Annotated in this window: 49 protein-coding genes and 1 tRNA gene (1 of these 50 cut by a window edge); 25 read left to right on the top strand and 25 right to left on the bottom strand. The window is 70.3% G+C overall.

Annotated elements, in window-relative coordinates; genetic code table 11:
- The 4 genes from MK786_RS11750 to trpS all read left to right on the top strand — a co-directional run.
- Positions 1-142, top strand: the end of a protein-coding gene (locus MK786_RS11750; RefSeq protein WP_241112423.1) for an MFS transporter. Its footprint begins 1103 nt before the window's first position; 142 of the gene's 1245 nt are visible here — the last part of the coding sequence; its start codon lies beyond the left edge, outside the window; the stop codon is at positions 140-142.
- A 9-nt stretch (positions 143-151) separates the two neighbouring features.
- Positions 152-1468 (top strand): YihY/virulence factor BrkB family protein, encoded by a 1317-nt coding sequence (locus MK786_RS11755; protein ID WP_241112424.1) that lies wholly within the window; start codon positions 152-154, stop codon positions 1466-1468.
- 64 nt (positions 1469-1532) lie between these two features.
- The gene (locus MK786_RS11760; protein ID WP_241112425.1) at positions 1533-2381 is read left to right on the top strand and encodes an exodeoxyribonuclease III; all 849 of its coding nucleotides are present in this window, start codon (positions 1533-1535) and stop codon (positions 2379-2381) included.
- 94 nt (positions 2382-2475) lie between these two features.
- Positions 2476-3480, top strand: coding sequence for a tryptophan--tRNA ligase (gene trpS, locus MK786_RS11765; protein WP_374200471.1), 1005 nt, complete (start codon positions 2476-2478; stop codon positions 3478-3480).
- A 66-nt stretch (positions 3481-3546) separates the two neighbouring features.
- On the opposite strand, the gene MK786_RS11770 is transcribed toward trpS, so the two are convergent.
- Positions 3547-4428: an endonuclease domain-containing protein gene (locus MK786_RS11770; protein WP_241112426.1), complete on the bottom strand. Its 882-nt coding sequence runs from the start codon at positions 4426-4428 to the stop codon at positions 3547-3549.
- Between the two features lie 227 nt (positions 4429-4655).
- Here MK786_RS11770 and MK786_RS11775 point away from each other — a divergent pair, with 227 nt between their 5' ends.
- Both MK786_RS11775 and MK786_RS11780 read left to right on the top strand, forming a co-directional pair.
- Positions 4656-5222, top strand: a complete 567-nt coding sequence (locus MK786_RS11775; protein ID WP_241112427.1) for a GNAT family N-acetyltransferase — start codon at positions 4656-4658, stop codon at positions 5220-5222.
- A gap of 191 nt (positions 5223-5413) precedes the next feature.
- Positions 5414-6286 (top strand): Fpg/Nei family DNA glycosylase, encoded by an 873-nt coding sequence (locus MK786_RS11780; protein ID WP_241112428.1) that lies wholly within the window; start codon positions 5414-5416, stop codon positions 6284-6286.
- On the opposite strand, the gene glpK is transcribed toward MK786_RS11780, so the two are convergent.
- Together glpK and MK786_RS11790 are read right to left on the bottom strand one after the other, a co-directional pair.
- On the bottom strand, positions 6287-7882 hold the full coding sequence (glpK, locus tag MK786_RS11785; protein WP_241112429.1) for a glycerol kinase GlpK: 1596 nt from the start codon (positions 7880-7882) through the stop codon (positions 6287-6289). It lies immediately after the preceding gene.
- 112 nt (positions 7883-7994) lie between these two features.
- Complete coding sequence (locus MK786_RS11790; protein ID WP_241112430.1) at positions 7995-9710, bottom strand: glycerol-3-phosphate dehydrogenase/oxidase; 1716 nt, start codon at positions 9708-9710, stop codon at positions 7995-7997.
- 95 nt (positions 9711-9805) lie between these two features.
- Here MK786_RS11790 and MK786_RS11795 point away from each other — a divergent pair, with 95 nt between their 5' ends.
- The 7 genes from MK786_RS11795 to MK786_RS11825 all read left to right on the top strand — a co-directional run bounded on the left by MK786_RS11795 (position 9806) and on the right by MK786_RS11825 (position 16705).
- On the top strand, positions 9806-10765 hold the full coding sequence (locus MK786_RS11795) for a sugar-binding transcriptional regulator (RefSeq protein WP_241112431.1): 960 nt from the start codon (positions 9806-9808) through the stop codon (positions 10763-10765).
- A 302-nt stretch (positions 10766-11067) separates the two neighbouring features.
- Positions 11068-12093, top strand: coding sequence for a bifunctional diaminohydroxyphosphoribosylaminopyrimidine deaminase/5-amino-6-(5-phosphoribosylamino)uracil reductase RibD (gene ribD, locus MK786_RS11800; protein WP_241112432.1), 1026 nt, complete (start codon positions 11068-11070; stop codon positions 12091-12093).
- Complete coding sequence (locus tag MK786_RS11805) at positions 12093-12779, top strand: riboflavin synthase (RefSeq protein ID WP_241112433.1); 687 nt, start codon at positions 12093-12095, stop codon at positions 12777-12779. Before ribD ends, MK786_RS11805 begins: the two co-directional genes overlap by 1 nt.
- Positions 12776-14056, top strand: coding sequence for a GTP cyclohydrolase II (gene ribA / locus MK786_RS11810; RefSeq protein WP_241112434.1), 1281 nt, complete (start codon positions 12776-12778; stop codon positions 14054-14056). Before MK786_RS11805 ends, ribA begins: the two co-directional genes overlap by 4 nt.
- Positions 14053-14532 carry a 6,7-dimethyl-8-ribityllumazine synthase gene (gene ribH / locus MK786_RS11815; RefSeq protein ID WP_241112435.1) on the top strand — a complete coding sequence of 160 codons (480 nt, stop codon included), beginning with the start codon at positions 14053-14055 and terminating at the stop codon, positions 14530-14532. The genes ribA and ribH overlap by 4 nt, the downstream gene beginning before the upstream one ends.
- Positions 14533-14649: 117 nt before the next feature.
- Complete coding sequence (locus tag MK786_RS11820; protein ID WP_241112436.1) at positions 14650-15003, top strand: Fe-S protein; 354 nt, start codon at positions 14650-14652, stop codon at positions 15001-15003.
- A 244-nt stretch (positions 15004-15247) separates the two neighbouring features.
- Positions 15248-16705 (top strand): MFS transporter, encoded by a 1458-nt coding sequence (locus MK786_RS11825; RefSeq protein ID WP_241112437.1) that lies wholly within the window; start codon positions 15248-15250, stop codon positions 16703-16705.
- Between the two features lie 325 nt (positions 16706-17030).
- Here MK786_RS11825 and MK786_RS11830 read toward each other — a convergent pair whose 3' ends face one another.
- The 3 genes from MK786_RS11830 to MK786_RS11840 are packed head-to-tail and all read right to left on the bottom strand — an operon-like array spanning position 17031 to position 19710.
- On the bottom strand, positions 17031-17855 hold the full coding sequence (locus MK786_RS11830) for an ABC transporter permease (RefSeq protein ID WP_241112438.1): 825 nt from the start codon (positions 17853-17855) through the stop codon (positions 17031-17033).
- Positions 17852-18736 carry an ABC transporter permease gene (locus tag MK786_RS11835; protein ID WP_241112477.1) on the bottom strand — a complete coding sequence of 295 codons (885 nt, stop codon included), beginning with the start codon at positions 18734-18736 and terminating at the stop codon, positions 17852-17854. Before MK786_RS11835 ends, MK786_RS11830 begins: the two co-directional genes overlap by 4 nt.
- A 32-nt stretch (positions 18737-18768) precedes the next feature.
- Positions 18769-19710: an ABC transporter ATP-binding protein gene (locus tag MK786_RS11840; protein ID WP_241112439.1), complete on the bottom strand. Its 942-nt coding sequence runs from the start codon at positions 19708-19710 to the stop codon at positions 18769-18771.
- A gap of 231 nt (positions 19711-19941) precedes the next feature.
- Here MK786_RS11840 and MK786_RS11845 point away from each other — a divergent pair, with 231 nt between their 5' ends.
- Together MK786_RS11845 and MK786_RS11850 are read left to right on the top strand one after the other, a co-directional pair.
- Positions 19942-20157 carry an AsnC family protein gene (locus MK786_RS11845; protein ID WP_241112440.1) on the top strand — a complete coding sequence of 72 codons (216 nt, stop codon included), beginning with the start codon at positions 19942-19944 and terminating at the stop codon, positions 20155-20157.
- A gap of 26 nt (positions 20158-20183) precedes the next feature.
- Positions 20184-22160 (top strand): ABC transporter ATP-binding protein, encoded by a 1977-nt coding sequence (locus MK786_RS11850; protein ID WP_241112441.1) that lies wholly within the window; start codon positions 20184-20186, stop codon positions 22158-22160.
- 132 nt (positions 22161-22292) lie between these two features.
- Here the strand turns inward: MK786_RS11850 and MK786_RS11855 are convergent, their stop codons facing one another.
- Complete coding sequence (locus tag MK786_RS11855; RefSeq protein ID WP_241112442.1) at positions 22293-24176, bottom strand: phosphoenolpyruvate carboxykinase (GTP); 1884 nt, start codon at positions 24174-24176, stop codon at positions 22293-22295.
- Positions 24177-24298: 122 nt separating this feature from the next.
- Between MK786_RS11855 and MK786_RS11860 the strand changes: the two genes are divergently transcribed.
- Both MK786_RS11860 and MK786_RS11865 read left to right on the top strand, forming a co-directional pair.
- Positions 24299-25735, top strand: coding sequence for an XRE family transcriptional regulator (locus MK786_RS11860; RefSeq protein WP_241112443.1), 1437 nt, complete (start codon positions 24299-24301; stop codon positions 25733-25735).
- A gap of 63 nt (positions 25736-25798) precedes the next feature.
- Positions 25799-26461 (top strand): YqaJ viral recombinase family protein, encoded by a 663-nt coding sequence (locus MK786_RS11865; RefSeq protein ID WP_241112444.1) that lies wholly within the window; start codon positions 25799-25801, stop codon positions 26459-26461.
- 23 nt (positions 26462-26484) lie between these two features.
- Here MK786_RS11865 and MK786_RS11870 read toward each other — a convergent pair whose 3' ends face one another.
- A complete protein-coding gene (locus MK786_RS11870; protein WP_241112445.1) occupies positions 26485-26988 on the bottom strand; it encodes a 2'-5' RNA ligase family protein in 504 nt (167 codons plus the stop codon).
- A gap of 161 nt (positions 26989-27149) precedes the next feature.
- Between MK786_RS11870 and MK786_RS11875 the strand changes: the two genes are divergently transcribed.
- From MK786_RS11875 to MK786_RS11885, 3 genes are all read left to right on the top strand, one after another.
- Entirely contained in the window at positions 27150-28895 is a 1746-nt protein-coding gene (locus tag MK786_RS11875; protein ID WP_241112446.1) for an MDR family MFS transporter, read from the top strand.
- Between the two features lie 11 nt (positions 28896-28906).
- Complete coding sequence (locus tag MK786_RS11880; RefSeq protein ID WP_241112447.1) at positions 28907-29383, top strand: MarR family winged helix-turn-helix transcriptional regulator; 477 nt, start codon at positions 28907-28909, stop codon at positions 29381-29383.
- A 128-nt stretch (positions 29384-29511) separates the two neighbouring features.
- The gene (locus MK786_RS11885) at positions 29512-30543 is read left to right on the top strand and encodes an NADP-dependent oxidoreductase (protein ID WP_241112448.1); all 1032 of its coding nucleotides are present in this window, start codon (positions 29512-29514) and stop codon (positions 30541-30543) included.
- 30 nt (positions 30544-30573) lie between these two features.
- On the opposite strand, the gene MK786_RS11890 is transcribed toward MK786_RS11885, so the two are convergent.
- Positions 30574-31464, bottom strand: a complete 891-nt coding sequence (locus MK786_RS11890; protein WP_241112449.1) for a LysR family transcriptional regulator ArgP — start codon at positions 31462-31464, stop codon at positions 30574-30576.
- A gap of 70 nt (positions 31465-31534) precedes the next feature.
- On the opposite strand from MK786_RS11890, the gene lysE reads away from it, so the two are divergent.
- A complete protein-coding gene (gene lysE, locus MK786_RS11895; RefSeq protein ID WP_241112450.1) occupies positions 31535-32188 on the top strand; it encodes an L-lysine exporter in 654 nt (217 codons plus the stop codon).
- 11 nt (positions 32189-32199) lie between these two features.
- Here the strand turns inward: lysE and MK786_RS11900 are convergent, their stop codons facing one another.
- The gene (locus MK786_RS11900; protein ID WP_241112451.1) at positions 32200-32553 is read right to left on the bottom strand and encodes an iron chaperone; all 354 of its coding nucleotides are present in this window, start codon (positions 32551-32553) and stop codon (positions 32200-32202) included.
- Positions 32554-32613: 60 nt separating this feature from the next.
- Between MK786_RS11900 and MK786_RS11905 the strand changes: the two genes are divergently transcribed.
- The gene (locus tag MK786_RS11905) at positions 32614-32889 is read left to right on the top strand and encodes an acylphosphatase (RefSeq protein ID WP_241112452.1); all 276 of its coding nucleotides are present in this window, start codon (positions 32614-32616) and stop codon (positions 32887-32889) included.
- A 14-nt stretch (positions 32890-32903) separates the two neighbouring features.
- On the opposite strand, the gene MK786_RS11910 is transcribed toward MK786_RS11905, so the two are convergent.
- From MK786_RS11910 to MK786_RS11955, 10 genes are all read right to left on the bottom strand, one after another.
- Positions 32904-33722 carry an amino acid ABC transporter ATP-binding protein gene (locus MK786_RS11910; protein WP_277397505.1) on the bottom strand — a complete coding sequence of 273 codons (819 nt, stop codon included), beginning with the start codon at positions 33720-33722 and terminating at the stop codon, positions 32904-32906.
- Complete coding sequence (locus tag MK786_RS11915) at positions 33709-34440, bottom strand: amino acid ABC transporter permease (RefSeq protein ID WP_241112453.1); 732 nt, start codon at positions 34438-34440, stop codon at positions 33709-33711. The genes MK786_RS11910 and MK786_RS11915 overlap by 14 nt, the downstream gene beginning before the upstream one ends.
- Before the next feature lie 71 nt (positions 34441-34511).
- Positions 34512-35315 (bottom strand): amino acid ABC transporter substrate-binding protein, encoded by an 804-nt coding sequence (locus MK786_RS11920; protein WP_241112454.1) that lies wholly within the window; start codon positions 35313-35315, stop codon positions 34512-34514.
- Positions 35316-35421: 106 nt separating this feature from the next.
- Complete coding sequence (locus MK786_RS11925) at positions 35422-36483, bottom strand: nitronate monooxygenase family protein (protein WP_241112455.1); 1062 nt, start codon at positions 36481-36483, stop codon at positions 35422-35424.
- Positions 36484-36957: 474 nt separating this feature from the next.
- Positions 36958-37647, bottom strand: a complete 690-nt coding sequence (rplA, locus tag MK786_RS11930) for a 50S ribosomal protein L1 (protein ID WP_241112456.1) — start codon at positions 37645-37647, stop codon at positions 36958-36960.
- A 13-nt stretch (positions 37648-37660) separates the two neighbouring features.
- A complete protein-coding gene (gene rplK / locus MK786_RS11935; protein WP_055959966.1) occupies positions 37661-38092 on the bottom strand; it encodes a 50S ribosomal protein L11 in 432 nt (143 codons plus the stop codon).
- 100 nt (positions 38093-38192) lie between these two features.
- Positions 38193-39218 carry a transcription termination/antitermination protein NusG gene (gene nusG, locus MK786_RS11940; RefSeq protein ID WP_241112457.1) on the bottom strand — a complete coding sequence of 342 codons (1026 nt, stop codon included), beginning with the start codon at positions 39216-39218 and terminating at the stop codon, positions 38193-38195.
- 81 nt (positions 39219-39299) lie between these two features.
- On the bottom strand, positions 39300-39563 hold the full coding sequence (gene secE / locus MK786_RS11945) for a preprotein translocase subunit SecE (protein ID WP_241112458.1): 264 nt from the start codon (positions 39561-39563) through the stop codon (positions 39300-39302).
- Positions 39564-39656: 93 nt separating this feature from the next.
- A tRNA-Trp gene (locus MK786_RS11950) sits at positions 39657-39729 on the bottom strand.
- A gap of 143 nt (positions 39730-39872) precedes the next feature.
- A complete protein-coding gene (locus MK786_RS11955; protein ID WP_241112459.1) occupies positions 39873-40310 on the bottom strand; it encodes a pyridoxamine 5'-phosphate oxidase family protein in 438 nt (145 codons plus the stop codon).
- A gap of 64 nt (positions 40311-40374) precedes the next feature.
- On the opposite strand from MK786_RS11955, the gene MK786_RS11960 reads away from it, so the two are divergent.
- A complete protein-coding gene (locus MK786_RS11960) occupies positions 40375-40989 on the top strand; it encodes a hypothetical protein (protein ID WP_241112460.1) in 615 nt (204 codons plus the stop codon).
- Between the two features lie 94 nt (positions 40990-41083).
- On the opposite strand, the gene MK786_RS11965 is transcribed toward MK786_RS11960, so the two are convergent.
- From MK786_RS11965 to gabT, 5 genes are all read right to left on the bottom strand, one after another.
- Complete coding sequence (locus tag MK786_RS11965; RefSeq protein ID WP_241112461.1) at positions 41084-42448, bottom strand: NAD-dependent succinate-semialdehyde dehydrogenase; 1365 nt, start codon at positions 42446-42448, stop codon at positions 41084-41086.
- Between the two features lie 40 nt (positions 42449-42488).
- Positions 42489-44045, bottom strand: coding sequence for an APC family permease (locus MK786_RS11970; protein ID WP_241112462.1), 1557 nt, complete (start codon positions 44043-44045; stop codon positions 42489-42491).
- A complete protein-coding gene (locus tag MK786_RS11975; protein ID WP_241112463.1) occupies positions 44042-44923 on the bottom strand; it encodes a universal stress protein in 882 nt (293 codons plus the stop codon). The genes MK786_RS11970 and MK786_RS11975 overlap by 4 nt, the downstream gene beginning before the upstream one ends.
- On the bottom strand, positions 44920-46281 hold the full coding sequence (locus tag MK786_RS11980; protein WP_241112464.1) for an NAD(P)/FAD-dependent oxidoreductase: 1362 nt from the start codon (positions 46279-46281) through the stop codon (positions 44920-44922). Before MK786_RS11980 ends, MK786_RS11975 begins: the two co-directional genes overlap by 4 nt.
- Positions 46282-46410: 129 nt before the next feature.
- Positions 46411-47769: a 4-aminobutyrate--2-oxoglutarate transaminase gene (gabT, locus tag MK786_RS11985; RefSeq protein WP_241112465.1), complete on the bottom strand. Its 1359-nt coding sequence runs from the start codon at positions 47767-47769 to the stop codon at positions 46411-46413.
- Between the two features lie 94 nt (positions 47770-47863).
- Between gabT and MK786_RS11990 the strand changes: the two genes are divergently transcribed.
- Both MK786_RS11990 and MK786_RS11995 read left to right on the top strand, forming a co-directional pair.
- A complete protein-coding gene (locus MK786_RS11990) occupies positions 47864-49393 on the top strand; it encodes a PucR family transcriptional regulator ligand-binding domain-containing protein (RefSeq protein ID WP_241112466.1) in 1530 nt (509 codons plus the stop codon).
- A gap of 354 nt (positions 49394-49747) precedes the next feature.
- Positions 49748-51139, top strand: a complete 1392-nt coding sequence (locus tag MK786_RS11995; RefSeq protein ID WP_241112467.1) for an FAD-binding oxidoreductase — start codon at positions 49748-49750, stop codon at positions 51137-51139.
- Positions 51140-51240: the final 101 nt, after the last annotated feature.

Below are 51240 nucleotides of genomic sequence, written 5' to 3' on the forward strand. Positions count from 1 at the left end.
CGGCTACGGACCTGCGTTCCTCATCCCCGCCGTCGCCCTCGCGGCGATCCTGCTGGCGGTGCGGCGGTTCCGTTCCCCCTCGCGCGTCGGAGAGGTCGCATCGCCGGGCACCCAGGCGACCGGCACCGGCACCAGTCGCTAATCTGACACCGTGACGCAGACGCCCTCGCCGGACGCGCAGACGGCGGCCGATGCCGCCCAGCGCGAGGAGGAGTCGCTGCGCGAGCGGTGGGAGGTGACCGAAGCCCACCTGCGGCAGCGGTTCGATGTTCCCCTCAGTCGCGCTACGCAGCTGACCGAGGCGACGCTGGCGTGGTTCCCCGTGCGCGTGTGGCGCAACTTCCTCATCGAGAACGGCTTCCTGCTCTCGGCCGGAGTCAGCTACGTCGCGCTGTTCGCGTGCTTCGCCGCCATCTACCTCGCGTTCGCGATCACGGGGCTGTGGCTCGGCGGCAACCCGGATGCTGTGAACGCGCTCATCAATCTGATCAACAGCTACATCCCCGACCTCATCTCGGACAACAGCGCCTTCGCCACGCCCGAGGAGGTGCAGGCGATCGCCTCGCAGAACTCGGGTGTGCTGGGCTGGACGGGAGTCATCGCGCTGGGCGCCCTCATCTGGACCGCCATCGACTGGGTGACCTACACGCGCCGCGCGGTGCGGGAGCTCTTCGCCATCCCGCCCGACCGCCGCAGCTACTTCCTGTTGAAAGCGCGCGACCTGCTCGCCGCGCTGCTGTTCGGCGCGGTGCTGATCCTCGGCGCCGCGCTGAGCACGATCGGCGCCTACGCGGTCGAGTGGCTGGTGTCGCTCATCGGCTGGGGGGTGGCGAGCAGAGCCACCGAGCTGACCGTCAGCGCCGGGTCCCTGCTGATCGGATTCGCCGTGACCTCGGCCGCGCTGGCGGGTCTCTTCCGGTTCCTGACCGGCACGAAGCTGCCGTGGCGACGCATCTGGCCGGGCGCGATCATCGGCGGCATCGGGCTCTCGCTGCTGCAGCTCGGCGCGGGCCTGCTGCTGAGCTACACGCCGTCGAATCCGCTGCTCGCCGGATTCGCCTTCTTCGTCGGGATGCTGCTGTGGTTCCGGCTCATGGGCATCGTCATGCTGGTCGCCGCCTCGTGGGTCGCCGTCGCCGCCCGCGACCGCGACGTCGCGATCCTTCCGCAGACCGAGGCCGAGCGGATCGCAGCCGAGCATGCCGCGCTCCTCCTCGCGGCACGCGTACGGCTGCGCACCGCAAAGGACGCGCGAGCGCAGGCATCCTGGTTCCGCCGTCCCTTCGCCGATCGTGCCGTCCGCGAAGCGGAGGAGGAGCTGCGGCAGGTCGAGGCATCCGCTCCACCTCCTCCGCCGCACTCGGTGAAGGCTCTGACGCCCCCGCCGCCGAAGGCTCCGCGCAAGCCGTCCAAGCGGTCTCCGAAGGCCTCGGACGCGGCGAAGGGTGAGAAGCCGGGCCCTCCCTGAGCGCTGGTCCGGACGGGTGGCTTCGCTGCCGATCGTGTCTGCGGTCGCGGATAGGCTGGCGGGCGTGCCCCGCCGAGTTCGCATCGCCTCCGTCAACGTCAACGGCATTCGCGCCGCCACCCGGAAGGGCATGATCGAGTGGCTCGACGCCGCCGACGTCGATGTCCTCGCACTCCAGGAGGTGCGGGCGACCCTCGATGAGGTGCAGGCCGTGCTTCCGGGCTGGGAGATCGTCAACGACGAGGCGCTGGCAAAGGGCCGCGCGGGTGTGGCCGTCGCCACCCGCATGCCCGCCGTCGAGGTGCGCCGTGTGCTTGGGCCTGAGCCGCTGGACTCCGCCGGGCGCTGGATCGAGGCCGACTTCGACATCGACGGCGAGCGCCTGACGGTCGTGAGCGCGTATGTCCACACCGGCGAGGCCGACACGCCCCGGCAGGAGGCCAAGTGGGCCTTCCTCGATGCGATGGAGAGGCGGATGCCGCAGCTCGAGCAGTCGTCCCCGTTCGCGCTCATCATGGGCGACCTCAACGTCGGGCACCGCGAGCTCGACATCCGCAATTGGAAGGGCAACGTCAAGAAGGCCGGGTTCCTCCCCCGCGAGCGCGCGTACTTCGACCGGTTCCTCGGCGCCGCGGGAGAGCAGGTCACGGCCGTGGACGGAACCACGGGCACCGGCCTCGGCTGGGTCGACGTCGGACGCGTGGCCCACGGCGACGTCGACGGCCCGTACACGTGGTGGTCGATGCGCGGACGCGCGTTCGACAACGACAGCGGCTGGCGGATCGACTACCACCTCGCGACGCCCGCGCTGGCAGCCCGCGCGACGAACTACCAGGTCGTCCGGGCGCCCTCGTGGGACACCCGGTGGAGCGACCACTCCCCCGTCGTCGCCGACTACACGCTCGGGCTCTGACGAGGCACGGGCCGCGGCATCCGTCGTCCTGGCTCGCGCAGTCCCCCCGACGGCTGCCGGAAGCCCGCCCGGTGACGGCCCCTAGGATTGTCTGGTGAGCAAACCCCGTCTGTACTCCGGCATGCAGCCCTCAGCCGATTCCCTCCAGATCGGCAACTACATCGGGGCCCTCATGCAGTGGCGCGACCTGCAGCTGGCGTACGACGCGTTCTTCTCCGTCGTCGACCTGCACGCGATCACGGTCGCGCAGGATCCGGAGCACCTCCGTGAGAAGACGCGCCGCACCGCCGCGCAGTACATCGCCGCCGGCATCGAGCCGTCGAAGTCGACGCTGTACGTGCAGTCGCACGTGCGGGCACACGCCGAGCTCGCCTGGATCCTGTCGACGATCACCGGCTTCGGCGAAGCGGGCCGCATGACGCAGTTCAAGGACAAGTCGCAGCGCTACGGCGCCGACGCCACGTCGGTCGGCCTCTTCACCTACCCCGTGCTGATGGCAGCCGACATCCTGCTGTACCAGACCGACATCGTGCCGGTCGGCGACGACCAGAAGCAGCATGTCGAGCTGACGCGCGATCTTGCCGAGCGGTTCAACAGCCGCTTCGGCGAGACGTTCACGGTGCCGATGCCCGTGATCCAGAAGGAGACCGCGCGCATCTACGACCTGCAGAACCCGACCGCGAAGATGTCGAAGTCGGCCGAAACCGACGCGGGCGTGCTGTGGCTGCTCGACGACCCTGCGAAGAATGCGAAGAAGATCATGCGCGCCGTCACCGACAGCGAGGGCACGGTCCGCTACGACCGCGAGAACAAGCCGGGCGTATCGAACCTGCTCGTGATCTACGCCGCCCTCACCGGGCGCCAGATCCCGGCCCTCGAGGACGAGTACGCGGGCCGCGGCTACGGCGACTTCAAGAAGGGCCTGGCCGACGTCGTGGTCGAGGAGTTCGGTCCGGTGCGCCAGCGCGCCCTCGACATGCTCGACGACCCGGCGGAGCTCGACCGGGTGCTCGCTTCGAACGCCGCGAAGGCCGACGAGGTCGCCGACCGCACGCTCGGCCACGTCTACGACAGAGTCGGCCTCCTCCGCCGGGTCTGAGCGCGGCTCGTCGCCGGCCGACCGCCCGCGCACAACGTCGGCACGGCGGGCAGCGAAGACGATCGATCACCGGGTACCGCGGGTGCGGGTACGCGGTTCGCCGACGTTGTGCGCGCCGCGACGCGCTGCGACGAGTCCCCGCACAGCCTCGACCACGGTGTCGGGGTGGTACATGATGTCCTCCGCGATCGGCCGCAGCGTGGTGAATCCGAGCGCAGCCGCCGCCAGGTCGCGCCTGCTGTCGCGTCGGCGAGCCTGCCACCCCGAGTGATGTGCCTCGCTGTCGCACTCGATGATCAGCCAGCCATCCACGATGAGGTCGACTCGGCCTACCCCGCTGAGGACCACCTGGAGATCGATGTCGAGGCCGAGACCGCGCACGAGGAGTCGGACCAGTGTCTCGGGGCCCGACTCGCTCCTCGGATCGAGCAGTTCCCGCAACACCTGGTATCGACGCGGAAGGCGCGCGAACACCTCGGCGATCCCGACTTCGTCGAGCAGCCCCAGGTGCAGGACGCTATCGAGCGTGGCGATCGCCGCGCGAGGGGACTGACACCGGCACGCCTGCGCGACCGCCTCGACGAGGTCTGCCGCAAGGCTCCTCCGAACCACGCCCGACGCACGGAAGTGCCTCACGAAGCGAGCGTCCTTTCGCGGGATGCGCGTAGCGGTCCTGTCCATCTGGATATGGGTGCCCGCCGACTCGAGGACGAATACCCCGAGCAGCCGCAGCAGCGAGACACAGTCCAGGCGTCCGCCCGCTCGCGCGGCCTCGACCAGAAGGGGCGGACAATCGGCTCCCACGTACGAGCCCTTGCGCAGCCGGATGATCCGGCCATCGGCCAGGAGCGCATCGATTCGCCGGCGCGAGAACTCGAGGCGGAGCTCGGCGTATCCAAGCACGATCGAGTCGAGGATCTTCGCGCGCTCCAAGTCGGGGGTCTTCATGGCGGAAGGCTCGCTGACCGCCGGACTCGCAGATCCCCCGCTCCCGACTTCTGTGGAACGGGACGGAACGCGTGCGGCTGCGGAGGAGTCGCGTGCACAGCGTCGGCAACTCGCCTGTGAGGTCGCCTCGTGCCGACGATCGAGCGCTCGGCACCGCGATGTGCCGACGTTGTGCACAGGCTCACGACGCCGAGCTTCTACGCCCTCCCGCCCGGTAGCCTGAGCCGATGGAACCGGTGACTCTGCGCACGGCGCGGCTCGAGCTGTCGCTGCCGACCGAGGCCGACGTCGACGCCATCCTCGAGGCATGCCAGGACGCCGGCATCCAGCGCTACACGCCCGTGCCCGTGCCCTACGAGCGCTCGCACGCCGAGGGCTTCGTCGCGCAGGTGCCCCGGGACTGGGAGGCGGGCAAGAACCTGACATGGGCCGTGCGTGAGCAGGGCGCCCTCGTCGGCACGATCGGCATGTACCGCGTCGACGGCATGGGCAACGGCGAGATCGGGTTCTGGATGGCGCCGTGGGCGCGCGGCGGCGGGCGCCTCGCCGAGGCCGCGAACGCCGTGATCGACTGGGGCTTCGCCGCCGATGGCCTCGATCTGACGCGCATCGAATGGCGCGCGGTCGTCGGCAACACCGCCTCGGCGCGCGTCGCGCGCGCACTCGGCTTCCGCTACGAGGGACTGCTGCGCCAAGCGCTCGCGAACGCCAAGTACCGCGACGACGGCTGGATCGCCGCACTGCTCAGAACGGACGAGCGGATGCCGCAGCCCTGGCCGGTCCTCGACGAGTAGCGCCGAGCACCCACGCCTGCCCTGCCCGGTCCGAGACGAGTGGCGTCGAGCCCCGCGCGGGCGTCAGCGCTGGCCGGTCCTCGACGAGTAGCGCCGAGCACCCACGCCTGTCCTCGACGACGAGCGCCGAGCCGCCGCCCGGCGGCGTCAAGCCCGGCACGCCCGTCGGCCGCCCGTGGCAGGATGTCCCCATGCCCGAGATGCCCGAAGTGCAGGGTCTCGTCGAGTTCCTTCGCGGACGCGTGACCGGACTCGAGGTCACGCGCGTCTCGGTGGCGAACATCGCCGCGCTGAAGACGTACGACCCTCCGGTCGAGGCCCTCACCGGCGCCCGTATCGCGGGGGTCGCGCGCCACGGCAAGTTCGTCGACCTGGTGACGGCGGGCACGGATGCCGCGCCCCATCTCGTCTTCCACCTCGCCAAGGCGGGGTGGCTGAGGTTCTACGACCAGCCGCCGACGACGCTCATCCGACCCGGCAAGACGCCGATCGCGCTGCGCGTCGCGCTCTCCGACGGCTCGGGCTTCGACCTCACCGAGGCGGGCACGAAGAAGTCGCTCGCCGTCTACGTCGCGCGCGACCCGGCCGACGTCCCCGGCATCGCCCGGCTGGGACCCGACCCGCTCGACTCCTCCTTCACGCGCGACACGCTCGCCGGCCTGCTGGCCGGCCGCCGCACGCAGATCAAGGGCGTGCTGCGCGACCAGGCCACGATCGCCGGCGTCGGCAACGCGTACTCCGACGAGATCCTGCACGCGGCGAAGATGTCGCCGTACGCCTTGGCGTCGAGCCTCGACGACGCCGACATCGACCGCCTGTTCCAGGCGATGACCGACACCCTCGCCGAGGCGGTTGCTGAGGCGTCCGGCAAGCCTCCCGCCGAATTGAAGGATGCGAAGCGTCGCGGCATGAAGGTGCACGGACGCCGCGGCGAGACCTGCCCGGTGTGCGGCGACGAGGTGCGCAGCGTCTTCTTCGCCGACAACTCGCTCGAGTACTGCCCGACGTGTCAGACCGGCGGGAAGATCCTCGCGGACCGGCGACTGTCGCGGCTGCTCAAGTGATCAGCCGTCGGTGGTACCCATGAGCGTGCGGGCGTCGTCGTCGACCCAGTCGAGCGACTTCGACACCGCCTTCTTCCACAGGCGGTAGCGGCGCTCGCGTTCGTCCTCGGTCATCAGGGGTTCGAAGCGCACGTCCTCCTGCCAGTGGGCGCGCAGCGAGTCGCGCGTGCTCCACACCCCCGTCGCCAGCCCGGCCGCGTAGGCCGCGCCGAGCGCCGTGGTCTCTACGACCTTCGGGCGCACGACCGGGATGCCGAGGATGTCCGCCTGGAACTGCATGAGCGCGTCGTTCCGCGTCATGCCGCCGTCGACGCGCAGCTCGTCGAGCCCACGGCCGGTGTCGGCGACCACGGCTTCGATGACGTCGCGCGTCTGGAACGCGGTCGATTCGAGGGCGGCGCGGGCGATGTGGCCTTTGTTGACGTAGCGGGTCATGCCCACGAGTGCGCCGCGCGCGTCGGGGCGCCAGTACGGCGCGTACAGGCCCGAGAACGCCGGCACGAAGTACGCGCCGCCGTTGTCGTCGACGGTGGCGGCGAGCGATTCGACGTCTTCGGAGCGCTGGATGATTCCGAGGTTGTCGCGCAGCCACTGCACGAGCGATCCGGTCACGGCGATCGATCCCTCGAGGGCGTACCGCGCGGGTTCCTCGCCGCAGCGGTACGCCACGGTCGTGATCAGCCCGCTGCCGGAGCGCACGATCTCGGTGCCGGTGTTGACCAGCAGGAAGTTGCCGGTGCCGTAGGTGTTCTTCGACTCGCCGGCGTCGAAGGCCGCCTGTCCGAATGTCGCGGCCTGCTGATCGCCCAGGATGCCGGCGATGGGCGTGCCGTGCAGGACGTCGGGCAGCTGTGAGGTGCCGACGACCTCGGACGACGAGCGGATTTCGGGCATCATCGATCGCGGGATGCCCCATACCGCGAGCAGGTCGTCGGACCAGTCGAGCGTGCGCAGGTCCATCAGCAGCGTGCGCGAGGCGTTCGTGACGTCGGTCACGTGGATGCCGCCGCGAGCCCCGCCCGTCAGGTTCCAGATGACCCACGTGTCGGGCGTGCCGAACACCAGGTGCCCGGCCTCCGCGTCCTCACGCGCACCCGGCACGTGGTCGAGGATCCATGCGACCTTCGAGGCCGAGAAGTACGTCGCCAGCGGCAGCCCGGTGGTCTCGGCGAAGCGGTAGGCGCCCTCGCCCGAAGCCGCGCCCGAAGCCGCGCTCGAACTCGAACCCCCACCGCCCGCGTCGCCCGTCCGGATGAGCTCGTCGATGCGAGGCTGCGTGCGGGTGTCCTGCCACACCAGGGCATTGTGCACGGGGCGTCCGGTGCGGCGGTCCCACACGATGGCCGTCTCACGCTGGTTGGTCACGCCGACGGCGGCGATATCGGATGCCGCGACCCCGGCCCGCGACAGGCACGAGGCGATCACCCACTCGGTGTTGGTCCAGATCTCCACGGGGTCGTGCTCGACCCACCCCGCGCGGGGGAAGATCTGCTCGTGCTCTCGCTGGGCGACCGACACGACGGCGCCCGACGAGTCGAACACGATGGCCCGCGTCGAGGTCGTGCCCTGATCGATCGCCAGAACGTGGTCGGCCAACGCCGGCTCCTTCCTCACGGGCGGCACCGCCCGCGTGCGACGCCGGCGCGCGCTCGCGCGTCCGGCTGCGGTCACGCCGGCGCGCGCTCGCGTGCGTCCGGCTGCGGTCAGGTTATCGCGGGGTGGCGGATGCCTCGGCCCACGACGGGTCGGCCGCGTGCACCTTCGCGATCGCACGCTCGACCTCTGCCGCCGTGTGCGCGGCATCCCACCCGAGCACCGGCGCGACGACCGCAGCGATCTCGCCGACGGCGTCCTCGGTCGCGCCGCCCACGAAGGCGATGCTCGTGCGCCGCATGAGCAGGTCGTCGAGGTGCACGGCGTCCTCCGTCAGCGCGAGGTGCCGCAGCTCGGCGCTGCTGTAGCCGGGGGTGTGCACCAGCGCGGTGTCGTCCGCGTCGTCGATGATCGCCGCGACGAGGTCGGCCGCCACCGTGCCGTAACGGTCGAGCAGCGTGGCGACGCGCGCGGCGGGCAGCCCGTCAGCATGCCCGGCGATCCACTGCTGCCGGGCACGCTCGGTGGTCGGGAAGCCGCTGCCACCGCCGATGGCGACGCCCTTGGTCGACCGCCGGCGCGGACGCGCCAGCAGCTCGAGAGCGCGGTCGGCGAGGTGCTCGGCCGACGCACGGAACGTGGTCCACTTGCCGCCGACCAGGCTCAGCACCGTGGCATCCCCTCCCACGAGCGGAGCAGCCTCGACGCGGTAGTCGCGCGACACGAATCCGGGCGCGAGGTCGCCGTGGCCGGGCAGGGGACGCACGCCCGAGAAGCGGTAGACGATCTGCGAGCGGTTCACCGCGATCGCGGGGAGCACCTGCCCGATGAGGTCGATGAAGTAGTCGACCTCGTCCTCGGTGCACACGATCGGCTCGCCCATCTGGTGCTCGAGGTCGGTGGTGCCGACGAGCACGCGACCCTTGAGCGGGTAGATCAGCACGATGCGGCCGTCGGCGTTCTCGAAGAACAGCTCGCGCCCGCCGGTCGCCGCGAGCAGCTCAGGGTTGTCGAGCACGATGTGCGAGCCCTTGGTTCCGCCCATGTAGTTCGTGGGATCGCCGAGGGCGAGGTTCGTGAGGTCGGTCCACGGGCCGGACGCGTTGATGACGACGGATGCCGCGAACGGCTGCTCCTCACCCGACACCATGTCGCGCAGCACGACGCGGCCGTCCTGGACACCGACTGCGGCCGTGTAGTTCGCGGCGCGCGCCTGGTCGCCGCCCGCCCGGCGGCCGTCACGGAGCACGTCGATCGCGAGCCGCTCGGGGTCATGGAGCGAGGCGTCCCAGTAGGTCGCGGTGTACTTCACGTCGGGGTTCAGCGCCGGCAGCTCCTGCAGCGAGCGCTTGCGGCCGCGGAACGCGTGGCGCGGCACCCGGCCGCCGCCGCGCGAGAACGAGTCGTAGATCACGAGCCCGATCTTGATGAGCGCGGCGCCGCGCTCGGTGTGCTTGCCTCCGCCGTGACGCAGGAACCGCAGCGGCGCGCTGAGCACGCCCGAGAACGTCGAGAAGATCGGGATCGTGGTCTGCAGCGGGCGCACGTAGTGCGGGGCGATCCGCAGCAGCGCGTTGCGCTCGGTGACGGCCTCGTGGACGAGGCGGAACTCGCCGTTCTCGAGGTAGCGGATGCCGCCGTGGATCATGTGGGACGAGGCCGCCGACGCCCCGCTGATGAAGTCGTCGCGCTCGACGAGGGCGACGTCGACGCCCTGCATCGCGAGGTCGCGGAAGGTGGCGAGCCCGTTGATGCCCCCGCCGACGATCAGGACGTCGGCGTAGGGCCGTTCGGCCAGTGCGTCGAATCCTGGTGCGGTGCGTGAGCCCATCGTCGTCCCCCGTCGTGTTCGTCCGGCTGTCCATCCATGATGGCATCGCTGGACGTCCTTGCAGACCGTATGCACATACGTGCAACGATGGAGGCGTGGAAGAGATCCTCGACGCCCGCACCGTTCAGCGGGCACTGACCGCCGCGCACCTCTACTACGTGCAGGACCGCACGATGGAGGCGATCGCGCGCGAACTGGGCACGTCGCGATCGACGGTCTCGCGGCTGCTCACGCAGGCGCGCGCCACCGGCATCGTCGACATCCGCATCCGCTCCCCGTTCGCGGCGCCTCAGCTGCTCGAGGAGCACCTCGCCGAGCGCTTCGGCGTGGCCGCCCACGTCGTTCCCGTCCCCGACGACGCGAACGAGGTGGAGCGCCTCGAACGCGTCTCGGTCGCCGCGGCCCACCTGCTGGGAGACCTCATCGGCGAGGGTATGACGATCGGCGTCGCCTGGGGGTCGACGACGGCAGCGATCAGCCGGCGGCTCGCGCCGAAACCGGCGCACGGCACGACGTTCGTGCAGCTGAACGGGTCGGGCAACACGCACACGACGGGCCTCCTCTATGCGAGCGAGATCCTGAGCCGGTTCGCCGCCGCCTACGGCGGCAGTGCGCAGCAGTTCCCGGTACCCGCGTTCTTCGACGACCCGCGCACGAAGAGCGCGATGTGGCGGGAGCGCAGCACGCGGCGCATTCTCGCGATGCAGGCGGCCATGGACCTCGTCGTGTTCAGCACCGGCTCCGCCGACTCGCGTGTGCCCAGCCACGTCTACTCGGGCGGCTACCTCGAGGCGCAGGAGCTCGCGTCGCTCGAGGCCGAAGGCGTCGTCGGCGACGTGGCGACGGTCTTCTTCCGCGCTGACGGATCCAGCGACGGCATCCCGCTCAACGAACGCGCCACCGGACCCCGGTTCGACGTCCTGCGTGCGGTGCCGCGACGACTCTGCGTCGTGTCGGGGGTGTCGAAGCTCGTGAGCCTGCGGGGCGCCCTCGCCGCCGGCCTTGCGACCGAGCTCGTCGTCGACGAGGCGGTCGCACGCGCTCTCACCGAGTGACCCGCGTGACGGAGCGTTTCATGCGAACACATGGAATGAACTCGCGTCGGGGACGTTGAGTAGACTTGAGAGCATCAACGTGCTCCGGGGTCGGTGAGAATCCGAACCGGCGGTGACAGTCCGCGAGCCGCGGCATCAGCATCCGAATGGGTGCCGCCACGGCTGATCCGGTGGAAATCCGGAACCGACGGTGATGCGACAGGTATCTGTCGCTAGTCCGGATGGGAGGCAGCACGGGCGACGCCATGCGCGTCGCCGGTCTCCCGTGCCCCGGATCACCGCGACCGACACGGAGGACACGAATGACGGCGACACCGGCTGAGCACGACGCGATGCGTCGGGCGCTCGACCTCGCCCGTCGCGGACCGCGCGGGATCAACCCGCAGGTCGGCGCCGTGATCCTCTCCCGCGCCGGTGAGATCCTCGCCGAAGGCTGGCACCGCGGAGCCGGCACTCCGCACGCCGAGGTCGACGCGCTCTCGCGCCTCTCCCCCGGCGACGCCGCCGGGGCGACCGCGATCGTCACGCTCGAGCCCTGCAACCACACCGGCCGCACCGGCCCCTGCGCCGAGGCGCTGATCGCTGCGGGCGTCGCCCGCGTGGTCTACGCCATCGACGACCCCAACGACGTCTCCTCCGGCGGCGCGCGGCGCCTGCGCGACGCCGGCCTCGTGGTCGAGTCGGGAGTGCTCGCCGACGACGCGCACGCGCTGCTCGACTCATGGCTCACGGTCCAGCACCTCGGTCGTCCGCACGTCACGGTCAAGTGGGCGCAGAGCCTCGACGGCCGCGCTGCGGCGGCAGACGGCACGAGCAAGTGGATCACCGGACCCGCTGCGCGCGCGGATGTCCACCGGCGTCGCTCGGCAGCCGACGCCATCGTCGTCGGCACGGGCACGCTCCTCGCCGACGATCCTGCCCTCACCGCGCGCGACGTCGACGGCTCCCTGCTCGCGCATCAGCCCATGCCGGTCGTGCTCGGCGAGCGCTCCGTGCCCGAGGGTGCGGCCGTGCGACAGCATCCGCTCCCCTTCGTGCAGTACCCGGGAGACCTCGTCGCCGCACTCGACGACCTGCGCACGCGCGGCGTGCACCGCGTCTTCGTCGAGGGCGGCCCCGCCATCGCGGCCTCGTTCGTGCGCGCCGGCTTCGCCGACGAGTTCCTCGTCTACATCGCGCCCGCGCTGATCGGCGGCGACATGCTCGCCCTGCGCGACGTCGGCGTCACGACCATCGGCGAAGCGCGCCGCCTCACCGTGCGCGACGTCGAGAAGCTCGGCGACGATCTGCTGGTCGTCGCCGCCCCTGCCACAGAAGGAGTCAGCTGATGTTCACCGGAATCGTCGAGGAGATCGGCGAGGTCACCGCGGTGGAGGCCTCCGGCGACGGGGTGCGTCTCACGGTCCGCGCGCCGAAGGCGGTGTCGGATGCCGCGCACGGCGACTCCATCTCGGTCAGCGGCGTGTGCCTCACCGTCGTCGGCCAGGGACCCGACTGGTTCACCGCTGACGTCATGCGCCAGACCCTCGACATGTCGACGCTGCTCGCGGTCGAGGCCGGGCACCCCGTCAACCTCGAGCGTGCGACGGTCGCGCACGGCCGCCTCGGCGGCCACATCGTGCAGGGCCATATCGACGGCACCGGCGAGGTGCTCGAGGTGCGTCCCGGTGCGCAGTGGCGTGTCCTGCGCATCGCGCTCCCCGCCGACCTCGCCCCGCTGGTCGTCGACAAGGGCTCGATCGCCGTGGACGGCGTCTCGCTGACCGTGAGCGCGGCCAGCCCGGCGGCGCCGGCCGGCGGCGTCCACTGGTTCGAGGTCTCGCTCATCCCCGAGACGCTCGAGGCGACGACGCTCGGCCGCCGGGTCGCCGGTGACCGCGTCAACCTCGAGACCGACATCCTCGCCCGCCACGTGCAGCGCCTCCATGCGTTCGCCTCCGCGGCTTCGGCCGCTCCCGCCACCCCCGAGTACCCGGCGGCCACCGCCCCACCCACGGAAGGAGGCTCGAAGTGAGCCTTTCCACCATCCCCGAGGCGCTGGACGCGATCCGCGCCGGCAAGCCCGTCATCGTCGCCGACGACGAGAACCGCGAGAACGAGGGCGACGTCGTCCTCTCCGCCGAGCTCGCGACGCCCGAGTGGCTGGCGTGGACCGTGCGCTGGTCCAGCGGCTTCATCTGCGCGCCGATGCCGGCCGATTGGGCGGACCGACTGGACCTGCCGCCGATGGTGGAGGTCAACCAGGACGCCCGCTCGACGGCCTACACGGTGAGCGTCGATGCCGCCGATCGCGTGTCGACCGGCATCAGCGCCTCCGACCGGGCCCACACGCTGAACGTTCTCGCGAACCCGGAGTCGGGCCCGACAAGCGTCATCCGCCCCGGTCACATCCTGCCGCTGCGCGCGGTGGACGGCGGCGTGCGCGAGCGCGGCGGTCACACCGAGGCGGCTGTCGAGCTCATGCGCCTCGCCGGGGTGCAGCCGGTGGGCGCGATCGCCGAGGTCGTGGCGGAGGACGGCTCGATGATGCGGCTGCCCGGGCTTCAGGAGCTCGGCGCGCGTGACGGCGTGCCCGTCATCACGATCGAGCAGCTCATCGCCTACCTGGACGAGCATGAGCCGCTCGACCCCGCCTCCCAGGCGCACGCCGCCCACAAGCGGCGCGTGAGCCTGCGCGCCGAGGCCCTCGTGCCGACCTCGCACGGCGAGTTCCGGTTCCTCGCATACAAGGATCGGGTCACCGGCACGGACCATCTCGCCGTCGTGTCGGGCGAGCTGAGCGAGGCACCGCTCGTGCGCGTGCACTCGGAGTGCCTGACGGGTGAGGCGTTCGGATCGCTCAAGTGCGAGTGCGGCCCCCAGCTCGACGCCGCGCTCGACGCCATCGAGCAGGACGGCGGCGTGGTCGTCTACATGCGCGGCCACGAAGGACGCGGCATCGGCCTCATCAACAAGCTGCGCGCGTACTCGCTGCAGGAGCGCGGCCTCGACACCGTCGACGCGAACCTCGCGCTCGGCCTGCCCGCCGACGCGCGCGACTACGCGGCCGCCGCCGGGATCCTCGCCGACCTCGGGGTCGACAAGGTGCGCCTCCTCACCAACAACGCCGACAAGGTGAAGCAGCTGCGCGAGTTCGGACTCGACATCGTCGAGCAGGTGCCGCTGCTCGTGGGCGTCGGACCGAACAACCACCAGTACCTCGAGACCAAGCGCGACCGGATGGGCCACCTCATCGACGAGGGCGACCTCGCCGACGCGCTGGCGCAGATGCACGAAGGAGCAGAGCGGTGAGCGGCAAGGGCGCTCCCCAGGCTGTCGAGACCGTCGACGCCTCCGGTCTCGACGTCGTCGTGATCGCCGGCATGTGGCACGACGTGATCACCGACGGCCTCATCGCCGGCGCGAAGCGTGCTCTCGATTCCGCCGGGGCGACGTGGCGCCTGGTGCGCGTCCCCGGATCGTTCGAGCTGCCCGTCGCCGCGAAGACCGCGCTCGAGGCGGGGGCCGACGCGGTCGTCGCGCTCGGCGTGATCATCCGCGGCGGCACACCCCACTTCGAGTTCGTGTCCTCGGCGGCGACCGACGGCCTGACCCGCGTCGCGCTCGACACCGGCAAGCCGGTCGGCTTCGGCGTGCTCACGCTCGACGACGAGGCCCAGGGCATCGCGCGCGCCGGCTTCGCCGACTCCGAGGAGGACAAGGGCAGGGAAGCAGCGGATGCGGCGATCCGCACGGCTCTGGTGCTCCGCGAGCTGCGCGCCGGCTGACCGGCCCGGTCACCTGCGACCACCGTCGCCCATCGATCTGCGCGATGCCGAACCGGTGAGCCCCGGTGAGGCGCGCCTTGCTGGCGGTCGGGGCGCGACGGGCATACCGTGACGTCCATGGAGTTCCTTCGCCACCTCGTCCTGCTGTTCCACCTCGTCGGGTTCGCGATCCTCTTCGGAGCGTGGGTCGTCGAACTCGTCAACGGGCACCGCGGCATCACGCGCCTGATGCACTGGGGCCTTGCGATCGCCGGCGTCGCCGGGCTCATCCTGGCCGCGCCATGGGGCATCGACTACGACCTGAACTACACCAAGATCGGTGTGAAGCTCGTGATCCTGCTGATCATCGGCGCCCTGCTCGGCATCGGTGCCGGCCGCCAGCGCAAGACCGGCTCGGTACCGCCGGCCATCTTCTGGTCGATCGGCCTGCTCACGCTCGCCAACGCCGCGGTCGCCGTGCTCTGGCGCTGAGCCGGAAGCAGACAACCCATCGATCGGATGCCGCGGCCCGGCCGCGGCATCCGATCGCTGTCTTCCGGCGGCAGCCGCCGCCTCGTACCGCTGCACGCGGGTTAGGGTTGTTCTTCGGAGTCGGGTGATCAGTCCCGGCTCCCGGTGACCCAGTGCAGAGCCGCCTGATGCGTCACCCTGCGTCGAGCGCCTGCCCACCACTCGTCCCACGAGGATGCTCCGCTTCGCGCTCCACAGGTATTGAATGTCTTCCCCCACTGCATCCGCACCCTCCCCCACGACCACCCCCGCGAATCCCCGTTCGAGGGTCATCACCGCAAGCCTGGTCGGCACGACGATCGAGTTCTACGACTTCTACGTCTACGCGACCGCCGCCGTGCTGGTCTTCCCGATCCTCTTCTTCCCCACCGGGAACGAGACCACCGCGCTGCTCGCCTCGTTCGGCGTGTTCGGTGCGGCCATGGTGGCCCGCCCCTTGGGCGCCGTCGTCTTCGGGCACTTCGGCGACAAGTTCGGCCGAAAGGCGACGCTCGTCGCCTCGCTGCTCACGATGGGCATCGCGACCTTCCTCATCGGATTCCTGCCCACGTTCAACGAGATCGGCCTCTGGGCCGCGCTCCTCCTGCTCATCCTCCGCCTCGCGCAGGGCTTCGCCCTCGGCGGCGAGTGGTCGGGAGCCGCGCTGGTAGCGACCGAGAACGCGCCGGCCGGCAAGCGCGCCTGGTACGGCACGTTCCCCCAGCTGGGCGCCCCGCTCGGCTTCATCATCGCCAACACGATCTTCCTGCTGATCAACTTCGCCCTCCCGCACCCCGAGGGCGCCGCTCAGCGCTCCGAGGCCTTTCTCGCGTGGGGGTGGCGCGTGCCGTTCCTGTTCTCCGCCGTCATGGTGATCATCGGCCTCTGGGTGCGTCTGCGCCTGGTCGAGTCCGAGACGTTCACCAAGGCTGAGGCGAAGGGCGCGATCCGCAAGTTCCCGCTGGGCGAGACCATCCGCAAGCACTGGTGGCAGCTCATCCTCGGCACGTTCATCATGCTGGCGACCTACGTGCTCTTCTACCTGATGACGAGCTTCACGCTGTCGTACGGCACGAAGGCGGCGACCGAGACGGCCCGGTCAGCCGCCGAGGCGGCCGGCACACCGTTCGACGCCGCGACGTACATTCCCGGACTCGGCTTCGGCTACACCGACTTCGTCATCATGCAGATCATCGGCGTGGTGTTCTTCGGCATCTTCACGCTGCTGTCCGGCCCCGTCGCCGACGCGATCGGGCGCCGCAAGCTCCTGCTCTGGGTGACGGCCGCGATCGCGGTGTTCGGCCTGACGTTCAACGTCTTCCTGCTGCCGCAGCTCGATCCGATGTTCACGGGCGCGCTCGTGCAGGCGTTCCTGATCTTCGGCTTCATGCTCATGGGCGCGACCTTCGGCCCGATGGGGGCGATCCTGCCGGAGCTCTTCCCGACGAACGTCCGCTACACCGGATCGGCGATCTCGTACAACGTGTCGTCCATCCTCGGTGCCGCGCTCGCGCCGATCGTCGCCGTCGCCCTGTGGGCGGCGACTGGCGGCCAGCCGTGGCTGGTCGGCGTCTATCTCACCGGCTCCGCCGTGCTGACGATCATCGCGCTGGCGCTCTCGAAGGAGACCAAGGACGTCGATTACGACGACAACCTCGGTCTCGGCGAGACCGGCTCGCTGTAGCGCCAGTAACAGACGAGCGGATGCCGCGGCCCTGCGTGGGCCGCGGCATCCGCTGTCTTCGTGTCGGTGCTCGTCGCTCGCGCTGCCGTTTCCTGCAAGCGCTGCCGCCGGAGCGCGCAACTTTTGCAGGAAACGGGCGCGCGAGCGCACGGTGGAGCGCGATCCCCGTCTCTGGCGGAGACAAGGAGCACAGGACAAGGCACTGATAGCCGCGACGACCCGGTGCCGGTTCACGAGAGGCCGACGTGGGCATGCGTGCCCGGCACTCCGAGCGACGGCGTGACGACCGAACCGCAGTGCGGGAAGTGATCCCGACCGTACGACGTCAGTCCAGGAAGAGGGCGCGAAGGCGCTTCGTGGTGAAGACCAAGCCGATGCCGATCATGACGACGAAGTAGAGCACGTGCCACCACATCTCGGGCGTGAGGATGCCCGTCGTGAGACCGCGCACGAGCTCGACGCCGTGCCAGAGCGGGAAGGCCATGATGACGTGCTGAATCCACTCGGGGTAGACCGAGATCGGGTACAGCGTCGCCGAGAACAGGAACATCGGCAGCAGCACGAAGTTGATCCAGTCCATGTGCTGGAAGGTCTTCATGTAGCTCGTCACCGCCATGCCGAGGCTCGCGAAGCCGAACGCGATGAGGAGCACGGCGGGGATCGCCAGAATGGCCGTCCACGCGAGGTTGAGCCCGAGGATCTGCATGATGATCATGAAGCCCGTCGCGTAGAGCAGGCCGCGCAGCAAGGCGTACATGATCTCGCCGAGCGCCACATCGAGCGGGCCGAGCGACGTCGCCAGCATGCCCTCGTAGAGCTTGCCGTAGTTCAGCTTGAAGAACACGTTCCACGTGGAGTCGTAGATCGCGCCGTTCATCGCCGAGACAGCCAGCAGCGCCGGTGCGATGAACGCCGCATACGAGACCTGGGCGCCGCTCGACGTCTCGACGTCTCCGATGATCGAGCCCAGCCCGATGCCCATCGATGCGAGGTAGAACACCGGCTCGAAGAAGCCCGAGAGGACGACGATCCAGCTCGACGAACGCGCCGCGATGAGCCCCCGCTGCACCACGGAGTGGGGGTTGCCCGCCCACAGCGCGCGCACGCCGCCGGCTCGGATGGGTGCTCCGGTCGCCGTCGCCACGCTCACTTCGCGAGCCTCCGTTCGAACAGCCGGCGGCCGACGACGAGTCCGCCGATCGCCAGGGCCAGCAGGTAGACCACGTGCACGACGATCAGGGTCGGCGGCGACGGCTGGCCGTAGGTCACGACGCGACCGAGCTCGGTGGCGTGCCACAGCGGCGAGACCCAGCCGATCCACTCCAGCCAGTCGGGCAGCGCGCTGAGCGGATAGAACGTGCCCGAGAACAGGAACATCGGCATGAAGACGAATCGCTGCACGAGGGCGAACTGACCCTTGTCGTCTTCGATCGATGCGGCGTACGCGAGCAGCGGCGTGCCGAACGAGAGCCCGCCGAGCAGCGCGATGAAGATCGCCAGCCACGCCGTGCCAGGGCGCGTCGCGTCGGGCTGCAGCCACGCGAAGAACAGCACGATGAAGAGGAAGTAGAGCACCACCGTCACGCCCATGCGGGCGGCGGCGCCGGCGACGACGCCGTTGGCGATCTGCCCCGAAGACAGCGGCGAGGCGTTGAAGCCGTAGAAGTAGCGGCGCCACTTGAACCCGGCCATGACCGGATAGGTGAACTCCTCGGAGGCCACCGCGACGGCGGACGTCATGAGCAGGGCCGGCGCCACGAACACCAGGTACGGAACCTGCTGTCCTCCCACGTCGATGGGCGCGTCGATGAGGGCCGCGAGCCCGACCGCGAGCCCGAGGAGATAGAGCACGGGCTGCCCGAGCGCGCCGATGATGATCGTCCAGCCGTAGGCGCGCATCGCGCGCACCATGTGCTCGGTGACGTAGAAAGTGCCGAGGCCGCGGGGCTTGCGACCCCACTCCATCGCCTCGGCGCGAAGCTCGTCGAGGCTCGCGTCGGTGGTGACAGCGGTGTGCGGCGGGTGCGGCATCCGCCCGCCGTCATCGGGAGGAAGTGCGCCGCTCATTCGATCAGCGACCGTCCGGTGAGACGCAGGAAGACGTCTTCGAGGCTCGAGCGGCGCACGAGGCTCGTGACAGGATGCAGTCCGCGCTGGGTCACTTGCTCGAGCGCCGCCTCGCCGTCGCCGGCGTAGACGAGCACCCGGTCGGGCAGCACCTCGACGCGGTCCCCGATGCCCTGCAGCTGCGGGGCGACCTGCTCGTTGCGGTCGGAGCCGAAGCGCACCTCGAGCACTTCGCGACTGGAGTGGTCGCGGATGAGCGAGGCCGGCGTGCCCTCGGCCATGATGCGCCCCTTGTCGACCACGATCAGGCGGTCGCAGAGCTGCTCGGCCTCGTCCATGTAGTGCGTCGTGAGCACGAGGGTGGTGCCGCGCTCCTTGAGCCGGAACAGGCGATCCCACAGCACGTGGCGGGCCTGCGGGTCGAGGCCCGTGGTCGGCTCGTCGAGCAGCAGGATGCGCGGGTCGTTGATCAGGCCGCGCGCGATCGTCAGGCGTCGCTTCATGCCGCCCGAGAGTGCGTCGACCTTGCTCTTGGCCTTGTCTTCGAGCGCGGCGAACGCGAGCAGCTCGTCGGCCTTCTGTGCGCAGACTTTTCCGGGCAGGCCGAAGTACCGGCCGTAGATGTAGAGGTTCTCGCGGGCGTTCAGCTCGCCGTCGAGGTTGTCCTGCTGCGGCACGACGCCGAGCCGGGACCGGATCTCGGGCCCGTAGCGGTCGGGATCGAGCCCGAGGATCGACAGGTCGCCGTCGGTGCGCGTCGACACCGCGCCGATCATCTTCATCGTCGTGGACTTGCCCGCTCCATTGGGCCCGAGGAGGCCGAACGACTCGCCTGGAGCCACCTCGAACGACAGGCCGTCGACAGCCAGGAAGTCGGGCTTTCCTTTGACCTTGTAGGCCTTGACGAGGTTCTTCGCATCGATCACGGGGGCAGGCACCGGACAACCCTAACCCCGCGCGCGGACACCCACACACGGGTCCGCAGTCAGGCGACTCGCCGACCTTCGCGCGCCGCCCGAAGATCCCGTGCGGCGTGTCTCATCACGGAGGAACGCGCAACCCGGCCGCACCACCCACCGACGTCAACGTATGTTGACAACCCGGGAACGCGTCAACTACTGTTGACGCGGGATGCCCGCCCCCGAGGCATCCCTCACCGAAGGAGACCCGTGAGCGGCGACGACCTGCGCATCCTCATCGGCTCGGCCCCCGAGCGCGAGCCCATCGCCGAGCTGCACCGGCTCGCCGACGTGCGCCGTGAACTGGCCCGCGCCGAAGAGGTGCAGGTACGCAAGGCGCGCAACCTCGGGTACTCCTGGCAGGCGATCGCCGGCGCCCTGGGCGTGACGAAGCAGGCCGTCCACAGGAAGTACGGTCGAAGGTGACCCCCACGCACGAACGAGGTACCGCCATGCCCTCCGCCGAACTCGACGACGCGACCGCCCCCGCCCCCACCCTCGCGGCCGCGCCGACCCACGGCCGCCCCGGACGCGGCCGCCGGCGCACGAACGACGACGGCCCCCGCGCGACCTTCGGCCAGCTGCTGCCGTTCCTCTTCGAGCACAAGCGCACGCTCGTCGTGGTCGCGGTGCTGAGCGTTCTGAGCGCGGTGGCGATGCTCGCGCAGCCGCTGCTCGTCGGCCTGGTGATCGAGCGGGTGCAGAACAGCCTGCCGCTCGGAATGCTGCTGTGGGCCCTCGTCGGATTCGTCATCGCCGCCTCGCTCATCTCGGGCTGGCAGCACTACCTGCTGCAGCGCACCGGCACCGCCGTCGTCTACTCGAGCCGGCGCAAGCTCATCGCGCGCATCTTCCACCTGCCCGTCAGCGAGTTCGACGCCCGCCGCACCGGCGACCTCGTGTCGCGCGTCGGCAGCGACACGACACTGCTCTACGCAGTGCTCACCCAGGGGCTCGCCGACGCGATCGGCAACGCGCTGCTCTTCGTCGGCGCCCTCATCGCGATGGCCCTCATCGACTGGGTGCTGCTCGCCCTGATCGTGCTCGTGATCGGGATCTCGGTGCTCGCGGTCACGGCGCTCAGCGGACGCATCCGCACCGCCTCCACCGAGCAGCAGGAGAAGGTCGGCGAACTGGCGTCCGGCGTGGAGCGCGCCGTCGGCTCGATCCGCACCGTGCGCGCCTCGGGCGCGACGGAGCGGGAGGTGTCAGCGGTCACCGAGCGCGCGACCGAGGCGTACGGGGTCGGCGTGCGCATCGCGAAGGTGTCGGCGCTGGTCGTGCCGATCGCCGGCATCGCCCTGCAGGTCTCGCTCCTGGTCGTCATCGGGCTCGGCGGCTACCGCGTCGCCTCCGGCGCCATCGGCATCGCCAGCCTCGTGACCTTCATCATGTTCCTCTTCATGCTGATCGCGCCGCTCGGCTCGTTCTTCGGCGCCATCACATCGGTCAATCAGGCCCTCGGCGCGCTCGGGCGCATCCAGGAGGTGCTCGACCTTCCGACCGAGTCGCAGGACGACGAGGCGATCGCCCGCGCCATCGAGCGATCGACGGATGCCGCGTCCCCTTCCGACACCCCTGCGATCGAGTTCCGCGACGTGCGCTTCCGCTACCCCGCAGCCGTCGTGGCGGCCCGCCGCGAGGCCGAGACGGAGGCCCTCGCGGTGCTCGAGAACGCGCACGTCGACGCGCGCGCGATCGTGCGCGACGACGCATCCCTCGACGGAGCGCGGGAATCGGATGCCGCGGCCGAGGTGCTGCGCGGCGTATCGTTCTCGGTGCCCCGCGGCGCCCGGGTGGCGCTCGTCGGCCCGTCGGGCGCGGGCAAGAGCACGACGCTGGCGCTCATCGAGCGCTTCTACGACCCGACCGGCGGGGCGATCCTCCTGGAGGGGACGGACGTGCGCGCCCTCGACCGCACGGACCTGCGGGCCCGGCTGGGCTATGTGGAGCAGGACGCTCCGACCCTCGCCGGAACCATAGGCGACAACCTGCGCCTCGCCTCGCCCGACGCGACGGACGAGGAATGCGACGCGGTGCTGCGTGCGGTGAACCTCGGCGAGGTGCTCGACCGCAATCCCCTGGGCCTGGACGCTCCCGTCGGCGAGAGCGGAGTGATGCTGTCGGGCGGCGAACGCCAGCGCCTCGCGATCGCGCGGGCGCTGCTGGCCGCGCCGCCGATCCTGCTGCTCGACGAGTCGACCTCGTCGCTCGACGGCCTGAACGAGCAGCGCATGCGCGAGGCGATCGACGCGGTGGCCGCCGGCCGCACGCTCATCGTGATCGCGCACCGCCTGTCGACCGTCGTGGACAGCGACCACATCGTCGTGATGGAGCACGGCCGCGTGGTCGGAGAGGGCACGCATTCCGAGCTCGTCGCGTCGACCCCCCTCTACCGCGACCTCGCGAAGCACCAGCTCCTGGTGTGATCTGTCTCGGTCGACTGCGCCCGCCCCGAGCGCTCGGCTGAGTGTCGCGATCTCCCAGGAGAGACCACGGGGACAGGCGGATGCCCCGGACCCGCCGCACAGGTGCGGGGCCGGGGCATCCTCCAAGACCGCTCAGGCGCGTTGCAGGCGGTACCGCAGTGCGGCGAGCTCGGCCCACAGCGGCGCCGGCACGCGGCCGTCGAACGTGCGGTAGAACTCCTCGGTCAGATCTGCCTCGTGGAGCCACAGGGCAGGGTCGATCGCGAACAGCTCGTCGAGGTCGGCCTGCGACACGTCGATGCCGTCGAGGTCGAGGTCCTCGGAGCGGGGCAGGCGGCCGATCGGGCTCTCGACGGCAGCCACCTCGTTGTCGAGGCGACGGATGATCCAGTCGATGACGCGCGAGTTGTCGCCGAAGCCCGGCCACAGGAACCGGCCGTCCGTCCCCTTGCGGAACCAGTTGACCTGGAAGATCCGCGGAGCACGGTCGAAGCGCAGCTTCTGCCCGACCTTCAGCCAGTGGCCGAAGTAGTCCGCCATGTTGTAGCCGCAGAACGGCAGCATCGCGAACGGGTCGCGGCGCAGCTCGCCGACAGTGCCTTCCGCGGCCGCGGTGCGCTCAGACGAGATGTTCGAGCCGAGGAAGACGCCGTGCGTCCAGTCCGTGGCCTCGACGACGAGCGGCACGTTCGTGGCGCGGCGACCGCCGAAGAGGATCGCATCGAGCGGCACGCCCTCGGGCGCATCCCAGTCGGGCGCGATCTGCGGGCACTGGGCCGCAGCGACCGTGAAGCGCGAGTTGGGGTGGGCGGCGGGGCGACCGGATGCCGGCGTCCAGGGGTTGCCCTCCCAGTCGATGAGCTCGGCAGGCGCCTCGTCGGTGAGCCCTTCCCACCACACGTCGCCGTCGGGGCGGAGCGCGACGTTGGTGAAGATCGTGTTGCCCCACAGCGTCTCGACCGCGGTGACGTTGGTCGACTCGCCGGTGCCCGGCGCGACGCCGAAGAAGCCGGCCTCGGGGTTGATGGCCCACAAGCGGCCGTCCTCGCCGGGCCGCAGCCACGCGATGTCGTCGCCGAGTGTCTCGACGCGCCAGCCGGGGATCGTCGGACGCAGCATCGCAAGGTTGGTCTTGCCGCACGCCGACGGGAACGCCGCGGCCAGGTGGTAGGCACGGCCGGCCGGATCGATGACGCGGATGAGCAGCATGTGCTCGGCGAGCCAGCCCTCGTTGCGGCCGATCACCGAGGCGATGCGCAGCGCGAAGCACTTCTTGGCCAGGATCGCGTTGCCGCCGTAGCCGGAGCCGTACGACCACACCTCGAGCGTGTCGGGGAAGTGGACGATGTACTTCTCGTCGTTGCACGGCCACGCGACGTCGGCCTCGCCGGGTTCGAGCGGGGCGCCGACCGAGTGGACCGTCTTGACCCAGGGGGCCCCTCCGGCGATCTCGCGCAGCACCTCGGTGCCTACGCGCGTCATGATCTCGATCGAGGCGACGGCGTACGCGCTGTCGGTGATCTGCACGCCGATGTGCGAGAGCGGGCCGCCGACGGCGCCCATGGAGAAGGGGACCACGTACATCGTGCGACCGCGCATCGACCCGTCGAAGAGCGGGGTGATGGTCGCGCGGATCTCGTCGGGGTCGGCCCAGTTGTTCGTGGGGCCCGCGTCCTCCTCACGCTCCGAGGCGATGAAGGTGCGCGCCTCGGTGCGGGCGACGTCACTCGGGTGCGACCGCGCGAGGTACGAGCCCGGACGCCACTCGGGGTTGAGCTTGATCAGCTTGCCTTCGTCGACCATCTCGCGCAGGAGTGCGTCGTTCTCGGCCCGGCTGCCGTCGACCCAATGCACCCGGTCGGGCTTGGTCAGCGCACTGATCTCGTCGACCCACGCCACCAGCTCGGCCATTCCGGGCCCCGGGATCGTGGGCAGCTGACCGTAGGCGCGGCTCACGGCATCAGGGCGTGTCGCGCTCGAACCTTCGGGCCGGGTGAAGATGTCCGCAAGGGCCATGGGTCGCTCCTCTTCGATGAGACGTTCAGAACTGAGGTCTTCCTCTACTTTCGTTGCATTACATGACGTCTTCGCACCGCCGGGCGTGTCAAGACTTCCAATTCTTTCGCTATCATCAAGGAATGCCCCCTACCGCTCTCGAACTGTCGACCCTGGGCCACCGCATCCGTCATCAGCGCATCTCGCACGGCTTCACCCTCGATGAGCTGGGCGAGCGCGTCGGCGTCGCCGGCAGTCAGCTCAGCCTGATCGAGAACGGCAAGCGCGAGCCCAAGCTCTCCCTGCTTCAGGCGATCGCCACGGCGACCGGTGTCGATGTCGGCGATCTGCTGTCGTCCGAGCCCCCGAACCGACGGGCCGCGCTCGAGATCGAGCTGGAGCGCGCGCAGGCGAGCTCGGTGTTCCGTCAGCTCGGGATCGCGCCGGTGAAGGTCACCAAGGGCATGGCCGACGACACGATCGAGTCGATCCTCGGCCTCCACCGCGAGCTGCAGCGCCGCGAGCGCGAAGCCATCGCGACACCCGAGGAGGCGCGTCGCGCGAACACCGAGCTGCGCCTCAAGATGCGCGACCTCGACAACTACCTCCCTGACATCGAGAAGCTGGCCGAGAAGCAGCTCAAGGCCGCCGGGCACGTGTCGGGCGCCCTGACGCATCGCACGGTCAGCATCATGGCCGAGAAGCTCGGCTTCGAGCTGATCTACGTGAACGACCTGCCCCACTCGGCTCGCTCGGTCACCGACCTCGAGCACGGCCGCATCTACCTTCCACCGGCATCCATTCCGGGCGGCCACGGTCTGCGCTCGATGGCACTGCAGGCGATGGCTCACCGCCTGCTCGGCCACAAGCGCCCCACCGACTACGCCGACTTCCTGCAGCAGCGCCTCGAGATCAACTACTACGCGGCGTGCTGCCTCATGCCCGAGACCGCGTCGGTCGCGTTCCTTCAGCAGGCGAAGAAGGACCGCAACCTGGCGGTCGAGGACTTCCGCGACGCGTTCGGCGTGACGCACGAGGCGGCGGGCATGCGCCTGACCAACCTCGCGACGCAGCACCTCGGCATCCGGCTGCACTTCCTCCGCGTCGACGGCTCGGGCGCCATCACCCGCGTGTACGAGAACGACGACCTGCCGCTTCCGGCCGATGTCACGGGCGCCGTCGACGGGCAGATCGCGTGCCGCAAGTTCTCGGCACGGGCGGCGTTCTCGGAGCAGAACCGCACGACCGAGCACTACCAGTACACCGACACCCCGGCGGGGACGTACTGGTGCTCCACGCAGACCGGCACCACGTCCGAGGGCGAGTTCTCGATCACCGTCGGCGTTCCGTTCGATGACGCGCGGTGGTTCCGCGGCCGCGAGACGCAGAAGCGCGCGACGTCGACCTGCCCCGACGAGTCGTGCTGCCGCCGGCCTGCGGCCGACGTCGCCGAGCGCTGGGCGGGCAAGGCGTGGCCGAGCGCCCGCGTGCACATGCAGATGTTCTCGCCGCTCCCCCGCGGCTCGTTCCCCGGCGTCGACGACAACGAGGTCTACGCCTTCCTCGAGCGCCACGCCTGACCATCCTCACCGCAGACGCGGGTCGTGGCGGCGGATGTCGCGCCGGCGGCGTAGCCTCGAGTGGTGACCCCGGAACTCGCCGCCCGCATCGTCGCGGACTCCCGCGACCGGGTGGCGTGGGTGCGGGCGCGATCACGCGGAATCACAGCGACCGATGTCGCTGCCCTGACATCGGAGCGGGCCATCGCCCGCGCCGCCGACGCCAAGCTGATGGGGTCGGGGTTCTCGGGCAACGCCTACACCGCGCACGGGCGCGCGCGGGAGCCCGAGATCGCGGCGTGGGTCGCCGCGACGCACGGCATCCGGCCGTCGTCGGCGCTGTTCCACGCGGTGGTCGAGAAGCGCCACCTCGCGACGCCTGACGGCATCGGCGTCGACTCCGGCGGGCGCGTCACCCTCAGCGAGATCAAGACGACGAACAAGCCGTGGCGCAGCATCCCCCGTTCGTACCTTCGTCAGGTGTGGTGGCAGCAGCATGTGCTCGGCGCAGAGCGCACCCTCGTCGCGTGGGAGCAGCACGACGGCTTCGTCCCCGTCGACGACGAGCCGCGGTGCGCCTGGGTCGACCGCGATGAGGCCGAGATCGCCAAGCTGGTGAAGCTGGCGACGGCTCTCATCGACGAGCTCTACCACCGCACGTCCAGGACGCGCCCTCCGGGGGGCGAGCGGATGCCGCAGCCCACGGCTCCGCGTCAGCCCTTCCGTGCGCTGGCACTGGCCGACTAGCGCTGCCGGGACTCCGCCGCACCTCAGCGCAGGGTCGTGATCGTCTTGGCCGCGGCATCCCACACGCGCAGACCGACCGCCTCGCCGACGACGTGCTCGGCCTTGATCGTGGCGAGCACCGGCGCGACCTCGGCGGACGGCACGCTGCGTGCCAGAGTGACATGCGGCGTCCACCGGCCGACGGCCGTGTTGGCGTAGCGCGGGGGCGGGGTGCCCAGCCGCTCTGCGATCTCTCGATGAAGCGCCAGGAGCGCACCGGAGACGACCACGTGCCGCGCCACGACGACCCCGCGCCGTCGCGGGAAGAGCAGGATCCCGCTCAGTTCGAGCGGCAGCGGCAGGTGCTCATCCGCCCCGCGGACGCTCTCTGCTGCGAGCTCGTCGCGGACCGCGAGCGTGACGTGAGGCCGGTTGCTCGCGGACGGGTTGCGACCTGAGTTCGGCAGGTCTGCACGCTCGAGCCGCGCCCAGTCATCGCGCACCGCGGCCTCGATCGCGGCATCCGGCACCAGTTCGACACTGAACATGGCCCCCATCCTCCCCGTCTCAGCTCACGCGTCAGGGAATAGTTGACTGATATCAACGATAAGACCTATAGTTGACTCTAATCAACTTTTGACTTGCATCAACCATTCGCGGACGCCGCCGCCGCAGACTCCCCCTCTTCCGCTGCACAGAAGGACTCTCCATGGCATCTTCCGCCGCGACCGGATCGATCACCACTGCCGCCGGCGCACCCGACGACGCGCACCGGCACCGCCGCATCCTGCAGGCGCTCACGGGCCTGCTGCTCGGCATGTTCGTGTCGATGCTCGCGTCGACGGTCGTCTCGACCTCGCTCCCCGTCATCGTCCACGACCTCGGCGGCGACCAGGCGGCGTTCACCTGGGTCGTCACCGCCACCCTGCTGACCACGGCGATCTCGACCCCGATCTGGGGGAAGCTCGCCGACCTCTTCAATCGCAAGCTGCTCATCCAGCTCTCGATCGTCATCTTCGTCGTGGCCACGGCGGCCGCCGGCTTCTCGCAGGACCCGGGCACGCTCATCGCGTTCCGCGCGGTGCAGGGCATCGGCGCGGGTGGTCTCGCGGCGCTCAGCCAGATCATCATGGCCGACATCATCAGCCCGCGTGAGCGGGGCCGCTACATGGGTCTCTTCGGCGCCGTCATGGCCGTCGCGACCGTCGGTGGGCCCCTGCTCGGGGGGTTCATCACCGACACGATCGACTGGCGCTGGAACTTCTACATCGCTGTGCCGTTCGCGGTCGCCGCGCTCATCATGCTCCAGCGCACACTGCACCTGCCCGTACGCCCGAAGACCAAGGCACGCATCGACTACCTCGGCATCGTGCTGCTGTCGACCGCCGTCTCACTGGTGCTCATCTGGGTCACCAACGCCGGCTCGGACTACGACTGGTGGAGCACCGAGACGGTCCTCATGGTCGGCGGCGCGCTGCTGGCCGCGGTCGCCTTCGTCATCGTCGAGCTGCGCTCGGCGGAGCCGCTCATCCCGCTCACCCTGTTCCGCGACCGCACGTTCACGCTCGCCGTGATCGCGTCGATCTCCATCGGCATCGCGATGTTCGGCACGTCGGTCTACCTGAGCCAGTACATGCAGCTCGCGCGCGGCGCGACCCCCACCGAGGCCGGCCTCATGACCATCCCGATGATCGCGGGCCTGCTGATCGCCTCCATCGTCATCGGCGGTCTCGTCACCCGTCACGGCCACTGGAAGCCGTACCTCATCGTCGGCGGCGTCCTGCTCATCGCCGGCTCGTACCTGCTGTCGACGATCCACTACGACACCCACTTCGTGCTCGTGGCGCTGTACATGTTCCTGCTCGGCTCGGGCGTCGGAATGACGATGCAGAACCTGTTGCTCATCGTGCAGAACACCTCGAAGCCCAGTGAGATCGGCGTCGCCAGCTCCGGTGTCGCGTTCTTCCGCAGCCTCGGCGGCACGGTCGGCGTCTCGGTCATGGGCGCGGCCCTCGCGACGTCGGCCACCGACCTGTTCGGCGTGCGGAAGGAAGACATCGGCGCCGCCATCGCGAAGCTCGGCGAGAAGGGCGCGGCCATCGCGGAGCAGCTCCAGTCGGGCACCATCCCGCAGGTGTCGACGCTGCCCGAGTCGATCCGCGTGATCGTCGAGGACATCTACGCGCAGGCGATCGCCCACTCGTTCCTGATCGCCGTGCCGCTGGCCGTGATCAGCCTCATCGCGATCGTCTTCCTGCCGAACATCCCGCTGAACCGCATGACCACCAGCGAGCGCGCGGCCGCGAGCGAGGCCGACCTCGCCACGATCACGACGGCCGAGGGCATGTCGGCTCTCGAGGCGACGGGAGCAGAGGAGAGGACGGATGCCGCACCCCGCGGCTCCGCCGAGACCTCCGACACGCGCGCGGACGAGGCATCCGCCCACCGGCGCTAATGTCGATCACGATGACCGACGACGAGACCCGAGAGGCGCGCACCGAGGCGGTGCGCGCCCTCGAGGCGGAGTTCGGCGAGCTGATCAACCGGTTCCGGCGGGTCATCTCCGAGAACGCGAGCCGCGTCAGCCCCGGCATGCTTCCCGGGGCATACAAGGTCTTCACGACGATCGTGCGCCGCGAGTCGATCACGCTGTCAGCTCTCGCCGACAGCCTCATGGCCGACAAAGGCCAGATCAGCCGGACCGTCCGCGAGCTCGAGCAGCTCGGGCTCATCCAGCGCACGCCCGACCCCGACGACGGGCGCTCGAGCCTGCTCTCGCCGACCGCCGAGGGTCTGACGCGACTCGCCGAGGCGCGGGCGCCGCAGGAGCGATCGCTCGTGGCCGCGCTGGAGGAGTGGGATCTCGACGACATCCGCAACCTGTCGCGGCTGCTGCACGCGCTGACGGCGGGCGTGACGCCCGACGAGTCGTCCTCGCCCTGACACCGTCTCGGCGGGGTTCTCGGCTTGGTAGCACCCGCGTAACACGGGTGAGACAATCTCGCGCTTGACTGGCGTGACCGCGGCCGCGAGTGCCGCCGACGACGATGTAGCGCGGAAGGGGGCGTCCGATGAGATTCCGGCCGCTGCGATCAGCCACAGCCTCCGATGTCGAACGGGTGGCCGTCACCGCTCCGCCCGCCACCATGAACGCCGTGGTGTTCGACGCTCCCGGTGAGCCGGAGGCGCTGCGCCTCGCGCAGACTCCCGTCCCCGCACCCGTGATCAGCGAGCTGCTCGTGCGCATCGTCGCCGCCGGGGTCAACCCCATCGATGCGAAGACGCGCCGCGGTGCCGGTGTGTCGGCCCAGATCCCCAGCTACCCATCGACCCTGGGCTTCGATTTCAGCGGCGTGGTGGTGAAGAGCCCCTACGAGGCGCACCCGCTCGCACCGGGCACGCCCGTCTTCGGCATGACCGCCTTCCCGCGGTCCGGCGGGACATACGGCGAGTACGCCGTCGTGCCCTCCCTCTCCGTCGCGCGCAAGCCGGCCTCGCTCTCGCACGTCGAGGCGGCCGGTGTGCCGCTGGCCGCCCTCACCGCGTGGGGGCTCGTCGTCGAGACGGCCCATGCACACGAGGGTCAGCGCATCCTGATCCATGCCGGCGGCGGCGGCGTGGGGCACTTCGCCGTGCAGTTCGCCGCGTACTTCGGGGCGCACGTGACCGCGACCGCGTCGGGACGCAACGCCGCGTGGCTGCGCGAGCTCGGCGCGGCTGTCGTCATCGACCACACCACCACCCGATTCGAGGAGGTCATCGCCGACGTCGACGTGGTGATCGACCTGATCGGCAACGTGCACGCGAGCACCGGCAGCCGGTCGCTCGACGTGCTGCGGCCCGGCGGCCTGTACGTGGTCGTCGCGACCGGCTCGTGGCCGGAGTACGCCGCGGCCGCCGAGGCGGCGGGCGTGCGGGCCACGAGCTACAAGGTCATCCCCGACGGCGGCTCACTCTCGACGATCGCGCGACTGCTCGACTCCGGGGCCGTGCAGGTCTACATCGATCGGGTCTTCCCGCTCGACGAGGCCGCCGCAGCGCACCGCATGCTCGAGGAGGGGCATACCCGCGGCAAGATCGTGCTGCGCGTCAGCGACGATTGAGGGTGCGTGGCCGGCGCACTCGCGGCCGGCTCAAGCCCGGCGGAGCACCCGCCTGCCCTCGGTGACGATCTCGTCCGCGATGCCGTCGAGGAGCGGCGAGCGCAGATTCCACTGCTGCCAGTGCAGCGCCACATCCACGGGCCGCCCGCCGAGACGCACGAGCTCACCGCTCGCGAGCGGCCCGTGGGACTGGAAGGTGGGCAGCAGCGCCCAGCCGAGGCCGAGGCGCACCGCGGTGGCGAAGTCGTTCGACGCGGGCACGTAGTGGCGCGGCGGCAACGCCGGATCGATCCCCTCCGCCGCCAGCCACTCCCTCTGCAGGTCGTCGCGTCGGTCGAAGTCCACCACCGGCGCGGTCTCGAGAGAGGTCCGCCGGTCGCCGCCCAGCCAGCGCTCGACGAACGCGGGGGTGGCCACCGCCTCGTACCGCATCGCACCGAGGCCGCTCACGCGGCATCCCGCCACCGGCGTCGCCCGCGACGTGACAGCCCCCATCACGGTGCCCGACTCGAGGAGCCCGGCCGTGAAGTCCTGGTCGTCGCGGTGCAGTTCGAAGACGACGGGATGCCGCTGCGACAGGCTCGCGAGCGGCTCGAGGAACCAGGTGGCCAGGGAGTCCGCGTTCACCGCGAGCGGCACCGACGTGCGGCCGCCGGCATCCGGGTCGGCTCCGAGCGCGGCGAGCGTGTCGTGCTCGAGCAGCGCCGCCTGCCGGGCCAGGCGGATGACCGCCGCGCCCGCCTCGGTCGCGCGCACCGGCTTCGACCGCACGAGCACCACGCGCCCGAGCTGCTCCTCCAGGACCTTGATCCGCTGGCTCACCGCGGACGGAGTGATGTGCAGCCTTCGGGCGGCGGCGTCGAGTGTGCCCTCATCGACGACCGCCGCGACGGTCTCGGCCAGCTCGAAGGGGATCTTCACATAAGTCAGGCTAATGCACCTGAAGAATAATGAGCTGGACTGAAGATGTGCGTGAGCCTAGCGTCGACGTGTGCTCACCTCCGTCCTTGCGGGCTTCGGCCTCGGCCTCTCGCTCATCATCGCGATCGGCGCGCAGAACCTCTTCGTGCTGCGTCAGGGTCTGCGGCGCGAGCACGTCCTCGTCGTCGCGGCGATCTGCGCGGCATCCGATGCCCTCCTCATCGCACTGGGCGTCTCGGGCGTCGGACTCGTGCTGCAGGCGGTGCCGTGGCTCGTCGACGTGGTCCGCTGGGCCGGCGCCGCGTTCCTGGTCGTGTACGGACTGCTCGCCGCGCGGCGCGCGTGGCGCGGATCCGACCACGGCCTCGACGCGTCCGGCGGTGCCGACTCCGCCCCGGCTCCCGGCCGCACACGGCCCGGCATCACCACCCGGACCCGCCTGCTGCCGGTGGTGCTCACCTGCCTCGCGCTGACGTGGCTGAACCCCCACGTCTACCTCGACACGGTCTTCCTGCTGGGCACCGTCGCGAGCACCCACGGCGATCAGCGCTGGCTCTTCGCGTCCGGCGCCATGGCCGCCAGCGTCGTCTGGTTCTTCGGACTCGCCCTCGGCGCGCGCTACCTCGGGCGCTGGCTCTCCACGCCGCGCGCGTGGCGGATCCTCGATGCCGTGATCGCAGTCGTCATGATCGGGCTCGGGGTGAGCCTCATCCTCCCCCGCTGACCTCGGCGAGGTCAGCCGTCGATCTGATCCCGCCGGGCGGCGACGAGCACTCGCACGACGTCGTCGGGCAGCGGATGCTCGGGCTGGAACCGTATGGTGCCCTTGTCGAGTCCGATCCCGGGGTGATCGGCGAGCGCACCCGAGACCGAACTCACGGCGTCGGGGCTGAACGGGTAGACGCCGATGTGCTTCTTCGCGCGCATGATCGAGATGAGCGGCTTGCCCCGGTAGACGAGCGCAGGCATGCCATAGCCGAGGCCCTGCTCTGCGTCGGGCACTACGTCACGCGCGAGGTCGTACACGTGCGCGATCGCTCGCCGGTCGGCGGGGTCGAGCTCGGCCAGCAGATCGTCCACGGTTCCCATGCAGGCATCCTGTCATCGACCGCTCGCGATCGGCACCCCACCCGCGGCACGATGGAGGGCATGAAGCGCGTTCACGTCGTCGTGCGCGGCGAGGTCCAGGGGGTCGGCTATCGCTACACGCTGCGCATGATCGCGCGCGAGTCGGGCGTCACGGGCTGGGTGCGCAACCGCGTCGACGGGTCCGTCGAGGCGGAGGTCGAGGGCACCGAGGACCAGGTCGACGAGGTGCTCGCGTGGATGGCCGAAGGTCCACCAGGGTCGCGGGTGGCGGACGCGACGGTGACGGATGCCGCACCCTCCGGCGGGGGGACCTTCGAGGTCCGCCCGACCGGCTGACCCGGTGGCAGGGGTCAGCCGTCGAAGGGGCGCAGGATCCTGTCGATGAAGCGGCGCGTGCGCTCGTGCTGCGGCTGGGTGAAGAGGTCCTTCGGAGCGCCGCGCTCGAGGATCACGCCGTCGTCGAAGAACAGCACCTCGTCGGCGACCTGCCGGGCGAACGCGAGCTCGTGGGTGACGATCACCATCGTCCAGCCCTCCTCGGCGAGCTCCTTCAGCACCAGCAGCACCTCGCCGACCAGCTCGGAGTCGAGCGCGCTCGTGGGCTCGTCGAACAGCAGCAGCGACGGCTGCAGTGCAAGGGCCCGGACGATCCCGACCCGCTGCTGCTGGCCACCTGAGAGCTGGAACGGGTAGGCGTCCCGCTTGTCGCTGAGCCCCACTCGGTCGAGGAGCGCGTCGGCCCGGGCGATCGCCTCGGCCTTCGGGACCTTGTGTGCGTGCACCGGCCCCTCGATCACGTTCTGCAGCACCGTGCGGTGAGGGAACAGGTTGTGGTGCTGGAAGACCATCGCCGAGCGGTCGCGCAGCTGAGTGCGGGTGCCCTTGGGCACAGGCTGAGAGAAGTCGATCGACGGTCCGCCCTCGAACTCGAGCGTTCCGCTGTCAGGGGTCTCGAGTCCGTTCAGGCAGCGCAGCACAGTCGTCTTGCCCGAACCGCTGGGGCCGATGAGGGCGACGACCTCGCCGCGGCGCACCTCGAAGTCCACGCCGTGCAGCACGGTGCTCGTACCGAAGCTCTTTGTGAGGCCGCTGACCTGCAGCAGCGGCAGATCGTCGGCGGGAGACGGTGGAGCGAGCGCATCGCCGTCGGGTACGTCAGTGCGCGACATAGCGATCGAGCCTCCTCTCCAGCGCGTTCTGCCCGGCCGACAGCACGAGGCAGAACATCCAGTAGATCAGAGCCGCCTCGAGGTAGATGATCATGAACTCGTACGTGAACGCGGCGATCTGCTGGGCGCGCCGGAAGAGCTCCGTCACCAGGATGAGCGACGCGAGCGAGGTGTCCTTCACGAGCGAGATGAAGGTGTTGGACAGCGGAGGCACCGAGACGCGTGTCGCCTGCGGCAGGACGATGCGCGTCAGGGTCTGCGCCCGCGAGAACCCGACGGTGTGCCCGGCCTCCCACTGGCCCTTCGGCACCGAGAGGATCGCGGCGCGGATGATCTCGGCCGCGTAGCCGCCCACGTTCAGCGAGAACGCGATGATCGCCGCGGGCCACGGATCGATGACCAGGCCGATCGACGGCAGGCCGTAGAAGATCACGAACAGCTGCACCAGCAACGGCGTTCCGCGGATCACGGAGATGTAGAACCTCGCGATCCCAGACAGCACCGGATTGGGCGACAGGCGCAGCAGCGCCACACCCAGTGCGATGACGAGCCCGAGGGCGAACGACAGCACCGCGAGCGGGATCGTCGCCGTGAGTCCTGCCAGCAGGAGCGGCCAGAACGAGTCGACGATGAGCGTCCACGTGTCGCCACCGCCGTCGCCGACGTCGGCCGGCACGAGGGCGAGCGCACTCGTCAGGTGAGACAAGACATCATCCATGGATGATCCTTCCGACCGGGCGGCGGCGCACGCCGCCGCCCGCCCACGCTATGGCGGGCTCGCCGGAAGTGCTACTGCGTGACGTCCGCGCCGAAGTACTTCTCGCTGATCTCAGCGAGGACCCCCTCGTCGCGCAGCTCGGCGAGGGCCTGGTCGACGGCGGCGACGAGCTCCTCCTTGTCCTGAGTGAACGCGAGCGCGCTGTAGCCGGGGTCATCGGTCTCGGCAGCGATCTTGAGGCCGGTGGGGCCGTCGGTCTTCTCGTAGTCGAGGAAGGTGAGGTTGTCGTTGATGGTGGCGTCGACGCGACCCTGCTGCAGGAGCGCGACCGCCTGGGCCCAGCCCTCGACAGCCTCGACCGTCGCGCCGCTGGCCTGCGCGAGCTCGTACCAGTTGCTCGTCAACGACTGCGCGGTCGTCTTGCCGGCGAGGTCGTCGAAGCTCGTGATCGAGTCGTCGTCCTCGGGGACGACGATGACGCCCGGCGAGACGGTGTACGGCTCGCTGAAGAGGTACTTCGCCTCGCGCTCCGGGTTGATCGAGACCTGGTTCGCGATGACATCGAAGCGGCCGGCGTCGAGCCCGGCGAAGATGGCGTCCCACTGGGTCTCCTCGAAGGCGACCTCGAGGCCGAGCTTGTCGGCGACGGCCTCGGCGATCTCGACGTCGAAGCCCACGAGCTCACCGGTCCCGTCGTGGAAGCTGAACGGCCGGTAGGTGCCTTCGGTCGCGACGGTCAGCGTGCCCGCGCTGACGAGCCCGAACTCGTCGCCGCCCGCCGGCTCGGAAGACTCGGGCGCGGCGGAGCTGCACGCCGCGAGGGTGAGGGCGGCGGTGGCGGTGAGGACGATGGCGGTGAGACGGCGGCGTGACATGGTGCGTTCCTGGTGGGTCGGTGCGGGGGACGAAGCGGCGGGTTCGCCGCGGTCCCGAGAAGGACTCCCCAGTACAACACGGCGCGCCGCCAGGAATTTCATCGCGTTACGCCGCATTGCCGCCTGAGCCCTCGGGAAGTCCGGCGGCGAGCTCGTCGAACGCGTCGCCCGCGGCATCCCTCGTCGCGAGACCGGCTGCCTGCCCCGCCCACAGCGAGACGAGGTCACCGTCGCCGTTCTTCGCCGCCGCGGCCCGGAAGACGCCGGTGAGCCAGTTCTGGGCCGGGAACGGCAGGATCACTCCCGCATCCTCGATCGCGCGGAGAGCACGATTCGGGATGCCGCGTGCCAGCCTCCCGCTCATCGCCCGCGTCAGCACGGTGTCGGTATCGGTCGCACCGGCGATCGCACGCCGGTGGGCCTCGGTGGCGGCGGATTCGTTCGTGCGGAGGAAGGCCGTCCCGACCTGCACTCCGGCGCCGCCCAGCGCGAAGGCGGCGGCGACGCCGCGCCGGTCGGCGATCCCTCCGGCGGCGATCACCGGCACACTCACGGCATCGACGACCTGCGGCACCAGCGCGAACGTGCCGATGAGCGACCGCTCGGCCGGCTCGAGGAACGAGATGCGGTGGCCGCCGGCCTCCGCTCCGCTCGCCACGACGGCATCCACCCCTGCGCGCTCGAGTTCGACCGCTTCGGCGACCGTCGTGGCCGTGCCGATGACGCGGATGCCGCGGTGGTGGGCGGTCTCGACCAGACGTGGGTCCGGTGCGCCGAACACGAGGCTCAGCACGGCGGGCGCAGCATCCATGATCGCCTCCAGCTGCTCGGCCGGATCGGGCAGGAACCGGGCCGGCACCTCGGGGAGGGCGACGCCCGCAGCCTCGAAGAGCGGCGCCAGCGCCTGACGGGCGGGCTCGAGGTCGACGTCGGACGGGGTGACCTCGTCGCCGGTCGGCAGCCACACGTTGACCGCGAACGGCTTGCCGGTGGCGGCGCGCAGCGTCCTGATCGTGTCGTGGATGCGTTCGGCGGAGTACCCGTAGAGCCCGTACGAGCCGAGGCCGCCGCGGTTGCTCACCGCAGCCGTGAGCTCGACCGAGGACAAGCCTCCAAAGGGCCCGAGGACGATCGGCGCATCGATTCCGAGCAGCTGAGCGAGCGACATGCTCCTACGCTACGCATCAGTCGCCGGCCGGGTGCCCATGCAGATGCACGCCGCGGGCGCCGTGCGGGCAACGGGCGCCGGGCGCTGGCCGCCGGCGCCTGGCCGCTGGCGCCGCACAATCGGAGATCCCCCGCGACACGCCGGGGCGCGGCATCCCGCACCGGCGCGTCCCCCACGACCTCCGCCATCGCGACCGGACGGCCAGCCCGCCCCGCCCGCGCCGCAGAATCGGAGATCCCCCGCGACACGCCGGGGCGCGGCATCCCGCACCGGCGCGTCCCCCACGAACTCCGCCATCGCGACCGGACGGCCAGCCCGCCCCGCCCGCGCCGCAGAATCGGAGATCCCCCGCGACACGCCGGGGCGCGGCATCCCGCACCGGCGCGTCCCCCACGAACTCCGCCATTGCGACCGGCGGACACGACAAACGGGGCCCCACCCGATGGTGGAGCCCCGTTCGTGCTGATCCGTGGATCAGATGGAGTTGACGTCCAGCGGGATGCCGGGGCCGAACGTGGTCGACACGGCGCCCTTCTGGATGTAACGGCCCTTCGAGCTCGACGGCTTGAGGCGCACGATCTCCTCGAGCGCGGCCTTGAGGTTCTCGTCGAGCTGGTCGGCCGAGAACGAAGCCTTGCCGACGACGAAGTGCACGTTGGCGTGCTTGTCGACGCGGAACTCGATCTTGCCGCCCTTGATCTCCTCGACGGCCTTGGCCGGGTTGGGGGTCACGGTGCCGGTCTTGGGGTTGGGCATGAGGCCACGGGGACCCAGCACCTTACCCAGGCGACCGACCTGGCCCATGAGCTCGGGCGTCGAGACGGCCGCGTCGAACGCGGTCCAGCCGCCGGCGACCTTCTCGATGAGCTCGGCGCCGCCGACCTCGTCAGCACCCGCGGCGATCGCGGCCTCAGCGGCCGGACCCGTCGCGAACACGATGACGCGGGCGGTCTTGCCGGTGCCGTGCGGGAGGATGACGGTGCCGCGCACCATCTGGTCCGCCTTGCGCGGGTCGACGGCGAGCTTCAGCGCGACCTCGACGGTCGAGTCGAACTTCGCCGAACCGGTCTGCTTCGCGAGCGCGACAGCCTCGGTGGGGGTGTAGAACTTGTCCGCCTCGATCTTGGCGGCAGCGGCCCGGAAGGCCTTGGACTTGGTTGCCATGGTTATTCTCCCCTCAGTCCTCGACCGTGATGCCCATGGAACGGGCGGTGCCGGCGATGATCTTCGAGGCGGCCTCGATGTCATTCGCGTTCAGGTCGGGCTGCTTCGTCTCGGCGATCTGTCGCACCTGCTCCTTGGTGAGCTTGGCCACCTTGGTCGTGTGCGGGGTCGACGAGCCCTTCTGCACGCCGGCGGCCTTCTTGATGAGCTCAGCGGCCGGCGGGGTCTTCAGGATGAAGGTGAAGCTGCGGTCCTCGTAGACGGTGATCTCCACGGGGATGACGTTGCCGCGCTGCGACTCGGTCGCGGCGTTGTACGCCTTGCAGAACTCCATGATGTTGACGCCATGCTGACCGAGCGCGGGGCCGATCGGCGGCGCCGGGTTGGCTGCACCGGCGTTGATCTGAAGCTTGATCAGGCCGGTCACCTTCTTCTTCGGTGCCATTCTTGTTTCCTCTCAATCGAGCGGATGCCGCGAGGCATCCGTTCTCCCGCACATCCGGCATCTCCGGACAGCGGTTCCCCCGGGACGGACCCGGGAAGCCTTAAAGCTTGGTGACCTGGTCGAAGCTGAGCTCGACCGGAGTCTCGCGCTCGAACAGCGACACGAGGACCGTGAGCTTGCCGCTCTCGGGCTTGATCTCGCTGATCGTGCCGGGAAGACCCGCGAACGAGCCCTCCTTGATCGTGATGGTCTCGCCGACCTCGAAGTCGACCTCGGCGGGGATGACGCGCGCGGCAGCCGCAGCGCCCTTCTTCGCGGCACCGGCCTTGGCGGGCGCCGTCTCCTTGATCTCGACGAGGCTCTTCAGCATGTTGAAGGCCTCCTCGAAGCGGAGGGGGGTCGGGTTGTGGGCGTTGCCGACGAAGCCGGTCACGCCCGGCGTGTGACGCACGACCGACCAGGTGTCCTCGTTGAGGTCCATGCGCACTAGCACGTAGCCGGGGATCCGGACACGCGTGACCATCTTGCGCTGGCCGTTCTTGATCTCGACGACGTCCTCCATCGGGACCTCGACCTGGAAGATGTCGTCCTCCACCTCGAGCGTCGACTTGCGCTGCTCGATGTTGGCCTTCACCTTGCGCTCGAAGCCGGCGTAGGAGTGGATGACGTACCACTTGCCGGGGAGCGACCGCAGCTCGGCGCGGAACGCCTCGTACGGGTCTTCCTCTTCGTCGTCGTCGGAGTCGTCGGACGCCTCGTCGTCGTCGCCGTTCACGTCGGGGCCGTCGTAGGGAGTGACCTCCTCGGCAGCCTCGGCCTCGAGCTCGGCGACCTCCTCGGCGATCGAGTCGTTGATGACCTCGGCGGCGGCCTCGGTCTCAGCGGCCTCGTCCAGGTTCAGGGCGTCGTTCACGATGGCGTCTGCCTCCGGGTCGTCGATGTCGATGTCGTCCAGGTCGGCGTCGTCCTCGGCAGCGTCGTCCACGATGTGGATCGCGACGTGCTCGGCCGGGGTGTTGGCGGCGTCCTCTTCTGCGAGGACATTGCCCTCCTGGGCTTCGTCGTCCTCGGACGACTGCTCAGCCGCCGTCGCCCAGTCGGCGTCGTCGATGAATCTTTCAGACACTGCGTTCTCTTCCGTTCCGTGTGCGGTGGGTTGAGACCCCATCCGCGGGACCCCTCAGCTTGATCGGGGCCGTCAGGCGGCTCAGGCTGCGCTAGGCACTCCGAAGACGTACGCCGTGATCCACACGAACAGCACGTCGAGGCCGTAGACGATCGCCATCATGATGACGACGAACCCGAGGACGACAGCCGTGTACTTCAGCAGCTCCTGGCGCGTCGGGGTGACGACCTTGCGGAGCTCGGCGAAGACCTGGCGGATGAACATGGCGATCCGCGCGAAGACGTTGGGCCGCTTCTCGCGGGGGCCGCCCGCGGGGACGACCTCGCCAGGCTCGTCCTGAACCATCGATGCCACCTGATTACCTTCCGTGCGCCGGCGTGGGCCGACTCACTGTGTTGTCAACCGTCGACCTTGGCTTGTCGACGTTGCGCTGACGCGCAGGGCGGACAGGAATCGAACCTGCAACCTGCGGTTTTGGAGACCGCTGCTCTGCCAATTGAGCTACCGCCCTAGAGGTCCGGAGACCTCGGATGCCCGCACACTCCCCCGTCACCTGAGCGAAAGGGAGCCGCACCGACGATGGGCACGGCGAAAGAATGCAGACTTCAACTGCACGTCCCAGTGTACGGCATGGTCTGAACCCCCGCGAATCGGTCAGTACGGCTGCACGCCGTAGCGGTCGGGTTCCGGAGCGCGCTGGAACGCGCGGCCCGAGAGCGACGTCGGCTCGACGCGCACGTAGGTGTACTTCAGCGTAGGGATCCACGGGCGAAGGCCCAGCCCATCGGCGCGTTCGACCTCGGCAGACGTGTCGAGCGCGTGCGCGCGACCCCGTACGATGACGCTCCAGGCGTCGGTGTCGGTGTGATCGTCGACCTCGAAGAGCACCTCGTCGTTCACCGTCAGCTCGAACAGCTTGCTGCCCTGCGCGGTGCGGAACAGCAGTGTCTCGTCGTCCACCACGTAGTTCACGGGGAAGACGTCGAGCACGTTGCCGACGTGGGTCACGAGCCTGCCGAGCTCCTGCGTGCGCAGGCGTTCCCAGCACTGTTCGTCGCTCAGCGCGGCGACGGGATCCGGTGTGTCTGCCATGCCTCCATCCTCTCGCGCCGGGCCGCCCGGCGACACCCCCGCATAGCGGGTCTACCATGCGGTCATGGCACTCTCGCAGGCGCTTCTCGACGAGCTGTGGGACTTCGGCGATCCGGCTGGATCGGAGGTGCGCCTGCGGATGGCGGCAGAGGCCGAGACGGATGCGGCGACCCGCGCTGAGCTCGCCACGCAGGTCGCGCGGGCGCTGGGCCTGCAGGAGCGGTACGCCGACGCGGAGGCCGTGCTCAGCACGACACCGATCACCTCGGCCGAGGCCGCGGTGCGTGTCACGCTCGAACGCGGGCGCCTGCGCAACTCCGCCGGCGACGCCGGAGCCGCGATCGGACTGCTCGAGCTGGCTGCGGAGGCCGCGGCATCCGCTCATCTCACATTCCTGCACGTCGACGCGCTCCACATGCTCGCGATCGCCGATCCCGCACGCGCCGCGGAGTGGACCGCGTGTGCGCTGGACGTCCTCGAGGGCACGACCGACCCGCGCACCCTGCGGTGGACCGTGTCGCTGCACCACAACGCCGGGTGGACTCACCAAGAGGCGGGGCGCACCGACGAGGCCGTATCAGAGTTCGAGAAGGCTCGGGATGCCGCGATCCGCTGGGGCACGCCGCAGCAGCTCCGGTGGGCCGACGAGGCGCTCGCCGAAGTGCGCACGGCCGGCTGACGCGGGCGCGCGGTCGGGCAACCGGAGATTCCCAGCGAGAACCCGGGGCGGTGCCCCGGTCTCGACGGGAATCCCCGGTCCCGGCGAGGGACGATCAGGCGCCGATGCGGATCAGCTTCTTGTTCACGAACTCGTCGGCGGCCAGCAGGCCCATCTCGCGCGAGGTGCCCGAGCGCTTCACGCCGCCGAACGGCAGCCCCGGCTCGTCGGCGAGCACGACGTTGACGTAGACCATGCCGGCGTCGATCTTGTCGGCGACGCGTGCAGCCTGGTCCTCGTCGGTCGTGAAGACGTACGACCCGAGACCGAAGCTCGTGTCGTTGGCGATCTTGACCGCTTCGTCCTCGTCGGCGACCTTGAAGACGATGCCGACCGGTCCGAAGAACTCCTCGCCGTAGGCATCCATCTCCGGCGTCACGTCGGTGAGGACGGTGCCGGGGTAGAACGCGCCGTCGCGCTTGCCGCCGGCGACGAGCGTCGCGCCCTGCGCCACCGCCTTGTCGACCTGCTCGGCGAGGCGCTCGGCCGCCGTGAGCGACGACAGCGGGCCGAGGACCGTGTCTTCGGCGAACGGGTCGCCGACTTTGGCCTCGGTCATCTTCGCGGTGAACTTCTCGACGAACGCGTCGTAGAGCCCGTCGACCACGATGAACCGCTTCGCCGCGTTGCACGACTGGCCGGTGTTGTCGAGGCGGGCGTCGACGGCAGCCTGCACGGCCGCGTCGAGGTCGTCGGTCGACAGAAGGATGAACGGGTCGGAACCGCCGAGCTCGAGCGCGACCTTCTTCAGGTTGCGACCCGCGACCTCGGCCACGGCGGCACCCGCGCGCTCCGATCCGGTGACCGAGACGCCCTGCACGCGGCGGTCGGCGATGACCGTCGCAGCCTGCTCGTTGGAGGCGTAGATGTTGGTGTAGACGCCGTCACCGAGTCCGGCATCCGCGTACATCTTCTCGATCGCCGCGGCGGACTCGGGGCACTGACCGGCGTGCTTGAGGATGATCGTGTTGCCGATCACGATGTTCGGCGCAGCGAACCGGGCGACCTGGTAGTACGGGAAGTTCCACGGCATGATGCCGAGGAGCGGCCCGAGCGCCGAGCGGCGGATGACCGCGGTGCCTTCACCCTCGATGTCGATGGGCTGGTCGCCGGTGATCTTGTCGGCGTGATCGGCGTAGTACTCGGTGATGTCGGCGGCGAAGTCGACCTCGCCGAGGGCTGCCTCCAGCGGCTTGCCCATCTCGCGCACGATGATGGCGGCGAGCTCGTCGCGGCGCTCACGGTGCAGTTCGGCGACCTTGCGGATGCGCGCCGCGCGCTCGGCGACGGGCGTCGTGCGCCACGTGCGGAATGCGGCATCCGCTCCGGCGACGACCGCTTCGAGGGCGTCGTCGGTGATCGTCGGGTAGGTGGCCAGGGTCTCGCCCGTGGCGGGGTTGACGACGGCGTACTCACTCATGGTGTTCTCTCCGATCGGGTGGGTGGTGACAGTCTGCCGCTCAGCGGCGCTTACGTCGAAGGCTTTCCGGCGCATCCATCCCGAGTGTCTCGCCGCGGAAGAATGCCGGACGTTTGATCGCCTGCCAGACCATGATCACCACGCCCACGACGATGATCAGCATCCCGAGGATGAAGACGATGCCGACGCCGCCGATCTGCGAGCCGCTGCCATAAGCCGGGTCCATCGAGTCGATGAGGGTGGTGAAGAACAGGACGGCCAGGATGACGCCGCCGACCAGCGGGAAGAGGAACGTGAAGAACACATTGCGCACCGAGTCGAACCACTGTCGGCGGAAGTACCACACGCAGGCGAACGCGGTGATGCCGTAGTAGAAGCAGATCATCATGCCGAGGGTGAGGATCGTGTCCCACAGGGTGTCTTCACTCACCACGCGCATCACCGCATAGAACGCGGAGGCCACGATCGCCGAGACGATCGTCGCGAACCCGGGGGTGAAGAAGCGGGGGCTGACCTTGGCGAAGGCGGGCGGGAGCGCCCCGTAGTGACCCATCGAGAGGAGCGTGCGCGCGGGACCGACGAACGTGGACTGCAGCGAAGATGCGGAGCTGGTGAGCACCGCGAGCGAGACCAGGAACGCCAGCGGTCCGAGGATCGGCCCGGAGAGGAAGAAGAACACGTTCGCCTGGATGTCCTCGTTGCCGAGACCGAGCTCGCCCGTGCCGACGCCGGCGAACATGATCATCGCGACGGCGAGGAGGAGGTACAGCGACACGATCGTCAGCACCGTGAGCGTCGCAGCCCGACCGGGCGTGCGCTCGGGATCCTTCGTCTCCTCGTTCATCGTGAGGGTGACATCCCATCCCCAGAAGATGAAGATCGAGAGCGAGAGCCCTGCCGCGACCGCTCCGAAGGAGGTGACCGCGAAGGGATTGAACCAGGACCAGTCGAACGGCATGAAGTCAAACGCCTGGCCGTTCAGCGCCTGGACGATGGCCGCGACGGCGAAGAACAGCAGCACCGCGACCTGGAAGGTCACCAGCACGTACTGAAGCTTCTGGGTGGTCTGCATGTCGCGATACGAGATGTACGTGGCGCCGAGCACGAACAGGAGGCAGACCGCGATGTTGATCCACGTGACCGCGGCGAGATCCGCGATGCCCTCGTTGCCCGTGATCTGCGCGATGAGCAGGAAGAGGAAGTCCACGGCCACGCCGGCGAGGTTCGAGAGCACGAGGATCGTCGCGACGATGAGTCCCCAGCCCGCCATCCAGCCGACCCAGGGACCGAATGCGCGACTCGCCCACGTGAACGACGTGCCGGCATCGGGCATCCGGTTGTTGAGCTCCCGATAGCCGAAGGCGACCAGGAGCATCGGGATGAACCCGATGAGGATGATCGCGGGGATCTGCTGCCCGACGACGGAGGCCGTCGGTCCGATCGCCGCCGTGAAGGTGTAGGCGGGAGCGATGCAGGAGATCCCGATGACCACCGCACCGACCAGGCCGATGGTGCCCGCGCTCAGGCCCTTCTTGGACAGGCCACCCGTCAGAGGCTCGCCGGTCAAGACAGCGGCGTCACGATTCTGCTCGCTCATGCTTCTGCCCCCTTCTTCTTCTTTCGCGTGCGCGGCACGACGATCATGGGAACGGGCAGCTCGTGCAGCATCTTCGCCGCCGTGGACCCGAGGAACAGTCGCCGCGGCCGCGCGAGTCGGCTCGAGCCGACGACCGCGATCTCACCCGGCTCCCAGCTGAGGTGGGCGACGGCGTCCTCGACGCTGTCGCCGAGTCCGACCACCGCTTCGGCGTCCACACCCTTCGGCAGGCTGCGGCGGGCATGCACGAACACCTCGTCGGCGTGCGACGCGGCCGACTCGTTGCCGGCGATGCCTGCCGGAAGGTCGATGGCCACCAGCGAGACGAGGCGCAGCTCCGCTCCTGTGGCAGCCGCCAGCGCGACGCTCTCCTCGAGCAGCAGGTCGGCGCCCGGGCGCAGGCCGATCGCCGCGGTGATACGCGTGATTCCGCTCGTCGGGTCGATGCGTCGCGCCCCTTCCGGGGCGAGCACGACCGGCACGTCCGCCGAGTGGAGCAGCTCGCTCGCGACCGTGCCGAGGCGGTGACGCCCGCGCCGGCCGCCGTTGGCGGCACCGACGACGATGTGCGAGGCGCTGACGTCGTGCGCGGTGTCGAGGAGGCCGGCGGCGAACGACTCGCCGAAGCGCACGTGGGTGCGCACGCGCACCGCGTCGGGGACGGTGGCCGCGGCCTGCGCCAGCCATTCCTCGGCCTGCTCGCGCAGGTAGCGGTCATAGCCGGCGTCGGGTGGGGTGATGACGCTGCGCTCCTCTCCGGGCAGCACCACCACGACGTGGAGGGAGGAGTCGGATGCCAGCGCCAGGCGCGCGCCGAGTGCCAGGGCGTCGGCCCCGGCGTCGGTCGCGGTGTAGCCGACGACGATGCGAGAGCTCATGCGCGGGTCTCCTCGAGGATGTTCGCGGCGACGAGGCGACCCATGCGGATCGCGCCGTCGACGTGCTGGTAGCCCGCACCCGCCATGTCGCTGCACGCGAAGTGGATCGGGCCGACGGGGGTGCGCAGGTCTGCGCCGTAGCGGGCAAGGCCGCCGAGATCGAAGCTCGCCGCGTAGGCGCCGCGCGTCCATTCCTCGGCGCCCCAGTCGCTCTCGAAGTAGACGAGCGGATGGAGCGCCTCGGGGCCGTAGTAGTGGGACAGCGACTCGAGGATGCGGGCCTTGCGCTCCTCCGCCGAGACGCGGAAGAGGTCATCGGCGTTGCGGTCGGACACGAAGCCGACCAGGGTGCCGCGCTCGTCGCCGTGGTTGGTGTTGTCGTACGCCTCGTGCGAGATCTCGTACGGGCTGAACGCCGTGCCCGAGAGCCCGTGCTCACGCCAGAAGGGGCGGTCGTACACGGCGTGTACCTTGATGACGAAGCCCATCGAGAGGTGCTGGTGCATCTGCTGCTTGAGGCGGGGCAGCGGCGGGTCGAAGTCGATCCACGGGTAGAGGATCGGAGCGTGCGCCAGGATGACGAACCTGGCCCGCACGGTGACGCCGGCGTCGGTGACGACCGTCACGCCGTCCTCGTCGGTGCGCACCTCGATGACCGGCTGCCCGAGCTGCACGTCGTCGCCGAGCCGCTCGGCGAGGAGCAGTGGAACCTGCTGCAGCCCGCCCACCACGCGCTCGTCGAGGATGTAGTCGGCGTCGACGAGGTTCGAGAAGCTGCCGGCGCTCGCGGCCATGAGAAGCGCCTGGAGTGCGGAGAACGCGTACGCGGGCTTGGTGAGCATCGCGCCGGCGATGAAGAGCGCGATGTTGTCGCGGGCCTCCTGGTCGTCGGTCTGCTGCTCGAGCCATGCCTCGAACGAGATCCGGTCGAGCGCCTCGGCGTCGGGGTGCTCCCACGGCCGGTCGGGATCCACCTCGGCGACCATCGCGTCGAGCTTCTCGATCAGCTCGACCATCACCTTCTCGGTGGCCGGCGGCACCGGGAAGATCTCGCCCGTGAAGCGGGTGAGATCGCCGTCGCGGTTGATGTAGACCGAATCCCCCTCGCGGTAGCGGCTGTAGGTCTCGAGCCCGAGCTCGGCGATCGTCTCCTTGAGCGCCTCCTGGTCGGGCGAGACCCACTGTCCGCCGATCTCGAGCATCGCGCCGTCGACCACATCGGTCCACAGGCGCCCACCCACGCGGTCGCGGGCTTCGAGCACGACGACCGACAGCCCCGCCTTCTTGAGCTCGTTCGCCGCAGTCAGGCCGGCAGCGCCGGCGCCGACGATGACGACGTCACGGGTCAGCTCGGTCATGGGACTCCTTCGTCTCGTTCGCTCCGCGCGTCGCGCGATCGCGTCAGGTTCCGGGGCGTTTCGTCTCGCTCATCCTCGCCTGGCCGACGACTTCTCGGTCTCGACCGGACGGAGCGGGACGGAACGCGGTCAGTGGGCCGCGAGCGCGGCGGCGACGACGTCGAGGCCCTCGTGGAGCAGATCGTCGGTGATGGACAGCGGCGGGAGGAAGCGGATCACGTTTCCATAGGTGCCGCAGGTGAGCACGATGACGCCCTCGGCGATGCACGCCTTCGCCACGGCGGCGGTGAGCGCGGCATCCGGCTCACCGGTCTCGGCGTCGACGAACTCGGCTGCGATCATCGCGCCGTGACCGCGGACGTCGCCGACGCGGGGGTCGGACGCCTGCAGCGCGCCGAGACGGTCCTTCAGGACCGCACCGATCGCGCGGGCACGCTCGACCATGCCGTCGTTCTCGAACACGTCGATCGCGGCGAGCGCGGCAGCGCAGGCGATGGGATTGCCGCCGTACGTGCCGCCGAGCCCGCCGGCGTGCGACGCGTCCATGATCTCGGCACGCCCGGTGACGGCCGCCAAGGGCAGGCCCCCCGCGATGCCCTTGGCGGTCGTGATCAGGTCGGGAACGATGCCGAAGACATCGCTCGCGAACATCTCGCCGGTCCGTGCGAAACCGGTCTGGATCTCGTCGGCGATGAAGACCACGTCGTTGGCGCGGCACCAATCGACGAGCGCCGGCAGGAAGCCGTCGGCGGGCACGATGAACCCGCCCTCGCCCTGGATGGGCTCGATGATGACCGCTGCGAGGTTGTCGGCGCCGACCTGCTTCTCGATGACCGAGATGGCCTTCTTCGCGGCATCCGCTCCGCTCAGCCCGTCGCGGAACGGGTACGACAGCGGCGCGCGGTAGACCTCGGACGCGAACGGGCCGAAGCCGCTCTTGTACGGCATCGACTTGGCGGTGAGCGCCATCGTGAGGTTGGTGCGGCCGTGGTAGCCGTGGTCGAACGCGACGACGGCCTGCTTGCCGGTGAACTTGCGGGCGATCTTGACCGCGTTCTCGACGGCCTCGGCGCCGGAGTTGAACAGCGCGCTCTTCTTGGCGTGGTCGCCGGGCGTGATGCGGTTGAGCGCCTCGGCCACGCCGACGTACGACTCGTACGGGGCGATCATGAAGCACGTGTGGGTGAACTGCGCGACCTGCTCCTGCACGGCGGCGACCACCTTGGGGTGCGCGTTGCCGATCGTCGTGACGGCGATCCCCGAGCCCAGATCGATGAGCGAGTTGCCGTCTGCGTCGACGATCACCCCGCCGCCCGCGGCGACAGCGTGGACCGGAGCCGTGTGACCGACGCCCGCGGCGACGGCCGACGCCTTGCGATCGATGAGCCCCTGCGAGCGGGGACCCGGGATGCTGGTGACCAGGCGCCGCTCCTGCGGCAGGGACGGACCGCCCAGGGGCGTGGTGGCAACGGTGTCGACAACGCTCATGGGGGTGAGCGTATGCGCAGGGTCGCGCAGCCGCACCTTCCTCGCTGTACATTCTCCCTAGCCCTCTGTACAGGTGGTATATCCCGGAGGACCCGTGAACGCACCCGCCGACGCACCGACCCTGCGCGCGCTGCTCACGCGCGGCGACCTCCGTCTGAAGCTCGCCGAAGACGACGGGCTCGACCCCGCGGCGCTCGACCGCGCGGTGCGCTGGGTGCACAGCTCCGACTTGTCGGACCCCACGCCGTTCCTCTCGGAGGGCCTGGTGCTGCTGACCACCGGCACGCAGTTCACCGACACGGGCGACGACGTCGCGCCGTACCGGGCGTACGTGCACCGCCTCGCGGCGCGCGGGGTGGTCGGGCTCGGGTTCGGCACCGAGGTGGTGCGCGCGGGGCTGCCGCCCGCGCTCGCGCAGGCCTGCCGAGACGAGCGGATGCCGCTGTTCGAGGTGCCGTACCGCACGCCGTTCATCGCTGTGGCGCGGGCGAACGCCGAGGCCATCGCCGCGCAGGCCTACGCGCGGCGGAGCTGGGCCCTCGCGGCGCAGCGCGCGATCGCGCTCGCGGCACTGCGTCCGGACGGCCTGGGCGCCACCGTCTCCGAGCTCGCGAAGCAGCTCGACACCTGGGTCGGCATGTTCGACGCGGCGGGCGAGCTGTCGCGCGAGCATCCCGTCGGCGGACTCGGCGCCGCGACCGCCGCCGCCCTGCGCCACGAGGTGACCGGAGTGCTCAACCGCGGGGCGCGCGCCGGATCGTCGCTGCGGATCGACGAGACCCCGTTCACTCTGCAGACCCTCGGCCGCGGCGGGCACCTTCGCGGGGTGATCGCCATCGCTGCGGGCGACCTCGACCAGGAGGGCCGGGGCGTCGTGACCTCGGTGATCGCGATGGCCGGGCTCGCGCTCGAGCAGCAGCAGGGCCTCGGTCGTGCCCGCGGGGCGCTGCGGGCCGGGCTGCTCCACACCCTGATGACCGACGAGCCGTCGCTCGCGCGCCGCATCGCGCGCGAGGTCTGGGGGCCACTGCCGGCGGCGCCGATCCAGGTGGCGGTGACGGATGCCGCGGCGTCGCGCGTCGACGCGATCGCCGAGGTCCTCGAGCTGCGCGTCGACGAGCGGCGAGGTTCGCTGTTCTTCGGACGCGGCGACGACGGGCTAGTGCTCGTGGTGCCGGGGGGAGAGCACGCGCCCGTCGACGAGCTCGCGGAGCGTTTCGGAGTGAGGATCGGGGTGTCCGAACCCACCGGCTACGACGGCTTCGCCGCGGCCGTCGGCCAGGCGCGGGTCGCCCGCGACCGCGGCGCCGGACCCGTCACGATGTTCGCCGACGTCGCGCGCTCGGGCGTGCTCTCGGCGCTGACGGACGAAGCGCGCACCTTGGCCCGGGCGGAGCTCGCGCCGCTCGCGACGCACGACGCCGACGAGGGCACGCGGCTCGTCGAGACTCTGCGCGCGTGGCTCGAGAACGACTGCTCGCACGAGGCATCCGCTCGCTCTCTCGGCGTGCACCGGCATACCGTGCGCACGCGGCTGGCTCAGGCCGAGCGCGTGCTCGGGCGCGACCTGTCGTCGTTCGCGACGCGCGCCGAGCTCTGGGCCGCGCTGCGCGCGCTCGACTGACATCTCGGGCGCGGCATCGCGTCGCAGGATCGGAGATCTTCGGCGACACGCCGAGCCGCGGCATCCGCTCCCCGCGCGTCGCGCACGATCTCCGACACAGCGACGCCGCGGCCGGGCGAATCCGCCGGGGTGCGGCCGGGTTCGGGACAGATCGCCTGGGCCGCGCTGCGCGCTCGACTGACGTAGCTCCCGCCGACCGGGCGAGCACAACGTCGGCGATTCGGCGCCTCGACTCCGGCCCTGGCCGGTCGCGGGCCCTCCGTCGCGCGATCTGCCGACGTTGTGCACGCGAGGTCCTGGGATCGGGACGGATCGGCTGACACGAGGCCGCTGCCCCACCGCCAGGATGGACGCATGGTGGATGCGCGCGTACCCAACGGAGACGTCTCGTGGTGGTGGAGGCAGCTCGGCGGCACGCCGGCTCCGCGCCCGCCGCTCGACGGCGACCTCGACGTGGACGTCGCCATCGTCGGCGGCGGATACACCGGTCTGTGGACGGCCTACTACCTGACGACGCTGCAGCCCGATCTGCGCGTGGCGGTGCTCGAGCAGCGGTTCGCCGGATTCGGCGCGTCGGGCCGCAACGGCGGCTGGCTGACGAACACCGTGACCGGCGGACGCGACAGGTACGCGGCATCCCACGGCCGCGACGCGGCGATCGCGCAGCAGAGCGCCCTCAATGAGACGGTCGACGAGGTCATCGCCGTCGCCGCCCGCGAGGGCATCGAGGCCGACATCGTCAAGGGCGGCGAGTTCGGCGTCGCCCGCACGCCATCGCAGCTCGCCCGCCTCCGCGCCGCCGTGGCGGACGAGCAGTCCTGGCCGCACACCGATGTGGAGGAGTTGGATGCCTCGGCCGCGGCAGCCCGCATCGCCGTCGACGGCGTGCTCGGGGGCGTGTGGCATCCGCACTGCGCCCGGTTGCACCCCGCCAAGCTCGTCGCCGGACTCGCCGCCGCCGTCGAGCGCGCGGGCGCGACGATCTACGAGCAGACGCACGTGACCGAGATCGCGCCGGGCCGCGCACTCACCGACCGCGGGACGGTACGCGCGACGCACGTGCTGCGCGCGACCGAGGGATTCACCGCCGACCTGCGGGGCGAGCACCGCACGTGGCTGCCCATGAACTCGTCGATGATCGTCACGGACCCGCTGCCCGCGGCGGCCTGGGCGTCGATCGGCTGGGAGGGCCGCGAGACGCTCGGCGACTTCGCCCACGTGTACATGTACGCGCAGCGCACCGCGGACGACCGTATCGCCTTCGGCGGGCGCGGGGTCCCGTATCGCTACGCCTCGCACGTCGACACCGACGGCACGACGCAGGAGCGCACGATCGCGTCGCTGACGGACCTGCTGCGGAGGTTCTTCCCGGATGCGGCGGACGTGCCGATCGCGCACGCCTGGGCGGGCGTGCTCGGCGTTCCGCGCGACTGGGCTGCGAGCGTCGGCCTCGACCGCGCCACCGGACTCGGCTGGGCGGGCGGCTACGCCGGCACCGGAGTCACCGCGACCAACCTCGCGGGCCGGACGCTGGCCGACCTCGTGCTCGGGCGCGACACCGACCTGGTGCGCCTGCCATGGGTGGGTCATCGGGCGAAGAAGTGGGAGCCCGAACCGCTGCGCTGGCTCGCGGTGAACGCCATCTATGCCGCGTACCGCACGGCGGATCGGTTCGAGGCATCCGGGTCGGGCAGCGGCACCGCGTGGCCGGCGCACGTCGCCGACTTCGTCGCCGGGCGCCACTGACGCGCTCCGTCCGCTCCACGCCCCGCGCCGCTCGCCTGCCGGCCCGGCGCCGCTCGCCCGCGCCACGCCCGGCGCCGCTCGCACCACGCCCGGCGCCGCTC

It is taken from the genome of Microbacterium sp. CFH 31415, from assembly GCF_022538185.1.
Taxonomy (GTDB): Bacteria; Actinomycetota; Actinomycetes; order Actinomycetales; family Microbacteriaceae; genus Microbacterium.

Coding starts and splice junctions, on each gene's coding strand:
- MK786_RS11770 (WP_241112426.1), bottom strand. CDS start 4,428: ATGAAGACCCCCGACTTGGAGCGCGCGAAGATCCTCGACTCGATCGTG.
- MK786_RS11775 (WP_241112427.1), top strand. CDS start 4,656: ATGGAACCGGTGACTCTGCGCACGGCGCGGCTCGAGCTGTCGCTGCCG.
- MK786_RS11780 (WP_241112428.1), top strand. CDS start 5,414: ATGCCCGAGATGCCCGAAGTGCAGGGTCTCGTCGAGTTCCTTCGCGGA.
- MK786_RS11790 (WP_241112430.1), bottom strand. CDS start 9,710: ATGGGCTCACGCACCGCACCAGGATTCGACGCACTGGCCGAACGGCCC.
- ribD (WP_241112432.1), top strand. CDS start 11,068: ATGACGGCGACACCGGCTGAGCACGACGCGATGCGTCGGGCGCTCGAC.
- MK786_RS11805 (WP_241112433.1), top strand. CDS start 12,093: ATGTTCACCGGAATCGTCGAGGAGATCGGCGAGGTCACCGCGGTGGAG.
- MK786_RS11820 (WP_241112436.1), top strand. CDS start 14,650: ATGGAGTTCCTTCGCCACCTCGTCCTGCTGTTCCACCTCGTCGGGTTC.
- MK786_RS11825 (WP_241112437.1), top strand. CDS start 15,248: ATGTCTTCCCCCACTGCATCCGCACCCTCCCCCACGACCACCCCCGCG.
- MK786_RS11835 (WP_241112477.1), bottom strand. CDS start 18,736: ATGCCGCACCCGCCGCACACCGCTGTCACCACCGACGCGAGCCTCGAC.
- MK786_RS11850 (WP_241112441.1), top strand. CDS start 20,184: ATGCCCTCCGCCGAACTCGACGACGCGACCGCCCCCGCCCCCACCCTC.
- MK786_RS11855 (WP_241112442.1), bottom strand. CDS start 24,176: ATGGCCCTTGCGGACATCTTCACCCGGCCCGAAGGTTCGAGCGCGACA.
- MK786_RS11860 (WP_241112443.1), top strand. CDS start 24,299: ATGCCCCCTACCGCTCTCGAACTGTCGACCCTGGGCCACCGCATCCGT.
- MK786_RS11870 (WP_241112445.1), bottom strand. CDS start 26,988: ATGTTCAGTGTCGAACTGGTGCCGGATGCCGCGATCGAGGCCGCGGTG.
- MK786_RS11875 (WP_241112446.1), top strand. CDS start 27,150: ATGGCATCTTCCGCCGCGACCGGATCGATCACCACTGCCGCCGGCGCA.
- MK786_RS11880 (WP_241112447.1), top strand. CDS start 28,907: ATGACCGACGACGAGACCCGAGAGGCGCGCACCGAGGCGGTGCGCGCC.
- MK786_RS11885 (WP_241112448.1), top strand. CDS start 29,512: ATGAGATTCCGGCCGCTGCGATCAGCCACAGCCTCCGATGTCGAACGG.
- MK786_RS11900 (WP_241112451.1), bottom strand. CDS start 32,553: ATGGGAACCGTGGACGATCTGCTGGCCGAGCTCGACCCCGCCGACCGG.
- MK786_RS11905 (WP_241112452.1), top strand. CDS start 32,614: ATGAAGCGCGTTCACGTCGTCGTGCGCGGCGAGGTCCAGGGGGTCGGC.
- MK786_RS11910 (WP_277397505.1), bottom strand. CDS start 33,722: ATGTCGCGCACTGACGTACCCGACGGCGATGCGCTCGCTCCACCGTCT.
- MK786_RS11915 (WP_241112453.1), bottom strand. CDS start 34,440: ATGGATGATGTCTTGTCTCACCTGACGAGTGCGCTCGCCCTCGTGCCG.
- MK786_RS11920 (WP_241112454.1), bottom strand. CDS start 35,315: ATGTCACGCCGCCGTCTCACCGCCATCGTCCTCACCGCCACCGCCGCC.
- MK786_RS11925 (WP_241112455.1), bottom strand. CDS start 36,483: ATGTCGCTCGCTCAGCTGCTCGGAATCGATGCGCCGATCGTCCTCGGG.
- rplA (WP_241112456.1), bottom strand. CDS start 37,647: ATGGCAACCAAGTCCAAGGCCTTCCGGGCCGCTGCCGCCAAGATCGAG.
- rplK (WP_055959966.1), bottom strand. CDS start 38,092: ATGGCACCGAAGAAGAAGGTGACCGGCCTGATCAAGCTTCAGATCAAC.
- secE (WP_241112458.1), bottom strand. CDS start 39,563: ATGGTTCAGGACGAGCCTGGCGAGGTCGTCCCCGCGGGCGGCCCCCGC.
- MK786_RS11955 (WP_241112459.1), bottom strand. CDS start 40,310: ATGGCAGACACACCGGATCCCGTCGCCGCGCTGAGCGACGAACAGTGC.
- MK786_RS11960 (WP_241112460.1), top strand. CDS start 40,375: ATGGCACTCTCGCAGGCGCTTCTCGACGAGCTGTGGGACTTCGGCGAT.
- MK786_RS11965 (WP_241112461.1), bottom strand. CDS start 42,448: ATGAGTGAGTACGCCGTCGTCAACCCCGCCACGGGCGAGACCCTGGCC.
- MK786_RS11970 (WP_241112462.1), bottom strand. CDS start 44,045: ATGAGCGAGCAGAATCGTGACGCCGCTGTCTTGACCGGCGAGCCTCTG.
- MK786_RS11975 (WP_241112463.1), bottom strand. CDS start 44,923: ATGAGCTCTCGCATCGTCGTCGGCTACACCGCGACCGACGCCGGGGCC.
- MK786_RS11980 (WP_241112464.1), bottom strand. CDS start 46,281: ATGACCGAGCTGACCCGTGACGTCGTCATCGTCGGCGCCGGCGCTGCC.
- gabT (WP_241112465.1), bottom strand. CDS start 47,769: ATGAGCGTTGTCGACACCGTTGCCACCACGCCCCTGGGCGGTCCGTCC.
- MK786_RS11995 (WP_241112467.1), top strand. CDS start 49,748: ATGGTGGATGCGCGCGTACCCAACGGAGACGTCTCGTGGTGGTGGAGG.